Raw genomic sequence first — 41,147 nt, 5'->3', positions numbered from 1 at the left:
AAAGAAATGGACCATGCCTATACAACACTGGCGACAGGCATTGAATCGCTTTGATATAGAATTTGGGGAGCGCATCAACGCTCACCAATAGTTCCGGGAGAACTTACACAGATTTTTTTACAGGCTCATGGGCGGTGACGCATGAGGTCACCACGCCATTGCACTAGATATTGTTGTGACTGATACCAATATTCTAGCTCGGCATGCAGCCAGCCAGTGCTAAAGCCCTCATCCTGGCCAGTGACCTCTTCCCCTGCTGCTGAGTACCCTCACCTGTACTTTTGGCCAAAGGGCGATTTGTAATAATCTTGATCCGGAGGCCAGGCCAAGTACACATACGAGCAGAAAAATCAGTTTCATTAAGGGAGCAGCGCGCAGAGCGAATGGGGGATGTCTAATGGGAAGAGAAATATTGCCTACCCGCGCCGTTCTTGTAAATGAATGAATATCTTTTATTTATATGCTGATTTACTTAAGACGTCAGGATTTTTTTGTACAGAATAAATCCTGACCGGTCCGCGACCTGACGATATAGTTTTTGCGCGGTTTCATTGGTTTCATGGGTTCCCCAATACACAACTGTAGAACCAGCCAGTTTTGCCTGTTCATAGACCGCCTCTATCAAGGCACGGCCCACACCCTGTCCACGCTTATCAGAACTGGTGAACAAATCATTCAAATAGCAACTTGCTTCGATACGGCTGGTGGTCCTGTGATACAGATAATGCGCCAGTCCTACCAACTGCCCATCCTGCTCAGCGACCAGAGCGTACACTGGTTCATAGCCGTCAAAAAACCTGTCCCATGTCCTGAGCGTCACTGCTTCTGGCAAGGCATTTGGGCCAGTGCGTTCATAAAACTGGTTATAGCCTTCCCATAGTACGGACCAGTTGGCGAAATCTTCTTTGGTGACGGCACGTACTACTACTTTACTCATCTCTTTTCCTTGTCGTTTCGTTTTATTCGGTTTCAAACAATTGCTGTTCCATGGCGCTTGCCAATGCGTGCGAGGCAGGATCATGTTGTTCGCGTAATCCATCCACCATATTCACCCTGTCTTGCGTGCTTTTGTTCTGGCTGGTTTTCCATTTGCCGCTGATGCGATGGATGGGGATTTCTATGCCGACTATCATATCCATCATGCGGTCTATATATTCTGCAGGCGCATCACTGACTTTCCATGGCTGGTCGAACTTGCGCTCAAAGTTATCGCTAAGATCGCTGAGCAGGCGCAAAAATTCCTGCCGGTCTTCGACGATGCGCATGGGGCCGTGCACATGCACGACTGCATAGTTGTAGGTCGGCACTACAGAACCGCTGCGTTGCTTTTCTTCATACCAGCGCGGGCTGATATAGGCTTGCGGACCCTGGAAAATCACTAGCGCATCCGTGCCTGAAGCGGCGCTTTGCCAGACCGGATTATTGCGGGCGACATGGCCTCGCAAAACGCCATAAGGTGCATCTGCGGTTGGAGGCGAAACGATGATGGGAATGTGATTCGCCTCCAGTTCGCCAGCTTGCAAGCTGACCAACGCTGCCAGCGGATGCGCCTGCATCAGCGCGTGTAAAACTTCTATGCGTTCTTCAGCAAAATGACTGGGCATGTACATGGGCTACTCGATTTCTATGATGACTTCGGCGTTAATGGAGTTGGCGATATAACAGTGTTCATGCGCCATATGATGGAGTTCTTCACGCTCCTGCAAGTCTGGTTGCTTATCACCGCTATAGGTCTCCTGCGGGCGCAGATGGATGCGGGTAATCGCTTGCTTGCCCCGTGCATTTTTATCCATGATGCCTATCGCCAGATCACGGTATTGATCCACCACATAGCCACGTTTGCCCACGAAGAATAAATAAAACAGCATATGGCAAGATGCCAGCGCAGCAACCAGCGCCTCTTCCGGATCGACATTTTTTTCTTCCGACATCGGTACCGGGACAGACAGAGGGGATGAGGAAGCTGGTACTACCAGGCCGCCATCAAATTCCCATGCATGCGCACGGCTGTAACGATTGTCGCTAAAAACCTGTTCGCCACGTTCCCATAAAATTTTTGCCTGGTATTGATGCATTTGTTTACTCCCTTGCCGTGAATTTACGTTAATCTTATGCCTGGTATTGGCTATTGAAAAGTACCAATTTTATAAAAAATAAGAATGCCAATTTGGGTGGGAGCATGCATATTTCTCAAATGATTGCCGGGATAACCCTGGACAGACAAGACAGCCAGCCCTTGTACCGGCAGTTGTACGCCGAAATACGAAAAAGTATATTGGCAGGCCAGATGTTGCCTGGAATGCAGTTGCCACCCAGCCGCGAGTTTTGTCAGGAGCTGCAAATTTCCCGGCAGACGGTTTTGAATGCCTATGATCAATTGCTGGCGGAAGGGTATTTGCGTGGTTCAGTAGGGCAGGGGACTTTTGTGAATGAAGATTTACCTGCGATTGCAGAACGCGTCAAAACAAAGGTCAGCGATATACCTGCGGCACGACTGCTGGACAGGATTTCAAAGCGCGGACTGCAACATATAGACCCGCGCGGCAGCACACGCTTTCATCAGGGTAGTGTAAGGGCATTCAGAGTCAGCATGCCTGACCTGGATTTATTCCCATTTGATATATGGGCGCGGCTGGAAGCGCGTCATTGCCGCCATCCGAAAGGACAGCTGGGCTATGGTGACCCTGCCGGTCATCTGGCTTTGCGTGAGTTACTCGCGGTTTATTTGAAGGCTGCACGAGGTGTGAATTGTGCGCCGGAACAAATCCTGATTACCTCCGGTTCGCAGCAGGCACTATATCTGCTGAGTACCATGTTGCTTGATCCGGGTGAAAAGGCCGTGGTGGAATATCCATGCTACCGCGGCACGACAGCTGCCTTGCATGCATCGCAAGCTGACATCTGCGCCGTACCGGTTGATGGTGAAGGCATGGATATCGAATACGCAGCGATGTATTATCCCGATGCGAAAGTCGCTGTCGTCACACCTTCTCACCAGATGCCTTTGGGTATGACCATGAGCCTGCAAAGGCGCATGGCCTTGCTGGAGTGGGCACAGGCGAATGCGGTATGGGTAGTGGAAGACGACTATGACAGTGAATACCGTTTTGGCAGTTCCCCGCTGGCATCCCTGCAGAGCCTGGATACACATCAGAGCGTCATCTATGTAGGTACTTTATCCAAGGTCTTGTTTCCGGGCTTGCGGCTCGGCTATCTGGTGCTGCCAGAAAAATTGCTGGAGCCCATGATACAGGCCAAGGCAGTCATCGATAAACATACCAGCATCATGCCGCAAATGACATTGGCCGACTTTATTGCAGAAGGCCATTTCGGCAGACATATCAAGCGCACCAGAAAAGTCTATGCAGAACGACAGGCATGCTTAGTGAGTTGTCTGGAAAAGGAATTGGCAGATGAACTTATCTGCGGCGCGCAAGATGGCGGGCTTGATCTGGCTGTGTATTTCAAACAGGCTTACGATGAAGAACAGATCATAGAAGCCGGGCAAAAAATCGGACTGGAGTTGCGCGGCCTGGGTCACTACGCCGATGTGCCGGGAAAAACAAACAGGCCGGCAGAAAGTCCTGGCGGCCTGTTACTGGGTTTTGCTTCACTGACTTGTGCAGAGATAGAGCGCAGCGTCAGCAAGCTGGCTACGCTCTTCAAAGCTGCTCATTAGCGATCAGGCAGCGATCAGGCCGCAATCATCTGCATTGCCGTATCTGAGTTTGTATGGCGATTAATGACACTGATGATGGCGCGCATGCTGGCCGTTGCCGCATCGTCAGCTATGCCTGCACCATGCTGGCTGCTGCCATCATTGACGCGCGCTTCTATAATGCTGATGTATTGTGAACGGCCTTGCTGTGTCACTTGCTGTTCTTGCTTCTCGATGATCCTGACTTGATATCCAAGCGCCTGGCAGGCATTGACCTGGGCTTCAACAATACCATGACCTGTACCCTGGATAGCTTGTGGCTGTCCGTGATGCAGCAGATCGACATGCAAGGATACTTGTGCCGGATCGGATGGCGATGTCCTTTGATGCAGGACCGGGTTTGCATGATGAGCTTGATAACTGATGGGTGTTGCTGGCGCGAGATAGCTGTCGCTGAAAATCTGATGTATCTGTTCTGCCGTCATTTCCTTGCCGCTGTCGTCGGCAGCTGTTTGCACAACACGGCTGAATTCAATTTGCATGCGTCTTGGCATGCTGATGCCATATTCCTGTTCCAGCAAAAAGGCCATGCCACCTTTGCCAGACTGGCTGTTCACGCGTATCACGGCATCATAATTGCGGCCAAGGTCAGCGGGGTCTATCGGCAAGTAAGGTACTTCCCATATCGCATCTTTTTGTTGCTGGGCGAAGCCCTTTTTGATAGCATCCTGATGTGAGCCAGAAAATGCTGTGAAGACCAGATCGCCGACATAAGGGTGGCGCGGATGCACAGGCAATTGATTGCATTCTTCCACGCACTGCCTGACGCTATCGATATCAGAAAAATCCAGCCCTGGATCTACACCCTGGGTATATAAATTCAAGGCCAGCGTGACGAGATCGACATTGCCGGTGCGTTCACCATTGCCAAACAAGCAGCCTTCAACCCTGTCGGCACCGGCCATGACAGCAAGCTCTGCTGCGGCGACTGCCGTGCCCCTGTCATTATGAGGATGCACGCTGAGTATGATGGCATCGCGTTGCGTCAGATTTCTGTCCATCCATTCAATCTGGTCGGCATACACATTCGGCGTTGCGCATTCGACTGTGGTCGGCAAGTTGATGATCATCTTGCGTTCAACGGTGGGTTGCCAGATAGCGGCAACAGCGTCACACACTTCTTTTGAAAAATCCAGCTCGGCCATGCTGAAGGTTTCTGGTGAATATTCAAATACCCATTCTGTCTCTGGCATGGCATCAGTGAGTTGCTTGATGAGACGGGTGCCATCAGTGGCGATCTGTTTGACTTCTTCACGCGATTTGCCAAATACAATGCGGCGGAAAGCGGGTGCTATCGGGTTATACAAATGCACGATGGCGCGCTTGGCACCGCGTACGGAATCGATGGTACGGCGTATCAGGTCTTCGCGAGATTGCGTCAATACTTCTATCGTTACATCATCTGGTATGCGTTGTTCTTCAATGAGTTTGCGGACGAAGGCGAAGTCTGTTTCGGATGCAGAAGGGAAGGCGACTTCAATTTCTTTCAAACCTATCTTGACCAGCATTTCAAAGAACCTGAGTTTTTTCTTTGCATCCATGGGTTCTATCAGCGCCTGGTTACCATCACGTAAATCCGTACTCATCCATATCGGTGTTTTGCTGATGCTGCGGCTGGGCCATCGCCTGTCCTGCAAAGCGATAGTTGGGAAGGCTTGATATTTTTTAGCTGGATTACTCATCATGATGTTCTTTTCCTTGGGCTGGCACAGTGCCTCAGCAAGGCGCTGATATTTTCAAATTGGTGAATGGATACTGATGTGGTGGCGCTTAGCTAACCGGCTGCCACAGAGATACGCGAGGCCGGTTAACCGATCAGTAGTCGTAGCGCTAGTAGCTTGCGACCGTGAGCAAGTGACAGCGCAGATTGTGGGCGTGCAACGCCAGGCATGACGCTGATAGCGCCCGCTGAATTCTTTGCTGATGTGCCTGATGGTGTCATGCTGTTTTTCCTGACGTCAGGAAGCCTGTGCTTGGTGCTAATTGGGTATAAAGGTAATTTTTGATACTGGTGTTTTAATCTGGCAGGTATGCCGACTAAAATTGGACAAGCTGCTTACTTATAGTAGCGAGCTTGCTAGAGATGGTAGTAGAACTAAAGAGACAGACACAGACGACAGCGCTGCTTGCAGCTTGGCGCTGTCAGCAGTTTTTCTTGCAGATGTCGATGTCAAAAAAGAGTTCATGCAATTACTGTAAAAGATTTTGCCTGCGCACGTCAAGCAGTATTTTTTGTTTGCTTGTCGATGTGCTGACTGATCGGCATTTCATCGCAACGCAATCTCAATGAAATGCCGCTCAGGCAGATTAACAGCCATGCAAATATCAGCTTCTCAAGAACCTGATTTTTTATTGTTCCTGTAGGCGAAGCCTAATAGCAATAACCCACCAATAATCATGGGAAATGACAGCATCTGCCCGGCTGAAATTGTCGCGCCCAGAATATTGACTTCATAGTCCGGGGTGCGGAAATATTCCGTGAAGAAGCGGGCGCAGCCATACAGAGTGACGTATAAGGCACCTACAGCCAGGCGCGGCCTGGCTTTGGATGCATATATCCACAGTATGACGAATGCCAGCAAACCATCTACCAATGCCTGGTAAATAGGTGAAGGGTGAACCGGGTGGCCAATACCCGGCCACATCATTGCCCATGGCAGGTCTGCAGATGCGATGCGGCCTGGCAATTCATGGTTGATGAAATTACCCAGGCGACCGGCAGCGTAACCCAGCGGCACCAGCGGCGCGATGAAGTCATACACGTCTGCAAGGTGAAACTTGGCCTTGCGTGCCCATAGCGACATGGCAATCAGCACACCGATGAATCCACCATGGAAAGACATACCACCTTTCCAAACCGCAAATATTTCCAGCGGGTGCTCCAAGTAATATGAAAAACCATAGAAAAACACTTCACCCAGACGGCCACCAAGTATTACACCCAGTACACCAAAAAACAGCATGTCGTCGATATGTTCGCGTGTCCAACCCTGTGCAGCGATATGCGGTTGCTTGAGCCGGACGCGGCCCAGGGCAATGAACTGGGCAAAGGCGATCAGGTACATGATGCCATACCAGTGGACCGAAACAGGGCCAAGGTGGAAAGCGACAGGATCAGGATTTGGATGAGTCAGCATGGATGATTTGGTAAGTTAAACAGGTGCGCAAATGCGGCCAGCACTGCAGAATGATTGTCCTTGCGCCAGGCCAGGCCAATTTCAACGGTGGCGCTGGCTTCCGGCAAATCGAAATACAAGACGCCAGGGCGCTGCAAATTTGAGACGGATTGTGGCACAAGTGCGATTCCCATGCCAGCAGAGACCAAACCGACGATGGTTTGCATCTGTATCGCTTCCTGGCCGATGGCAGGCGTCAGGCCCGCAGCATGGAAGCAACCGAGGATGGCATCATGCAAAGCTGGGGCAATTTTGCGAGGGAATAGTATCAACGGCAAGTCAGTGCAATCGCTGAGGCGCAGTTGCTGGCGTCCTTTGGCGTGGTTTTCTGGTACTGCCAGCATTAATGGTTCAGACAGCACTTTTTGATAATTGAACAGGTTTTGCAACTTGTCTGGAAGTGGCGGTATCAAAAAACCTGCATCAATTTCGCTATTTTCCAGTGCCTGCAATTGTACGTCTGTGGTTGCTTCTCGTAATTCTATGTGGACATCGGCATGATGGCGGCGAAATTCACGCAGAGCAGGTGGAAGTACGCTGTAATCAGCAATAGACACAAACGCTATGGATAAGTGACCATAAGTGCCGCTGGCGGCTCTCTGTGCCAGTTCAGGCAGGGATTGCGCCTGTGCCAGCAAGCGCCTGACTTCCGGCAGTAGCGCCATTCCGGCAGATGACAGCGAGATATTGCGCGTATTGCGGATAAACAGTTCTGCCCCGAGTATGGCTTCCAGCGCCTGTATGGCTTGTGATAAAGGTGGTTGGGTCATGTGCAGGCGCGCAGCTGCCCTGCCAAAGTGCATTTCTTCCGCCACGGCCAGGAAGTAGCGTAACTGGCGCAGTTCTAGATTTCGTAACTCAGGTACAGACATCTGGCAGCTCAGCCGGTATTTTATGTTGTGTCAGAATGCTGCAGATACGCAAAAATAATCCGGGAAACATCCAGGTGCTGGCATTAGCGGCGGGTGTTTTTGTCAAAGGTGCGTTTGACACGTTCTTTCTGGATTTTTTCAAAATGTGCATGATCTTTGCGTTTGTCCAGGCCCAGCATACGTTCAAGAACTTCAAACCAGGCAAATGCTGCACCAGCACCACCAATAATCCACCACCATGACATGGTGGCAAAAATCCATACATCTGCCAGCTTCAATACGAGCATGATGAATAAAACGATGATGATGAACATGGGATGCATCCTTTTTCTGGGAAAAACCTTCAAACTCATTGTTACATATCATGGAGTTTCCTTAATTTTACTGCAGGTCAACCCCGGTATGTAGATAAACGTTAAAATTGTCAAAAGGCGGTAGAATAAGTGAGTTTTTAACTTGGAGAAAGCAATGAAATATTCTTTATTGGTAGGTTCGGTATTGGCAATAATGGTTTCTGGCTCGGCTTGGGCGAATGCTGATCTGGCAAAAGCAAAAAATTGCATGGCCTGTCACGCAGTCGATAACAAGGTTGTGGGCCCTGCTTTTAAGGATGTGGCCAAGAAATACGCCAGCGACAAGACTGCTGAAGCCAAACTGGTACAAAAGGTATTAAAGGGTGGTTCAGGTACATGGGGCCCGGTTGCCATGCCACCAAATGCCCAGGTAAGTGATGCAGAAGCAAAAACCCTGGTTAAATGGGTGTTGAGTTTGAAATAAATTCTGGTTTGATATGGATTAATTGATCTGTATTAAACTAATGAATAAAAAAACCTGGCATAAGCCAGGTTTTTTTATTGTTCATCATATCTGCTTGTTGAACTGTTTCAGTTTCGCAAGAGCTTGCAGTTTGTCTCTGCAAGCTCTTGTGTGGTGCAGATATTATTTAAGCCGCTAACTTACTTGACTACGCGCAGCAGATCACGTTTGCCGCCTTTGTATGTGTACAAAGTCAGTGTGCCGTCTTTGATATCGCCTTTGTCATCAAATGCGATGTCGCCTGTTACGCCTTTGTAGTTGATTTTCTTCAACTCTGGCAGATATTTGGCTGGGTCAGCAGAGCCAGCTTTTTTCATTGCTTCTACCATGACCATGACTGAGTCATAGACATATGGTGCATAAATCTGGACTTCTACACCAAATTTTTTCTTGAATGCAGCTTTCCAGTCGTCATTGACTTTCTTCTGTGCATCCAGAACACCGCCAGCTTCGGCGCAAACTACCTGGCCTTCGCCGATGCCGTTGTCAGCCAGTTTAACCAAGTCAGCTGTACAGATACCGTCGCCACCCATGAATTTGGCTGTGATGCCCAGTGCCTTCATCTGACGCAGCATAGGACCAGCAACAGCATCCATACCACCGAAGAAGATGACGTCTGGGTTTTTAGCTTTGATAGTGGTCAGGATGGCGCTGAAATCTGTAGATTTATCAGTTGTATGCTCTTGCACAACAATGTCAGCACCTTTGCCTTTGGCGCCTTTGATAAATTCTTTTGCCACGCCTTCGCCGTATGCTGTTTTATCATCAATCACAGCGACTTTTTTAGCGTGGTTGATTTGCACCGCAAAACGACCCAGTGTGCCACCCAGTTGGCCGTCATTCGCTACCACGCGGAATGCACCTTTGAAACCTTGTTTGGTGTAGTCAACGTTAGTTGCAGATGGGGAGATTTGAACGATGCCTGCATCGTTGTAGATTTTGGAGGCAGGGATAGTTGTACCGGAGTTCAAGTGACCGATAACGCCGTTTACTTTCGCATCGACCAGTTTTTGTGCTACGGTTGTGCCTTGTTTTGGATCGCCAGCGTCATCTTCAGTCAGCAATTCGAATTTGGCTTTTTTGCCGCCGATCATCACGCCTTTGGCGTTCAGTTCTTCGATCGCCATTTTGGCGCCGTTTTCATTGTCTTTACCCAAGTGGGCGATCGCGCCGGAGATAGGGCCAACGTGACCAATTTTTACAACCAGATCTTGAGCTGCCGCAGCACCAGCGAAAGCGAAAGCAATTGCGCCAGCCAGTGGAATCATTTTAGTTTTGAACGACATGAACATACTCCTAAGGATTAAAAAGTAGGATAACAGTACTGCATCTCTGACTTATTCAGATAACTGAACAGCAAGAAGGTACAACAGAAAAAATATTTCGCAAAGCTATTTTGTGTGGTTTTTTCTCCAAACTGACGTTTTTTATATGCCCCAATATCGCACCCTTGACAAGCTTGATCGCAAGCTCCTGAACCTCCTGCAAAAAGACAACCAAACCCCGACCAGGGTACTCGCCGACAAGCTGCATATCTCCCAGCCCACCTGCCTGCGCCGCATACGGGAACTGCGTGAAGCGGGCGTCATCAGCGCTGAAGTAGCGATGGTCGATAGCTTCGCCCTTGGCCATGGAATGCTGGCTTTTCTGGAGGTATCGCTGATCAACCAGTCGGATGAATTCATGCGAGAATTTGAGACCCGCATGAACAAGGAAGCCGAGGTCATGCAATGTTATTTTGTGTCTGGGGAGTATGACTATTTCCTGGTGGTCCACGTGATAGACATGGACGCCTATTACCAGTTTGTGCGGCGCGCCATTTCCGGCTCTGGCAATGTTCGACATTTCCATTCCCGTTTCCCCATGAAGCGTGCCAAATTTACGACACGTATTGCCTTTGACGAAAAAGCCGAAGAGTTACCTGTGCGTATTAAAGGCAAGTAAAGCCAGATAAAACAACATAAAGCTAAATGATTCAGCCTGTTTTCCAGTAAACGCCGGGATCTTGTGTTTGGATGACAAAAAGAACGCAAGTTGTTGCAGATAGAGATTCCATCTGGCAACTTGCGTGAGGGGAAACTTGTTTTGCTACGCCCGCTTCAGCGGGCGTTTAGCTTGCAGGGCAGAGCTTTGTCTGAGCGCATCCTGTCTGTATCAGAGTAGTTTTTAGATAAAACTTGCTTGTCTCAGGCGGGCAGCAGAATGGTTTTCCCCGCCTTGTATTCCATGCCAGTGAACGCAAAATCGACATCTGGCTGTACATCCGAGACGATGTCTGCAATCGCACGGCCAGAACCTGCGCCCATGGTCCAGCCCAGCGTACCGTGGCCGGTATTGAGGTAAAGATTACTGATGCGGGATTTGCCTATATAAGGAACATTCGAAGGCGTCAGTGGCCGCAAACCTGTCCAGTAAACCGGATTATCGTAATCGCAGGCGGTCGGGAACAGTTCCCGTGTGCGTCTGGTAATAGCTTCGCAACGGGCAGTATTGAGGTCTCTGCCATAGCCATTGATTTCACAGGTGCCTGCAACACGCAGGCGGTTGCCGAGGCGCGACACGACGAGTTTATAGCCATCATCTGTCAGCGAAATAACAGGTGCCTGCTCAGGATTGGTAATTTGATAAGTGGCCGAGTAGCCTTTGCCTGGATAAATCATCAGGGAGATACCCAAAGGTTTTAACAGCGTTTGTGAGTGACTGCCCATGGCAACCACAAAAGCGTCAGCATGCAAGGTCTTGTGACGCCCGGCTGCATCAATGATCTCCACGCCAGTAATTTTGGCGCTGGCGCCAGTGCCCTCAGATAACAAGCGGGTGACCGTCGTGTTGAACTGAAATTGCACGCCTGCTGCCGCGGCCTTGTCAGCCAGACCTGTTGTGAATTGATAGACGTCGCCTGACTCATCGGTTTCGGTGTAATCGCCACCAACGATCTTATCGCGTATGCCTGCCAGCGCAGGTTCCCTGCGTACCACTTCATCGGCATCGATAGAGTCGCGCGGGCAACCCAGGTCGCGCATGAGTTTTGCTGCGGGCAGGGAAATTTCGAACTCTTTTTGATCGGTGTAGAAGTGCAGTATGCCCTTGCTCAGATTGTCATACTGTATGCCGGTTTCTTCACGCAGGCTGCGCAAAGTCAGACGGCTGTATTCAGAGATGGCGACTATCTGGCGGATGTTTTCTGCCGTGCGGCCAGGTGTGCATTCACGCAAAAAGTGCATGCCCCACAGCCATTGCAGCCATTCTGCACGCGGGCGGAACAACAGAGGCGCATCTTCTTTGCCCAGCCATTTCAAGACCTTCATCGGTGCCGATGGATTAGCCCAAGGTTCAGCATGGGAGACAGAAATCTGGCCGCCATTGGCAAAGCTGGTTTCTTGTGCGGCACCAGGCTGGCGATCAATGACGGTGACCTCGTGACCCTGCTTTTTTAAAAACCAGGCAGACGATGTGCCAACTATGCCGGAACCGAGAACGATGACTTTCATGGGTAATCTCCTGTGTTTCATCTTGTATGCGATGCAGGAGATTGTAGAAATACTTTGCTTTCTCAGGTAATCAGAAAGCTACTTCAGATTTTTATTTTTAAACACGGATGGAGTCTTTGTGTTTAAAAATAAAAATATTATTAATTATTTTGATTATTTGGGCGACTTTGCCTTGGTGATTTCCTGGGTCACTGCGCGGGTGATGACTTCTTCCAGGGTTTTATGCAGGCCAGAGCGTATTTCTGTTGATAAATTGGCTACGGCAATCTGCAAAACATCGGCCAGGTTGTCCCTGATTCTGTGTTCGAGGACAAAATCTATGCGGGTCAGCACCTGGCGCAAGACGTTTTCACGCAGGCTTTGTTCCAGTGCCTGCCAGTCTTCTTCTGTCTTACCCGGATAATGATTGGTAGCTGTTTCATAGGCAGGCTGTGCCGTACCATCGATACCTGCATTATCAGTTGCTGCAACTGCTTTGGCAGGTGGCGTGAGGAGTTCTTCCGGCTTGATGACTTCAGTCAACACAGGAATGCTGGCGTCTATTTGATTATTCATTTTATTTCGCCACGGAGTGGGTAAGAGTATGACCTTGTTGCTGGTAGTGACGATAGCGCTCACGCCCGGCCAGTTTGTCTGCATCATCGGCAGAGATGACTTCTATCATGCGCTGAAACTGAGTAAAGTTGGCAGGGGTAGCAGCGGTCAGATTGATCAGCAATTCATAATGCGGGCAAGCAGCATGCTCATCGTGACTGAGTACGATGGGGGTCATGGCAGATAATGGATCGCTGAGCATTACATGCGGCAAAAAATCAGCTTCTGTCAGCGTCCATAAGGTCTCGTTCAAGCGCTGCAACCAGGCACGGTCGTGGTGATATACCACCATTTTGCAATTGGCAGCGTGGGCCTTGCGTATCAGGCGGCAAGAGTAGTTCAGCTTGTCCGCCACATTGCTATGAAAATCGATGCGTGTCATGCGAACTCAAAATTTAAAGCCATCGTCGGGCTTCTTGGGCTGGGGAGTCACTGCTTGTCTTGCTGCATCCGGCGCTTTGGGGGCGGCTGGCGGCGGTGGCGGGGCTGCAGGCTCCGCCGCTGCGTACCGGTAATCCTTGGGCAGTTTGCTGGTGGCTGGATAACCAGCTTTGCTCAGAGCATCTTTCCATTCATCCATGCTGTAGCCACGGAATTTGACGTTGGAAATCACGAGCAAGGGCATTTGCAAGTCGCCACTAACTTGCTTCATTTTTTCCTGGTCTGCTGCCGTGTTAACGGTTTTTTCGTTAAATGGTATGCCAAGGCTTTTGAGCAGGTTGCGGCCATCATTGCATGGTGAACAGCCATTGGCTGAGTACAGGGTGACCGGATTTTTTGCAACGACGATTGCCAGTTCCTGTGGCAGGTTACCGCCTTCCAGAGTATCGGGCAGTTTTTTCTTTTCTACCTTTTGATTGGCTGGTGGTGGTTGATCGCTATAAGTGACTTTGCCGTCTGGTCCTACCGATTTATATAATTGTGCCTGCGCTGCTGTCGCCATAAAAATGCTGGAAAGCATGCTGCAGATCAGGATCTTTTTGTTGAATGTCATCATTTTCTCCTCAAGACTCAGGCACTCATGCCATTGTGACGTAACAAGGCATCGATGACCGGCTCACGGCCACGGAATGCCTTGAACGAAGCCAGGGCAGGGCGGGAACCGCCAGCTTCCAGGACTTCGGTTTGAAATTTTTCACCCACCGCACGTGACAGGGTGCTACCTGATTCACTTGCGTGTTCTTCAAAAGCGGCATAGGCGTCGGCAGACAAGACTTCTGCCCACTTATAGCTATAATAGCCCGCCGCATATCCACCAGAAAAAATATGGCTGAAAGAATGCTGGAAGCGATTGAATTCTGGCGGCTGCATGACTGCCACCTTGGCACGCACTTCCCTGACGATGTCTTGCACGCTTTGACTACCATTCGGCTCAAAGGCATCATGCAAACGCATATCAAACAGGGAGAACTCAACCTGGCGCAGGGTTTGCAAACCAGACTGGAAGTTTTTGGCCGCAATCATCTTGTCATACAATGAGCGTGGCAATGCCGCACCAGTATCCACATGAGAAGTCATGTGCTGCAATACATCCCATTCCCAGCAAAAATTCTCCATGAATTGAGAGGGCAATTCCACTGCATCCCACTCCACACCAGAAATGCCAGAGACAGACAGATCATCTACCTTGGTCAGCAAATGATGCAGGCCATGGCCAAATTCATGGAACAGGGTAATCACCTCATCATGGCTGAACAGGGCAGGTTTTGCCACGCCATTCATGGTGACAGGTGCACTGAAATTACAGGTCAGATAAGCGACGGGTGTTTGTACTCCTTGCGCTGTCAATCTGCGGCCACGTGCGTCGTCCATCCAGGCACCGCCACGTTTGCCATTGCGGGCATACAGGTCAAGATAAAACTGACCGATCAGCGCGCCATTTTTTTCAAGCCGGTAAAACTTCACATCCTTGTGCCAGACAGTTGCCTGATCTGGTTTGATATCGACTGCAAACAGGGTCTGGATGACGCGGAACAAGCCATCGACAACCTTATGCTCAGGGAAGTATTCCTTCACTTCCTGCTCAGAAAAGGCATAGCGTTGCTGGCGCAGTTTTTCGGATGCATAGGCAGTATCCCAGGCTTGCATGTCGCTGATGCTCAGCTCGTCTGCCGCGAAGGCACGCAATTCTGCCAGGTCTTTTTCTGCATAAGGGCGGGCGCGTTTTGCCAGGTCTTCCAGGAACTGGCTGACTTGCGCCGGTGATTCTGCCATCTTGCTGACCAGTGATACTTCGGCAAAATTTTGATAACCCAGCAGCAGCGCCTCTTCTTTGCGCAGGCGCAGCAGTTCGGCCATGATGTCGCTATTATCCCATTCTGCCTTGCTGCCAAGCTCTGAAGCCTTGGTCGCATTGGCGCGGTAAATGGTTTCGCGGATATGACGGTTTTCTGCGTATTGTAATAACGGGAAATACGAAGGGAAGTGCAGGGTGAATTTATAGCCGGTTTTGCTATCGGCTTCTGCCGCTGATTTGGCAGCCTGCAATACATCTTCTGGCAAGCCTTTGAGCTCGGCTACATCTTCGATGAAGAGGCCGTAATCATTGGTTGCATCGAGCAGGTTTTCAGAAAATTTGGTCGATAGGGCAGCCTGCTTTTCTTGTATCTCTGCATAGCGCAGCTTCTTGTCCTCGGCCAGTTCTGCACCACTCAACTGGAAGTCGCGTATCGCATTCTGGATGATAGTTTTTCTGGCTTGTGGCAGGCTGGCAAATTCAGGCGCTTGCTGCAAGGCTTTATAGCCGGCAAACAGGGCGAGATTTTGCCCCAGCTCTGTCCAGAACTCAGTAATGGCTGGCTGGTTTTCATTGTAGGCGGCGCGCATTTCTGGCGTATCGACAACCGCATTTAAATGACCGACTATCCCCCAGGCGCGCCCCAGTTTTTCTGTGGCGTTTTCCAGTGGCTCTACAAACTTGTCCCAGGTAACCGGGCCAGTGTTTTTTTCCAGTTCTGCAATCACTGCACGGTTTTCTTCCAGCAGGGCGGCAATCGCTGGGCCAACATGCTGGGCCTGGATGTCAGAAAAACGCGGTAAATCGCTAAAGTCGAGCAGGGGATTGTCTTGGGTCATATTAAATTCTTTCAGCGGCTTCTATGGTGTTGACCAGCAGCATGGTGATTGTCATCGGACCGACACCGCCTGGTACTGGCGTAATATAACCCGCGACTTCTGTGCTTGGCAGATAATCAACGTCACCGCAGAGTTTGCCTTCATCATCGCGGTTCATGCCTACGTCGATGACGACTGCGCCAGGTTTGATCATGTCTGCCGTGACAATATTGCGCTTGCCGGTAGCAACGACCAGTATGTCGGCATTGCGTGTATGTGCAGTCAGGTCACGGGTCTTGGAATTACAGATGGTGACTGTAGCGCCAGCTTGCAAGAGCAACATGGCCTGCGGTTTACCCACGATATTCGAAGCGCCGACCACGACCGCGTTGGCACCGCGCACAGGATAATCTATCGATTCCAGCATCTTCATGACGCCATAAGGCGTGCAGGGACGGAACAATGGCTGGCCGGTCATCAACAAGCCCGCATTGCTGATATGGAAACCATCGACGTCTTTTTCTGCCGCAATCGCTTCGATGACCTTGTTGGCATTGATGTGGGCAGGCAGAGGGAGTTGCACCAGGATGCCATTGATCTTTGCATCATTGTTCAGGCGGGCAATGTGCTCAAGCAATGCTTCTTCGGTCAAATTTGCATCATATTTTTCCAAAACTGAGTAAAAACCGCAGTCTTCACAAGCCTTGACCTTGTTGCGTACATACACCTGCGACGCCGGATTCTCACCAACCAGGATGACAGCCAGGCCAGGCTGCTTGCCTGCGGCGGTCAGTTTGGCGGCACGTTGTGTTACATCGGCACGGATTTGTACAGAAAGCTGGGTACCACTGATGATTTGGGCAGTCATGGTTTTATAGGGCTATGTTAGTGATAGATAAGGCAGGATTATAAGGGATGGCGGCGCATGGAGCATGTCTGCAAATCAAGCTCGCGCTGTTGACTTCAATTCCGGCCATTTAACATTGTTTTTCATAGTGAAAAATTATGTAATTAATAATCAATTTTCAGTTTTGAATTACCTTTATGTAAGTCTTTTGTGTCAATTGGTTATGGAATTGTATCGCTTTGTTGTTTTCTGTCCGCATTCTCTGCGTATTCATTGACTTCAAATTTCAAGAATGGCTTCATACATATTGTGAAAATTAATTTTCAAAATATTTTTCATCGTGGTTGATTGACTGGCTTAGCCGCGATGTAACACTAGAAACAAACCCCCTAGGAGAGAGATATGCTGAAGGAAAAGGTAATTTCAAGATCGCTGCGCGTGATGTTTTCAGGCGGCTTGATGATGACAGCAGGTATGCTGGCACAACCTGCATTTGCGCAGGATGACGCCAAGGTACAGCGGGTAGAAGTAACAGGCACCAGTATCAAACGTGCTGAAGCTGAAACTGCATCGCCGATACAAATCATCAGCCGTGCAGATATCGACAAGTCTGGTAAGACGACCGTTGCCGAATACCTGCAAACCCTGACTTCCGATGGCGCGGGTTCTTTGCCAACCAGCTTCGGTAATGGTTTTGCTGCCGGTTCCACAGCCATCTCTCTGCGTGGCCTGGGTGCCACTTCTACACTGGTATTGCTGAATGGCCGCCGCATGGCGCAGTTTGGCCGTGCTGATGATGGTCAAAAAGCATTTACAGATATCTCCACTATCCCTATGGAAGTGGTTGAACGTATCGAGATCCTGAAAGATGGTGCTTCTTCCATCTACGGTGCAGATGCGATTGCCGGTGTTGTTAATATTATCCTGAAAAAGAACTATGAAGGCATCACTGTCAGCGCGACTGCTGGTACTTCCGGTTCCCGCGATGCCAATCAGATCAAAGGCTCCATCACTGCCGGTTTTGGTAATCTGGACAAAGACAAATACAACATCATCCTCAATGCCGAGGCTTACAAATCCAATGAGTTGATGAACAGCCAGCGTAATGACCGCGACTGGATAGGTACAGGCGACTGGCGTCGCTGGGGTTACCCTATGGTGACTGTGGGCTCTTTCACTTCCGGTTATATCGCCGGCAATAACAGCGCGCAACCAAATCCTGCTGGTTCCCTGCGCGATCCAAAAACGCTGAACTATGTTTCCCTGCCAGGTTGCTCCTCCTTGTCGACAACTAAAGTGCAGGATCCAGGTGGTGGCTGTTTGTGGTACGCAGATCAGTTCCGTACCATGCTGCCACAAATCGACGGTGTGAACCTGTTTGCCCGTGGTACCTGGCAGTTGAATGATGATTTGCAGGCTTATGCTGAATTTGGTTATTCCCAGCGCAAGGCCGCGTTCACAGTAACGCCTCCTTCTACATCTGCCAACGTGTTCTTCCCTTCAAATCCTACCAATTTGAACGGTAACATTAACTACGGCAACACCATCCTGATGTCGGCTTCGCATCCGCAAAATCCGTATGGCGCTGATGTCCGTCTGCGTTATTCCATGTTTGACGTCGGTGCTAACCGTCGTATTGCTGACAACTCCTTCTACCGCGCCGTTGCAGGTTTGAAAGGTACGATGGCTGGTTGGGATTTCGATACAGCTATTTTGCATTCTGAATCCAAGCTGCATCTGGACTACACCAACACCATCAATATGGCGGTATTGAAGTCTGCTCTGGGCGATCCCAAGAGCCCATACTTCCCATACTACATAGGTACTCAGGCCAGTAAAAACAATCCGGCTTTGTATGCAGCCATGGTCAAGACAGCGACTATCGATGCACCTACCAAAATGGATATCATCGACTTCAAGGCTTCCCGTGAATTGTTCGCTTTGCCGGGCGGTATGATGGGTCTGGCGGTCGGTGCTGAATACCGCCGTGAATCCTACGACATGCCTTCCCTGGACGGCAGTAAAGATGGTTCCATCAATGCCAGCTATGTAGCGGCTAAGGGCGATGAAACAGTATCTGCGATCTATGCAGAGTTGCTGGCTCCGGTCATCAAGTCTCTTGAATTGTCCGGCGCGCTGCGTTACGACAAATATTCTCACTTCTCCTCTGTGACACCAAAAGTCGGTGCCAAGTGGACACCAGTGAAAACATTTGCTTTGCGTGGTACTTATTCTGAAGGCTTCCGTGCACCAAGTGCTCCTGAATCTGGTACAGAAAGTTTCAGTGCAGGTACGGCATCTGTGCGCGATCCAGTACGCTGCCCTAATGGCACACCATTGCCAGGCGCACAGGCTTCTGACTGCGCTGCGACTTTCACAGGCTTCAAAGTTGGCAACCCTAACCTGCAACCAGAAAAATCCAAAGGTTACACTTTGGGTATGGTCTGGGACCCATTGCCAGACACCAGCTTCGCGATTGACGCATGGAAGATTCGTCGCAATAACGAAATCAACTCTATGTCCTTCCAGCAAGCAGCGGCCTTGCCAGGCGTATTGCGTCAGGATAACAACCTGACCATCAACGGCGTGGTGACACCAGGTACAGGTACCATCATCGGTGGTGCAGCTCCTTATGCGAACTCCAGCTACACTGAAGTCAAGGGTGTGGACCTGAACGCAAGGCAGCGTATCAATCTGGGTGAATACGGCAAACTGACTGCTGACGTCAACTGGACTCACGTTAATTCCTGGTTGCGTGTCGATGGTACAGTGCAGCATCAATATGCCGGTACTCATGGTAACTGCGATACATCCAATTGCGCTGGTACACCAAAAGACAAAGTCAACTTTGTACTGGGTTGGGACAGAGGTCCATTGAACATCACGGGCGTAGTCAGCTATCGTGGTTCCATGAAAAACATCCCAGAAGAAGGCCAGCCTTGCGCCAACAAGTTTGCTGACGGCACTGATGCGCCAGCAGGTTGCACACTGGCTTCCTTCACGACTCTGGATGTGTCTTTCCGCTACAAGGCAATGAAAAACCTGGAAGTCTTCGGTTCCATCGCCAATCTGTTTGACAAGGTTGCACCACTGGATCCTCTGACTTACGGTGCTATGGGCTTCAACCCCATGGACGGCAGCGGCGCAATCGGCCGTTACTTCAAAGTTGGCCTGAAATATCAATTCAAATAATAAGTAGTTACGCTGTTTAAGGCGATTCTAAGGGCGATGATTTATTCATCGCCCTTTTTTTATTCTTATGCCAAAATCGCCCCGCAAGTTACCAAAGTGCTGTACTTCCAGATAGGCGCCACACCAACCGTATCAGACAAGTCAACCTCGCAAACTGCAACGGCACGGCCTTGGATTTTTATTAGGGTGACTACTGAATTAAGATGCCCTATTATTGCCGAATCATATCTTGAATAAAAATGGAGATACATGTCTGCCAAAGCTGATGATTTGTATGGAAAACATCAATCCCCTGTATGGCGTGCAGAAGCTGATTTTCTAATAATGGCTAAAGTTGATGGCGATGGAGAGTCCCAAAAATGGGAGCAGCTATGGACCAAGAAAATTGATGCGCATAAATTTGTTATATGTTGCATTCCCTTTTTTACCTGGGATATGGATTTGGGTGATGAAGTAGAAACTACAAATGACTATGTATTTACCCGTGTCCTAAGGCCATCGGGATATAAAACTCACCGTATCTGGTTTGGTAATTCTCTGGGCACGGATACTGACGAGGTCGCTCAGACTTTGCAAAACTTAGGCGCAGAAGTAGAGTGGTCCTCCCGAAATCTGCTTGCTGTTAGTGCAGCAAGCAAAGAGATCAATAGCAATATATTGAAATATTTACTGCATCAGCATAATCAGCAGCGCTTGATCTATGAGTCGGTAAGACCCTGAAATAATTGGGGCATTTTAAATGGGGTCTGAAATATCGATTCAAATAATAAGTTTTATTAGAAAGACGATTGAAAGGGCGATGATTATTTATTCATCGCCCTTTTTTTGTTACCTTTAGAAAAGTTGTAGGTAAATTGCAATAACTTATCAGTGGATTAATAAAAATTTAAATGCTGTAAGCAATAAGCATGCTCATCATGTATTTCAAGGATTTTGCACTGCACATCAAGCATCATGAGTTAACTTTTAATAGATGGCTTATGAATAAAATAAAAGAATTTTTCATTTTAATTGCTGCGCTGCGGCGTAAATTTCACATTGTAAAATCATATATCGCTATTTGAAAAATTAAAAAGTCCTGTTAAAATACTCGCGAGAACAAAAAACTAGCCGTAATTTGTCGATTCGCCCCGCGCGTTTCACCCTGACGCGCACCAACAGGAGACCCCTTCTATGTCACCCCAGATAGACCAGGTGCTGGCCCAGGCCGCCAATGATCCCGATGTAGTTGAAACAAATGAGTGGCTGGATGCGCTTGAAGCAGTCATAGAGGCCGAAGGCCCAGAACGCGCACATTACCTGATGGAACGCATGGTAGATCTGGCGCGCCGCCGTGGTGCCCATATCCCGTTTTCCAGCAATACAGCCTATGTGAATACAATTCCGGCTGACCAGGGTGAGCATTGCCCGGGTAACCTGGAAATTGAAGAGCGCCTGCGTTCTTATATGCGCTGGAATGCGATGGCCATGGTGGTCAAGGCTAACCGCGTTGATGGCGACCTTGGTGGTCACCTTTCCAGCTTTGCGTCGCTGGCAAATATGCTGGGCATAGGCTTTAACCATTTCTGGCATGCGCCGACTGAAGATCACGGTGGTGATCTGCTTTACATACAGGGCCATTCTTCCCCTGGTATCTATGCACGCGCCTTCCTCGAAGGTCGTTTGACTGAAGATCAGTTGCTGCATTTCCGCCGCGAAGTCGATGGCAAGGGGCTGTCTTCTTACCCGCATCCAAAACTGATGCCTGATTTCTGGCAATTCCCTACCGTGTCCATGGGCCTGGGTCCGTTGATGGCGATCTATCAGGCGCGTTTCCTGAAGTATTTGCACGCACGCGGTATTGCTGACACTGAAAAACGAAAGGTCTGGGCATTCTGCGGCGATGGTGAGATGGATGAACCAGAATCCATGGGCGCGATCGGCATGGCTGGCCGCGAACAGCTCGACAATCTGGTGATTGTCGTCAACTGTAACCTGCAGCGCCTGGACGGCCCGGTACGTGGCAATGGCAAAATCATCCAGGAACTGGAATCTGATTTCCGTGGCGCAGGCTGGAATGTCGTCAAAGTCATCTGGGGTAGCGGCTGGGACGAATTGCTGGCGAAAGACAAAGACGGCATCCTGCAAAAAGTGATGATGGAAACCGTTGATGGCGAATACCAGAACTACAAAGCCAAGGATGGTGCCTATGTACGTGCCAACTTCTTTGGCAAACATCCAAAATTGCTGGAAATGGTCAGCAAAATGTCGGATGACGACATCTGGCGTCTCACTCGTGGTGGTCATGACCCACACAAGATTTATGCAGCATTTAAAGTCGCCCAGGAAAACAAGGGCCAGCCTACCGTTATCCTGGCCAAGAGTATCAAGGGCTTTGGTTTTGGCAAATCCGGCGAAGCACGCAACACCGCACACAATACCAAGAAGCTCGACGACGAAGCCATCAAGGCCATGCGTGACCGCTTCCAGTTGCCGATTGCGGATTCCGAATTGCCAGCAATCCCATTCTTTAAACCGGCTGATGACACGCCAGAAATGCAATACCTGCATGCGCGTCGTAAAGAACTCGGTGGCTACCTGCCGCAACGTCGTCAAAAAGCCGACGAGGCTCTGGTGGTGCCAGAATTGACCGCCTTCCAGGCCATGCTGGAACCAACGGCAGAGGGTCGTGAAATTTCCACGACAGCCGCTTATGTCCGTATCCTGACCGCCTTGCTGCGCGACGCCAGCCTGGGTCCACGCGTCGTGCCTATCATGGTCGATGAATCCCGTACTTTTGGTATGGAAGGTCTGTTCCGCCAGATCGGTATTTTCAGTCAGGTGGGGCAGTTGTATGAGCCTGTCGATAAAGACCAGGTCATGTATTACCGCGAAGACAAAGCTGGTCAGATTTTGCAAGAAGGTATCAATGAAGCTGGTGGTATGAGTTCATGGATCGCTGCGGCGACTTCCTACTCTACCAATAACCGCGTCATGATCCCGTTCTATACCTATTACTCGATGTTCGGCCTGCAACGTATTGGCGATCTGGCCTGGGCTGCTGGCGATATGCGTGCACGCGGCTTCTTGCTCGGCGGTACTGCCGGTCGCACGACGCTGAATGGTGAAGGCTTGCAGCATGAAGATGGTCACAGCCATGTACTGGCATCCACCATCCCTAACTGTATTCCTTATGACCCGACCTTTGCGCATGAAGTGGCAGTCATCATGCATGATGGCCTGCGCCGCATGGTGACCGATCAGGAAGATGTGTTTTACTACATCACCCTGATGAATGAAAACTATAGCCATCCAGGTTTGAAAGCCGGTCAGGAAGAAGGCATCATCAAGGGCCTGTACCAGTTGCAAAAATCCGAGCAGACTACCAAGCATCGCGTGCAACTGATGGGCTCAGGCACCATCTTGCGTGAGGTGATTGCCGGTGCTGAGTTGCTGCAAAACGACTGGGGTATTGCTGCCGATGTCTGGTCAGCTCCATCCTTCACTTTGCTGGCCCGTGACGGCCAGGATGCTGAACGCTGGAACATGCTGCACCCGACTGCAGAACCACGTGTGCCTTACATCGCTCAATGCCTGAAAGACACGGCTGGCCCTATCGTTGTCGCAACCGACTATATGCGCACCTTTGCTGAACAGGTACGTGCCTTCATACCTAAGAGCCGTAGCTATAAAGTGTTGGGTACAGATGGTTTTGGTCGCTCTGATTCCCGCGCCAAATTGCGTGAGTTCTTTGAAGTCAACCGTTACTTCGTGGTCATCGCTGCCTTGAAGACACTGGCTGATGAAGGTGCCTTGTCCGCATCCGTGGTGGCGCAGGCAATTGCCAAATACGGTATCAATGCAGATAAACCAAATCCGGTTACTGTGTAATTTTACGTCTGACACCCACTAACATTTCCTGCCACTTTCATTTTTAGAGTGGGGCAGGATGAGCGTGAAGACAGAGCATAAACCTGGCTTCACCCCAACCGCCCTGTGATAGCGCAGGGCGACAATGGAGAAAACTATGAGTAGCGTAGAAGTCAAAGTACCGGATATTGGTGATTTCAAGGAAGTTGAAGTCATTGAGCTGATGGTCAAAGTCGGCGACATCATCAAGGTCGATCAGTCACTGATCACCGTAGAATCAGATAAAGCCAGTATGGAAATTCCATCCAGCCATGCCGGTGTAGTCACAGAAATTAAAGTCAAGGTCGGCGACAAGGTTGCTGAAGGTTCTTTGCTGGTCGTGGTTGATGCTGCAGCAAATGCAGCGGCGGCACCAGTACCTGCGGCTGCTACGGCAGCAGCTCCCGCGCCAGCAGCGGCAACGCCTGCACCAGCGGCCCCCGCACCTGCACCGGCTCCAGTCGCAGCAGCACCGGTTGCACCTGCACCTGTAGCAACAGCCAGTGCAGGCAAAGCGCACGCCTCACCATCCATACGCAAATTTGCACGTGAACTGGGCGTCGATCTGAGCCGTGTTGCCGGTTCTGGTCAAAAAGGCCGTATCACACAAGAAGACGTACAAAACTTCGTCAAGGGCATCATGGCAGGCAGCACAGCTGTTGCTGCGGTTTCTGCTCCGGCAAAAAATGGCAGTGGCGTCGGCCTCGATGTATTGCCATGGCCATCGCTGGATTTCAGCAAGTTTGGCGCGACCACGACATCGCCTTTGTCACGCATCAAAAAACTCAGCGGCCCTAACCTGCATCGCAACTGGGTGATGATCCCGCATGTCACGCAATTTGATGAAGCTGATATCAGCGACCTCGAAGAATTCCGTAAATCTTCGAACGAAGCCCTGGTCAAATCCGGCGTCAAACTGACGATGCTGGCTTTCGTCATCAAGGCCAGTGTTGCAGCGTTGAAGAAATTCCCGGCATTTAATTCTTCGCTCGATGCAACAGGTGAAAACCTGATCCTGAAGCAGTATTACAACGTCGGTTTTGCTGCCGACACGCCTAATGGCCTGGTCGTGCCTGTTGTTAAAAACGCAGACCAGAAAACCCTGTCGCAAATCGCGGTTGAAATGGGCGAGTTGTCGGCCCAGGCACGCGATGGCAAACTGAAACCTGCTGACATGCAGGGCGCAACCTTCACGATCTCTTCACTCGGTGGTATCGGCGGTACGGCTTTCACCCCTATCATCAATGCACCTGAGGTGGCGATTTTGGGCTTGTCCAAATCCAATATCAAACCTGTCTGGGATGGCAAGCAATTCCAGCCACGCCTGATGTTGCCTTTGTCACTGTCCTATGACCATCGCGTCATTGATGGTGCCATGGCTGCCAAGTTCACTGCTTATCTGGCCGATGTCCTGGCTGATCTGCGTAAAACCTTGCTGTGAACGGAGACCAGACTATGAGCACTATCGAAGTCAAAGTACCCGATATCGGTGATTTCAAGGAAGTTGAAGTCATAGAATTGCTGGTCAAGGTGGGTGACACCATCAAGGTTGATCAATCACTGGTGACAGTGGAGTCCGACAAGGCCAGCATGGAAATCCCGTCCAGCCATGCCGGTGTCATCAAGGAAGTGAAAGTCAAGCTCGGTGACAAGATTGCCGAAGGCAGTCTGTTGCTGGTAATTGAAGCTGAGGGGGCTGCGGCAAGTGCAGCGCCTGCGGCTCAGGCCGCTCCCGCAGTTGCGGCTGCTCCAGTACCGGCTCCTGCTGCTGCCGCGCCTGTGGCTGTTACACCTGCTGGGCCAGTCGGCATCATCGAAGTCAAAGTCCCTGATATTGGTGATTTCAAGGAAGTTGAAGTCATCGAAGTCATGGTCAAGGTGGGCGACAGCATCAAGCTCGATCAGTCGCTGATCACAGTTGAATCCGACAAGGCCAGTATGGAGATCCCATCCAGCCATGCCGGTACGGTAAAAGAAATCAAGGTCAAGGTCGGTGACAAGGTTGCTGAAGGCAGCTTGCTGTTGCTTGTTGAAGCTGCAGGCCAGGCAGCGTCTGCTCCCGCTGTCGCTACTGCAGTGGCCGCGACTACCGCATCAGCCGCTCCTGCCGTCCCCGCGCCAGTCGCTTCCGGCTACACCGGCAAGGTCGATATTGAATGCGACATGATGGTCTTGGGCGCTGGTCCTGGTGGTTATTCCGCAGCCTTCCGTTCTGCTGATCTGGGCATGAATACCGTCCTGGTAGAACGTTATTCCACGCTGGGTGGTGTTTGCCTGAATGTTGGCTGTATCCCATCCAAGGCACTGTTGCACGTAGCAGCAGTAATTGATGAAACCGCATCCATGGCAGCGCATGGCGTGACATTTGCCAAGCCAGAAATCGATATCGATAAACTGCGCGGCTACAAAGAAAGCGTCATCAAGAAAATGACGACTGGCTTGAATGGCATGGCAAAAGCCCGCAAGGTCAATGTCGTGCAGGGCTTAGGCCAATTCTTGAGCCCTAACCATATCGAAGTCACCGCGGCCGATGGTAGCAAGAAAACCGTGCAGTTCAAGCAGGCGATTATTGCCGCTGGTTCTTCTGTCGTGAACCTGCCTTTTGTACCGGCTGACCCGCGCATCGTCGATAGTACAGGTGCATTGGAATTGCGCCAGATACCAAAACGCATGCTGGTCATCGGTGGCGGCATCATCGGACTGGAAATGGCGACCGTGTATTCCACCCTGGGTTCGCGCATTGATGTCGTAGAAATGCTGGATGGCCTGATGCAGGGCGCGGACCGTGACATGGTCAAGGTCTGGCAAAAATTCAATGAAAAACGTTTTGACAACATCATGTTGAAAACCAAAACGGTTGCTGTTGAAGCCCTGCCTGAAGGCATCAAGGTCACGTTCGAAGCGGCAGAAGCTGGCGCAACAGCACCCGCACCGCAAGTCTATGATCTGGTACTGGTTGCAGTAGGCCGCAGCCCCAACGGCAAGAAAATTGCCGCTGACAAGGCAGGCGTGGCCGTGACTGACCGTGGCTTCATCAATGTCGATAAACAAATGCGCACCAATGTGCCGCATATTTTTGCGATTGGTGACCTGGTTGGCCAACCCATGCTGGCACACAAGGCTGTGCATGAAGCCCATGTGGCAGCAGAAGCAGCATCCGGTGAAAAAGCTTACTTTGATGCCAGCGTGATTCCATCCGTTGCATACACTGACCCTGAAGTCGCATGGGTAGGTATGACAGAAGATGAAGCCAAGGCCAAAGGCGTCAAGCTTGAAAAAGGTCATTTCCCATGGGCTGCGTCTGGCCGTGCAGTGGCCAATGGCCGTGATGAAGGCTTCACCAAGTTGCTGTTCGATGCAGAAACCAAACGTATCGTTGGTGGCGGCATTGTCGGCACACATGCCGGTGACATGATAGGCGAAGTCGCCCTGGCGATAGAGATGGGTGCTGATGCGGTCGATATCGGCAAAACCATCCATCCACATCCTACCCTCGGTGAATCGATAGGCATGGCGGCTGAGGTGTATAAAGGTGTCTGTACTGACTTGCCACCGCAGCGTAAAAAGTAAGTGAGTTTGCTGTAAAGATAGCCCTGATGCATAAAAAGCATCAGGGCTTTTTTGTATTCGTCTTTTAGGAACCGCTGACTAAGCGTAGCGAGCGGCGCTAGTTTAGAGCATTGGAAACCCAGAAGCGCAGTCATACTTCGGTACGGCGACGAATTTGCAAAAACAGCAGGTTCAAAATCGCGTCGCGCAGTAGCTTAATCAGTGGTTCCATGAACTTGTTCTGCAAACTGTAGTCAAATTGCTGCTTTTTGAGCTATCTTTGCACGTTGGTCAAAAGTAGCTCCGTAAAATCTGATCAAGCTCCCTTACAATAAAATATTACAGGTGGTGCAACCATGAAAACCTTTGTACGCAGCACGCTGGCCCTTGCGCTGGCAACTGCCTTTCTCCCGGCTATTTCTGTTCATGCACAGGACAAAGCCGGTGCAACTCCAGCGATTACTGCCAAGGCGATCAAGCCAGGGCAAAAAACCGCAGACCTGCTGCCATTCCATGCAACAGAAAAGCTTTTGCCCAATGGCCTGAAAATCATCATCGTGCCGACTGGCTTGCCTAACATCATCTCGCTGCACATTCCGGTACAGACTGGTTCGCGCAATGAGATAGAAGAGGGTAAATCCGGTTTTGCCCATTTCTTTGAGCATATGATGTTTCGCGGTACCAAGGAAATTCCGGCAGACAAGTACAAAGATATATTGACGGCCACCGGCGCGAGGCAAAATGCCTACACCAGCGATGACCTGACCAACTATCACACGACCTTCTCCAAGGAAGACCTGGAAACCATGCTGAGGATAGAGGCAGACCGTTTCCAGAACCTGTCCTATAGTGAAGCAGATTTCAAGACAGAATCGCGTGCGGTACTGGGTGAATACAACAAGAACAGCGCCAACCCCATCAGCAAGCTGTTTGAAGTCATGCGCGACGCGGCTTACCAGAAGCACACTTACAAGCACACCACCATGGGCTTTCTCAAGGACATTGAGGACATGCCCAATCAATATGCCTATTCCAAGGTATTCTTTGACCGCTGGTACCGCCCTGAGCGTACCACCGTCATCATCGCCGGTGATGTAGAGCCGCAGAAAGCCATCGCCCTGGTCGAGAAGTACTGGGGTAAATGGCAGCGCGGCAAGGTGCAGCCTGCTGTTCCTGCAGAACCACCAGCGACAGGTGCGATCTACAAGCATGTGCCATGGCCTAGCCCAACTCTGCCGTATGTGACAGTGGCTTTCCATGCACCAGCTTTTTCTGAAGTGAACAAGGAACATGCGGCCCTGCGTCTGCTGCTGAACCTGTCATTCGGTTCTACCTCAGCACTGAACAAGCGTTTGCAGCAAGACGAGCAAAAGGTCGATCAGTTGTTTGACTTTACGCCAGACAATGTTGATCCTGGCCTGGCGACCATAGGCGCACGCGTCAAGAAGCCGGAAGACGTGGTGTATGTGCGCGATGCCATCCTCAAGACCGTTGCCGGCATCACCGCCAAACCATTGTCTGACAAAGAACTGGCCGACGCCAAGTCTGCACTCAAATACGGCGTGATACGTTCACTCGATAATACCGAGCAGATCGCTTCTACCCTGGTGCGCTTTGTTCATTACAAGCGTTCTTACGCGACCATGAATCAGTTCTATCAGCTCATAGATAGTCTGACGCCAGCTGACTTGCAGGCTGCGGCGAAGAAATACCTGAGTGATGACAGCATGATCGTCACCACGCTGTCGAATACAGCCTTGCCTGCCGAGGTCAGCCAGTTGCCCAAGCTGGCCAGCTTTGCTGACAAGAGCACGGGCAGCAAGCTTGACATGCTGGTACAAAAATCCACTCTGCCACAGATACGCTTCAAGCTGGTGTTCAATGCCGGTGCAGCCAATGATCCGGCAGGCAAGGAAGGTCTGGCAGCCCTGACTGCAGCCATGGTCGATGCGGCAGGTTCCAAAGAGCGCAAGATTGATGAAATCAAGAAGGCCTTGTTCCCGTTGGCGGCCAGCTTCAATGGCCTGACCGACAAGGAAATGACTACCTTTAGCGGTTCCGTCCATAAAGACAAATGGGACGATCTGATCAATATCGCCTTGCCGCAATTGCTGGAACCCGGCTTCCGCGAAGAAGATTTCCGCCGCCTCAAGGATGCGCAAAAGAATGCCCTGACGCTGGATTTGAAGGACAACAACGAAGAAGAACTCGCCAAAGAACGTCTGCAAACCAATGTGTTTGCAGCGTCACCCTATGCCCACCCTGTATTGGGTACGATCAAGGGCATAGATGCGATTACGCTCGATGATGTCAAACAGTTCTGGAAACAGGCTTATACCAAGGGTGCGCTGAAGGTTGGTATTTCTGGCGACGTAACAGAAGCGATGCAGGCTTCCTTGCAACAAGCACTGGCGAAATTGCCTGAGGGTGCAGGCATTGCCCGTATTACGGCACCCGTGGGCAAGGTCAGCAAAGGGCTGGAAGTGGAGATCATAGAAAAAAATACGCGGGCAACCGCTATCTCTTTGGGGCAGCCCATCACGGTGACGCGTGCACATCCTGATTTTGCCGCCTTGTGGCTGGCCAAGACCTGGCTGGGTGAGCACCGTGCCAGCTCATCCCATTTGTATCAGCGCATACGCGAAGTACGTGGCATGAATTACGGCGACTATGCCTATATCGAAGCCTTCCCTGGCGGTATGTTCCAGTTCTTCCCGACTGCCAACAGGGCGCGTCAGTCACAACTGTTTGAAATCTGGATACGCCCGGTCGCGCCGGAAAATGCCCAGATGGCCATACGTGTTGCGCTTACCGAGTTCGACAGAATGGTCAACAAGGGCCTCAGCAAGGAAGAATTCGAGATCACACGTGCCTACCTCATGAAAAATGTCTTCATGATGACGGCCACCCAGGACCAGCAGCTAGGCTACGCCATGGATTCGCAATGGCACCATACGCCTGAATTCACGAAGATGATGCGTGATAACCTGAGTAAACTGAGCCTGGCAGATGTCAATGCCGCCATCAAGAAGCATTTGTCGGCAGAAAACCTGTCTGTCGTCATCATCGCCAAAGATGCTGCCGACCTGAAGGCAAAGCTGGTGGCCGATGCTGAATCACCGATCAAATACAATTCAGATAAACCCAAGGAATTGCTGGATGAAGACCAGGTCATCAGCAAGCGCAAGCTCAACATCAAGGCTGAGGCTGTCAGCATCACACCTGCAAGCAAGGTGTTTTCTGATTAAGCCAGTCAGATAGCCAGACCGTCAGATAGTTAAAAAGCCCTGCAATCCTTGAAGATTGCAGGGCTTTTTTAATATGCGGATATTGCTAAAAATTACGCCGCTTTTTGTACGATCAAACCTATCGAGGTCACTACGTATTTTTCTATCTGCAAACGCAGATGCGTATCCTGTACGTAGGGCGCCATATCGACATGGCCATCTGCGTAGCCATCGCCTTCATCCCAGTCGATTTCTATCTGATGACCCTGCGATTGCAGCGTAGTGATGATTTCTTCTATATCGCGCTTGCGGAACAAGACGGTAGCGCCTGTATCGACAGTATCTTCATTGGAAGACATATTGAATTCTGTCGTGTGCACTGCGATGCCACCGGGCTTTAAGCAATGCATGGCATTATAGACAAATTGCTTGCCATGTTCGATGGAACCCAGATGTTCAAAGGCGCAGGATGACCACAGGAAGTCGAATTTGCCATGCAGCTCTTCACTGATATTGTTCATGTCGGCAAATTTGAATTCGACCAGTCTGCGTAATTCTTTTTCATCGCAGAGATTACGCTGGTTGATGGCTTCAAAACCATTCGCGTGCTGGGTGGAGTCAACCCAGCCCTTGGCTTGTGCTTCTTCAGTGAACAAATCCGTGGCGATGATGCTGGCACCATGTGCTGCGAAGATAGCAGTCAAGGGTTCTGTGCCGACAGCAAATCCCAGGCCAAGCTGCCCTTCTTGCAGCATGCCGCGCTCTTTCAAAGCCTGGGTGATGAAAGCCCACTCCCAGATTTTTCTGTGCATGTGACCTGGCCTGTCTCCCATGCGTGCAGTCCAGTATTGAAAAACCTCGGTGCGCATCATCTGTTCTGTACACATGGATGATTTCAGCGGCTCTGTTCGGGCAGGTGGTGGGGACTGCAGATAGTCGTGAGCTGGCTTGAAACCATCTTGCCATGCACGCACAGGGATGAGCGGGTCTTCAACTTCAACGGGCATTGGTGGCGCCGGTTCAAGCTGAACGACGGCAGGGACCGGTACGGCTACCGGAGCTATGAATTGGCGCCGGATTTTTGCGGCCAGGCTGGATTGGCGAAATTCTGTAGGGAGCACCCGCCACACCGGCAAAACCAATTTCAAGATACTGGATTTCATGAGGTAAATCTTAGCTTTAATTGAATAAACTGCACTTATGCTGTTTCCAGCCAAGTAGAGAGCTTGCTGCCATGCTTCCTATAATAGCAATTGATTTGCCAGTCTGACTATTAAATTTTTCAATTGACACAGTCATCACTAATTGTCTGAAGATAATTACGCCCAACAGTATTCAATATCTTTATGTGTTGTGGAAATTCTGTCTGTCATCCAAAATAGTCTTACAGTTCGTTCATGGATGCTGCTTTGGACTATAATTTTCAGTAATATTGACGTACGACAATCAGGAAAACCCTAAGATGAACACAGCCACAAGCGTTGATAGTTTCACTTCTCCTGAATTCCTGGCCATGGAGCGCAGCATCATCGATGACTTTGTCGATTGCACGCGGGAGGCATGTGAAGAAGCCGAGGCCTGCGTCAAAGAGCTTAATAATCAGGGCGGTGCCGCCTATGTACACCGCCTGTTCCGCGCCATGCATTCACTCAAGGGCAATTGCCAGATGGTTGGCCTGATTCCCTTTGTCGAGTTATTGCACAGGCTGGAAGAAATCGTCGCCAGGGTCAGGGCAGAGCAGGACCCTTATTGTCGTGAACTGGGTGAATTCCTTTTACTGGCCATTGATGAGGTTGAGGATTTGCTGAATGACCTGATCGCTCATGGGTACACCAGTAATGTCCGGCGCAAGAAATTGTACGTCCTTTGCGACGGCTTGCAAAAGACTTCCAGTGGCGGCTTTCATGCGCAGCAATTCAAAGATGCAATTGCTTTGCTGGATGGGAAAGTCGCAAACAAGGAAAATGTCGTAAAAGCCCCGAAAGTAATGCTGGAATTGTCAGATGACATGACAATGATGTACAAGTTTGCTCAACAAATTGATAATCTCAGTATCTATAGAAAAAATCGCAGCGAACAGTCCGCACAATTAGCCGAAGCATTGAATGAAGCATTGGGTTTGCCAGTCGATGCACGACAATTGAAAGCAGCGTCCCTGATGCACGATGTGGGAATGAGTTTTATTCCACATAGTATTTTTAATAAGGAAGCAGGACTTTCAAGAGAGGAACTGAAAATTGTGCAGGAACACGTAGTTACTGCCAGTCAGATACTCTTGCGCTTTGGTGGCTGGGACGAAGCAGCACGTATCGTTCTCGATCATCATGAGCGCTATGACGGCACCGGTTATCCGAATGGTTTGAAAGCGGATCAGATACATCCTGGAGCACGCATACTGGCAATAGTTGATACCTTTTGCTCGGTCACCAATGAGCGCTCAGACCGCAGTTTTAAACGCAGTTTGCTGAGTGCGATTTCCGAGATTAACGCCAATATTGAAAGCCAGTTTGATCCGCGCATGGTTGAGATGTTTAATGATGTAGTGCGCAAGCTCATCGCCAAACAATAAATATGTTGCGGCGCGGAATATATGTGGCTAAACAATGTACCTGAAATTTCACACAAGGATGTCCGCTTACGCAGCATGCGCCGCAGTGATGCAGCAGCCTGGTATGACTATCTCAAAAATCCGGATGTGATCAGGCATACCAGCTGGAATCTCAGTGCGGCAAAAGATCTGTTGCCACAGTTCGATGCATATGAAAGCGCTGCACCTGATACCCCTATTCGGCTTGCCATCGTCAGCAGGGAAGAAGACAGGTTGGTAGGTACGGTTGGTTTTCATACCATTTCCGGCATCAACCGTAGTGCGGAACTTGCCTATGACCTGGCACCTGAATACTGGGGCAAGGGCGTCATGCAAGCTGCAGCAATGGCACTGTGTCAATGGGGCTTTGAGCAGGCTGGCTATAAGCGCATCCAGGCGACTGTGCTGGAAACCAATTCCCATTCCATACAACTGCTGGAGCGCATGGGCTTTGAACGAGAAGGCCATCTGCGGGCTTTTCGCATGGTGCGCGGCACACCGGGCAATTTCTGGATGTATTCACGTTTGCATCCTGATATTGCCTGATCTTGCCAGCGGATAAACAAATCTTTACGACGACATAACAAGACTGTTTTTTTCATGCAAAGCATGTCGCATAGTGTTGGACATATGCTTGTCGCTTGAGTTAGGCTGGCATTGAACAGCTTCCTGCTTTGCAGGGGCAATAGCCGGGAAAACAGCATGTTGTTAAAACGCTCAAAAGAAGAAGTAGTCTTGCTCATGCTTTGTGGCCTGAGCATACCGAGCATCCTTCCTTTTGGCATAGTGCGCCTGTTGCAGGGTAATTTTTTGATGGCAACAGTTGATCTGTTGATCGTGCTGGGTATGTTGTGCATCATCGTTTTTGTCTGGCGTACCAGGCGCGTGCGCCTGGCCGGGCTTGCTGTCACTGTGTTTTATTCCATGGGCATGCTGGCGGCTGTGTATGTCAAGGGCGTGCCTATCGCTTACTGGGTTTATCCCACCATGATCGCTGCCTTTTTCATACTCAGGGCAAAAGAAGCCCTGATGATCAACAGCATTTCATTGATCGTGCTGATCGTGATTTTGCACAAAGCCATGCAGTTGCTGGACCTGTCCAGTCTGGTCGTCACCCTGGTGTTGATCAATCTGTTTTCCTATATTTTTTCTGACCGCACCAGTCTCCAGCATTTTGAATTGAACCAGCAGGCAGAAAAAGACTTTTTAACCGGTGCTGGCAACCGCCGTGCGTTTGACAAGCAGTTACAGACCATCTGCGCCAAGGATGAAGTACATACCGATGTTTGCATTCTGATCCTTGATCTGGACCACTTCAAGCGCATCAATGACCAGTTTGGACATATGGTGGGTGACCAGGTCCTCATACAGTTTTGCGCACTGCTGCGCTCACGCATACGCACGGCAGACTGCTTTTTCCGCTATGGTGGCGAAGAATTTGTCGTGATTGCCATGGGCGCAGACGATATTGCCGCAGCCAGGTTTGCCGAGGAATTGCGCACCCTGGTAGAAAAGGCACAATTGCTGCGTGATTATCCGGTTACCGTCTCCATAGGTGTGGCAAAGAAAATTGCCGGAGAAGATGGCCAGGCATGGTTCCAGCGTGCTGATACCATGCTTTATGAAGCAAAACTGGCCGGGCGCAACGCGGTGCGCGTGGCTGTCAATGACAGCGCTTGAGCTAAAGCCTCACTAAAGCCTCAAGCTTGCTGCTCAGGCTGATCACTGGAAGCAGTAACGTCATTGGCGACGATAATCTGTTTTTCCAGCTCACTGTCAGGACGATAACTCCAGGCTGGCATGAACAGCAATACAAACAGTGAAGCCAGTGCCGTAATGACACTGATCCAGATGACAAACTGGTTGGCCGCAATGCGCTCAGGATAGATATGGATGACAGCTCCCAGGCCTATGGCATTCGCCGCTGCCACCAATACTGCACAGGCATAATCCTGAAAACGCCTGGCCTTGTTGGCACTTTTTGCCCAGCGTGGATCAGTGTTGTAGCTGGGCAGATGCAGGTGGGCATCTTCCAGCCTTTCCAGCGTGGCCAGGAAATGGCGTAAATTCGTGATCGAGCGTTCTGCCTTGTAATTCAAAAATGTCAGGCAAATTGATGCGACAGGAAAACCCATTACCAGCCATTCTACCGGCAGCTTGCTGCTGGGCTCACCCGGTTTCAAGGCCACCAGCGCAGCCAGCAGGCTGACTACCAGGGTCACATACAGGGCCAGCGCCTGATGTCTTTGTGCTATGCGGGTATTGACTTCCTGGTTGGCGGCGATGAAACGATAATTGGCATCAACATGGGATTTTGACATGGGGCGGCTTTCAGCGATTTGGAGCAAGCCGCCATTATCGCTTAAATTTTCGCTGAAACTGCCTGTCACAACATTCAAAATGCCCAGGTAGCAGAAACATAGGCCGTTTTGCTATCTGGCAGTTGCGCCAGTATTGCCTTGCTCGGGCCGCCATAAATACGCAAGCCGCCATTGATGCTGATGCGGTCGCCCTGCCAGCCCAGTGCAGCGGTGATGATGCGGCCATTGTCTTCTGGGGTCCAGAGTATATCCAGCGAGGGTTGCCAGTCATTCTTTTGCCAGCTCCAGCGTGCAAACACATTCTTGCGACGAATATTGCCAGAGGCCGACAACGCCTGGTTTTGCCAGGCCAGGTTATAGCCAATTATTTGCTGCATTTGCGGCAAATAATTGACGCTGCCCTGCAAAGTCAGGTTGCGCCTGTTCCAGTCTTGCCATTCGCGGCCTGACAAGGCGGTGCCATCCCACCAGGCTTCGAGGAAAAAACTATGCTGTGACTCCGTTGTGTAGTTTGCCCCCAGCATGGCTTGCACGACATTGTTTTGCGTATTGTTTTGCCAGGGGCTGGTACGCTGCAGCAAGCTAGTATCGGTATTCATGCGCAAGCCCGTATTTTTTTGCATGAAGCGCAAGGAGCCATGTATCTCCATTTCATCTGTCGCCACCCACGAAGTAGCAGCACCAAGACTGCCACCACTCTTTTGACCATAGCGGCCAAAGCCATGCAGATCGACGCCGCCAGCACGGTGATAAACCCGTGCCGCCAGCGCCTGTTCATCTGCTATATCCGTCGTTGCAGCATGGCCGGGATTGACCCACACCAAAGTTGCTGAGGTATTCGCTGTGAAATAATCAAGACTGGCCAAAGGCTTGCCGATGACAGTAGTGCTGATCAGTGAGCGACGCTTTTCCTGCGCCACCACATCATTCGGGCGAAAGCCATAACCTACATCCCAGGCGATGGTTTTTTTGCCAGCACTGAATTGCCATGCGCCATCGCCAAGGCTGCCATACAGTTCATTGAGCCATGCTGTGGCCTGGGTGCGCCCTCCATCATTGATTTGCCCCTGCAAGGTGGCAACAGCATTAATGCCTTTGCCACTGGCGCGCAATTCAGTTTCCACCACGCCCAGTTGCGTATTCTTGCTCGACAAGCCCGGCACCAGTTGATTGGCAATCGCCAATGGACTGGTGCCATTGCTGGTGTAACTATTAACCAGGCCACGTACCTGGCCACTGAAGTCTGCATCTTCAGCCATGGCAAAAGCAGGCGTGCAGAGCAGGGCAGCTAGCAAAGTAGCTAAGGCTGGGGTTTTCAAATCAGGCATAATCACTCCAGGCTGGGATTCTTGGCCAGGAACATGGGGTTCAGCCATTGTTCTGGCACAGTCTTTTGCTTGCGGCTGAGATAGCGCACACGTGTTTCTTTGTGGCTGCTCAATTGATCCAGCAAAATCATTTCAGACACTGCAGTCGGTGCTTGTGGTTTGTCGAGAACAAAGCTGGCCTGCTTGGCAAGTTTTTCTGATTGCACATACAAATCTGCCTTGATGGGTTCGTGACGGGTCTTGCCCAGCCATAGCTCTATGCGCTGGTAGGCGACGGATTTACGCACGGCATTCAAACTCAGGTGCACGCAGGCTTTGCCATCGCATTTTTCTTCACCGACGATCTTGCCTGTGTAGTCTTGCGACCAGCTCATCGTGGCGATATCGCCGATAGAGGCATCCCCCAGTAATTTTTGCATGGGCGTGATGCGCAGGGGACGCTGGCTGCCGGGCAAGAGCATCCAGAAATCATCACCCAGCATCAAGACCTTTTGACCTTTCTCTGCAGGGCTTTTCATGAGCACCAGAGATTGATGATTGACCTGTGAAAACACCAGGTAATTTCTTTCTTTTTCCTTGCTGCCATCTTTGGCAAAAGTGGTGATCTCAGTTTCTACCTGCATGTTCTCGCTACCTACCCTGAACTGATCGGCAGCTTTGAGGATGTCGCCAACCTCATCTGCCCTGGCCAGACCTGTTGTTGCTGCGAGCAATAAAGCGATAGTGTGTATGGCTGCTTTCATTTTTATTCTCCAGTCTTAATTGTGAGCGAGTGCATCGACGATTGGCTGACGCAGGGTTTTACGGGCGATGAAAGCCGACGACAGCATCGACAAGGCAATCATCATGAACACGGTAATGGCATACATGGCAGCATCTATCGTGATCAGTAAGGGGTAACCGCTGGAGCGCCCTGGTGGTGGTGGCATTTCTACCGGAAACACCATGAGCAGCAATGCAACGGTAATCGCCAGCAGGGCACCGGCGATGGCACCTGTGCCGCCCAGTATCATTCCTTCAAAAGAAAAACTGCGTATCAGTTGCCCTGGCAAAGTGCCCATGGCGCGCAGTGTGCCAACTTCACGGGTGCGTTCTATGATGGCCATGGCCATAGCATTGGCAACGACAAATACGACGATGACGCTGATGATGGCACCCAGGGCACCAAAGATGCGGTTATACAAATCACGCACAGACTTATAAAAGAAAGCTTGTTCCAGCCAGTTTTGCACGGTCAGATCAGGGAATACTTTTGCCAGCCTGGTTTGCGCAGGCAGGGTCGCATCCATGGAATTCAGAAACACGCCGAGGCTGGAAATGCGTTGGGTATTCAAGAGTTTTTGTGCTGTCTTGATATTCGAATACACCAGGCGTTTATCCAGGTCAGGCACACCCGTGGATACCAGGCCCTTGACGGTGACATCAACTGCATTCAAGGCGCCATCTGTGGTGCTGGCCATCAGTGTCAGGTTGCTGCCAGGTTTGGCCTTCAGGCTGCGTGCCAGCGCGTCACCCAGGACGATTTCTGCCTCTGCTGATTCGGTTTGCAAGAGTTCGCCTTCTTTCAATGTCAGGGTTGGGCCCTTGACCGAGAATTCAGCATCAGGGTCTATACCGACTGCCATCATGATGGTGGATTTGTCGCCATTGCTGATCAGGCCACTGTATTCTATACGTGGCAAGACATAGCGCACGGCTGGGTCAGCCAGTAGTTTGCTTTGCAGGGCAGCTGCATTTTCCAGACCATATTGCAGGGGCACATCCTGATCACTGGTGAAGTGCTGGGGTTTGCCGATGATGAGATGACCAGTGCTGCGCGCAGATATCTGGGCCAGACCTTCATAGGTCGAATAGGCAAAACCACCAGCCAACAGTATGGCTGCTGTACCTAGCGCAGCGATGACCACGGTAATGGCAGAACGGCGGCGGTTGCGCAAAGTATTGTAAAAGGCAAATTTGAGCCAACTGAGTTTCATTGCAATCTCCCATCCAGCAGTGACACGATGCGGTCACTGCGGCTAGTCAGGCGGTTATCATGGCTGGCGATGATGAAGGCCACGCCTTCTGCATGACCACGTTCACGCATCAGGTCCAGCACCTGGTCAGCAGTGTGTGAATCCAGGCTGGCCGTGGGTTCATCAGCAATCACCAGACTGGGACGTTTGATGAGTGCTCGGGCAATCGCCACCCTTTGACGCTGGCCACCAGACAATGCATCTGGTAAATGTTGGGCATGCTCATGCAGGCCAACGGCCTTCAATTGCGCCGCTACCCGTTCTCGTCTTTCTGCTGCCGGTACACCCGTCAGGAAGAGCGGGTAATCGACATTCTCAGCCACCGTCATGACAGGCACCAAGTTAAAACTCTGGAAGATAAAACCTATGGTGTCGCGTCTTTGCAGTGTTTTTTGTGTTTCATTGTATTCATTGATGTTGACACCGTTGAGCAAGATGTCGCCAGCATCGGCATGGTCTATCAGGCCGCACAGATTCAGGATGGTGCTCTTGCCGCTGCCAGACGGGCCGGTCAGAGCCAGTAATTCACCGCGCTGCAGTGTCAGGTCTACACCTTGCAAGGCCTTGACGACATGGGCACCGAGTTGGTAAGTTTTATGAACTGCATGCAGTTCTATGGCAGGTGCCAGGCTCATGATGGAATACCTTTCAACATGGCTTTGGCAGTTTCTGCCTGCGGTGCATTTTGCTTGACTACTTCATTCAGGTAGCGCTTGGCATCTTCAGGGCGTTTTTGCTCATTCGCCAGACTCGCAGCGCGCATCAACACCGAGCCACGAAAGCCTGGCTCTGCCTTATCGAATTGTTTGTGTTCCAATACTTCATTCAAGAGTTTGAGGCCGCGTGGGCCGCGGTTCATGAAAGCTGGCACAGCCAGGAAAGTGCTGGCGGCGACATATTTGACTTCCAGTATCACGGGCGTGCTGCCATGGCCCTGGGCGTTTTCATTGGCAGTAGCGAGCTGCAGGGCTTTTTCCAGCATCGCCATGCCATCTTCTGCGTAAGACATTTTCTTCCACGGGAACATCGTGGTGACTGCCAGTCTGCCTGTGCTGGCTCCGGCATAAGCCATGATCAAAGGGCTGGTCGGGTCTTGTTTGAGCAATTCACTGAAGGCATTCGCTGCAGCTTCCTCACTACCCTTGGCAGACTGGGTGAATTGCTGGAAGGCAGTTTGAAACTGCGGCTCAGAAAATGCCATGGCCTGTGTCGTGAATGCCAGCAGCAGACTGCTTGCCAACAGAATTTTTTTGCCATTAGGGCTGTGAAATGCGCGCATGTGGATCTCCTGTTAAATTAAATATGGGGTGGTACTTGTTCGGATGTGGCGACAGGACGGAGATTAAAGAGAGCTAGCATTACCCTCAATGCAGATGCGACGAGGCAGAGAAGTTTGCCGTGAACGGTAGTGAAAACGGCGCGAATGGAAGGAGTATTGCGCGAGGATATTTTGTCAATAATGAAATATCGACGAGATAAGAAAAATTTCCAGAATCATGTGATACTAGATTTTTAATGTACATTCCTTAATAAAAACGACGAGACCATGAAAAACTCAGCCAAAGAATTTATTGTCAATAAAAGCAATTTATTGGAGTCCAGATTCAAGCCCCTGCATGTGCCTGCGGAAGCAGAGTTGAAAGATGGGGAAGTGGTTTTACAGGTGGAACGGTTTGCCTTCACGTCAAATAACGTGACTTATGCAGCCTTTGGCACAGCCATGCATTACTGGAATTTTTTCCCTACCGATGAAGGCTGGGGCAATATCCCGGTCTGGGGTTTTGGTGATGTGCTGGCCTCGAAAGCCGAAGGCGTGGCAGTGGGTGAGCGCTTTTATGGCTACTACCCCATGGCTACTCATCTGACAGTGCAGGCAACACGGGTTTCACCTGGCGGTTTTGTCGACGGTGCAGAGCACAGGCAGGCCATGCATGGTCTGTACAATCACTATGTCAGGACTACCACCGATCCTGGCTACACCAAAGAATCTGAAGATGTACAGGTCTTGTTGCGACCTTTGTTCATCACCTCATTCATGATCGATGATTTTCTGGATGACAATCAGTTCTTTGGTGCGCAGACAGTCTTGATCTCCAGTGCCTCCAGCAAGACTGCTTATGGCCTGGCATTCATGCTGTCGCTGCGCAAGGACAAGGCTTGCAAGATCATAGGACTGACTTCGCCGGGTAACCTCGAATTTGTGCGGAATATGGCTATCTATGATGACGTCATCAGCTACGAACAAGTGACTGAGCTGGCAACTGATCAGGGCGTTGTGTATGTCGATATGGCTGGCAATGGGCAACTGCGCAGCCAGTTGCATCATCATTTCAAAGACAATATGAAATATAGCTGCGCTGTTGGCGGCACACACTGGGAAGAGTTAAGTGGTGCATCCAACTTGCCTGGCGCAAAACCGACCTTGTTCTTCGCACCGGCGCAAATCAAGAAGCGCATGACAGACTGGGGGCC

Annotated in this window: 35 protein-coding genes (1 of these 35 only partly in view); 13 read left to right on the top strand and 22 right to left on the bottom strand. The window is 50.5% G+C overall.

The window, feature by feature from the left end:
• Window positions 1–472 precede the first annotated feature (472 nt).
• Genes ACO0LN_RS24420 through ACO0LN_RS24410 form a run of 3 tightly spaced genes read right to left on the bottom strand, consistent with a single transcriptional unit; the run spans window position 473 to window position 2,075 of the window.
• Window positions 473–937, bottom strand: coding sequence for a GNAT family N-acetyltransferase (locus ACO0LN_RS24420; protein WP_422978354.1), 465 nt, complete (start codon window positions 935–937; stop codon window positions 473–475).
• Window positions 938–959: 22 nt separating this feature from the next.
• Window positions 960–1,610 carry an FMN-binding negative transcriptional regulator gene (locus tag ACO0LN_RS24415; RefSeq protein WP_422978352.1) on the bottom strand — a complete coding sequence of 217 codons (651 nt, stop codon included), beginning with the start codon at window positions 1,608–1,610 and terminating at the stop codon, window positions 960–962.
• A gap of 3 nt (window positions 1,611–1,613) precedes the next feature.
• Window positions 1,614–2,075, bottom strand: a complete 462-nt coding sequence (locus ACO0LN_RS24410; protein WP_422978350.1) for an OsmC family protein — start codon at window positions 2,073–2,075, stop codon at window positions 1,614–1,616.
• A gap of 104 nt (window positions 2,076–2,179) precedes the next feature.
• Here ACO0LN_RS24410 and ACO0LN_RS24405 point away from each other — a divergent pair, with 104 nt between their 5' ends.
• A complete protein-coding gene (locus ACO0LN_RS24405) occupies window positions 2,180–3,679 on the top strand; it encodes a PLP-dependent aminotransferase family protein (RefSeq protein WP_422978348.1) in 1,500 nt (499 codons plus the stop codon).
• A 14-nt stretch (window positions 3,680–3,693) separates the two neighbouring features.
• On the opposite strand, the gene leuA is transcribed toward ACO0LN_RS24405, so the two are convergent.
• The 5 genes from leuA to ACO0LN_RS24380 form a co-directional block, all read right to left on the bottom strand.
• Window positions 3,694–5,406: a 2-isopropylmalate synthase gene (gene leuA / locus ACO0LN_RS24400; RefSeq protein WP_422978358.1), complete on the bottom strand. Its 1,713-nt coding sequence runs from the start codon at window positions 5,404–5,406 to the stop codon at window positions 3,694–3,696.
• Between the two features lie 119 nt (window positions 5,407–5,525).
• Complete coding sequence (locus ACO0LN_RS24395; protein ID WP_422978346.1) at window positions 5,526–5,660, bottom strand: hypothetical protein; 135 nt, start codon at window positions 5,658–5,660, stop codon at window positions 5,526–5,528.
• A 391-nt stretch (window positions 5,661–6,051) separates the two neighbouring features.
• Entirely contained in the window at window positions 6,052–6,855 is an 804-nt protein-coding gene (gene lgt / locus ACO0LN_RS24390) for a prolipoprotein diacylglyceryl transferase (protein ID WP_422978344.1), read from the bottom strand.
• Window positions 6,849–7,766, bottom strand: coding sequence for a LysR family transcriptional regulator (locus ACO0LN_RS24385; protein ID WP_422978342.1), 918 nt, complete (start codon window positions 7,764–7,766; stop codon window positions 6,849–6,851). The genes lgt and ACO0LN_RS24385 overlap by 7 nt, the downstream gene beginning before the upstream one ends.
• 83 nt (window positions 7,767–7,849) lie before the next feature.
• Entirely contained in the window at window positions 7,850–8,080 is a 231-nt protein-coding gene (locus ACO0LN_RS24380; protein ID WP_422978340.1) for a TIGR04438 family Trp-rich protein, read from the bottom strand.
• 154 nt (window positions 8,081–8,234) lie between these two features.
• Here ACO0LN_RS24380 and ACO0LN_RS24375 point away from each other — a divergent pair, with 154 nt between their 5' ends.
• Window positions 8,235–8,543, top strand: a complete 309-nt coding sequence (locus tag ACO0LN_RS24375; RefSeq protein ID WP_422978338.1) for a c-type cytochrome — start codon at window positions 8,235–8,237, stop codon at window positions 8,541–8,543.
• Between the two features lie 179 nt (window positions 8,544–8,722).
• Here ACO0LN_RS24375 and ACO0LN_RS24370 read toward each other — a convergent pair whose 3' ends face one another.
• Window positions 8,723–9,868 (bottom strand): branched-chain amino acid ABC transporter substrate-binding protein, encoded by a 1,146-nt coding sequence (locus tag ACO0LN_RS24370; protein ID WP_422978336.1) that lies wholly within the window; start codon window positions 9,866–9,868, stop codon window positions 8,723–8,725.
• A gap of 145 nt (window positions 9,869–10,013) precedes the next feature.
• Between ACO0LN_RS24370 and ACO0LN_RS24365 the strand changes: the two genes are divergently transcribed.
• Window positions 10,014–10,526, top strand: a complete 513-nt coding sequence (locus ACO0LN_RS24365; RefSeq protein ID WP_422978334.1) for an Lrp/AsnC family transcriptional regulator — start codon at window positions 10,014–10,016, stop codon at window positions 10,524–10,526.
• 242 nt (window positions 10,527–10,768) lie between these two features.
• Here the strand turns inward: ACO0LN_RS24365 and ACO0LN_RS24360 are convergent, their stop codons facing one another.
• The 6 genes from ACO0LN_RS24360 to folD all read right to left on the bottom strand — a co-directional run bounded on the left by ACO0LN_RS24360 (window position 10,769) and on the right by folD (window position 16,589).
• Complete coding sequence (locus ACO0LN_RS24360) at window positions 10,769–12,073, bottom strand: D-amino acid dehydrogenase (RefSeq protein ID WP_422978332.1); 1,305 nt, start codon at window positions 12,071–12,073, stop codon at window positions 10,769–10,771.
• A 153-nt stretch (window positions 12,074–12,226) separates the two neighbouring features.
• Window positions 12,227–12,628: a hypothetical protein gene (locus tag ACO0LN_RS24355; protein ID WP_422978331.1), complete on the bottom strand. Its 402-nt coding sequence runs from the start codon at window positions 12,626–12,628 to the stop codon at window positions 12,227–12,229.
• A 1-nt stretch (window position 12,629) separates the two neighbouring features.
• Complete coding sequence (locus ACO0LN_RS24350) at window positions 12,630–13,049, bottom strand: DNA polymerase III subunit chi (protein ID WP_422978329.1); 420 nt, start codon at window positions 13,047–13,049, stop codon at window positions 12,630–12,632.
• A 6-nt stretch (window positions 13,050–13,055) separates the two neighbouring features.
• Window positions 13,056–13,661 carry a glutaredoxin family protein gene (locus ACO0LN_RS24345; RefSeq protein ID WP_422978327.1) on the bottom strand — a complete coding sequence of 202 codons (606 nt, stop codon included), beginning with the start codon at window positions 13,659–13,661 and terminating at the stop codon, window positions 13,056–13,058.
• Between the two features lie 17 nt (window positions 13,662–13,678).
• A complete protein-coding gene (locus ACO0LN_RS24340) occupies window positions 13,679–15,742 on the bottom strand; it encodes a M3 family metallopeptidase (RefSeq protein ID WP_422978325.1) in 2,064 nt (687 codons plus the stop codon).
• Between the two features lies 1 nt (window position 15,743).
• Entirely contained in the window at window positions 15,744–16,589 is an 846-nt protein-coding gene (folD, locus tag ACO0LN_RS24335; RefSeq protein ID WP_422978323.1) for a bifunctional methylenetetrahydrofolate dehydrogenase/methenyltetrahydrofolate cyclohydrolase FolD, read from the bottom strand.
• Window positions 16,590–16,970: 381 nt separating this feature from the next.
• On the opposite strand from folD, the gene ACO0LN_RS24330 reads away from it, so the two are divergent.
• The 6 genes from ACO0LN_RS24330 to ACO0LN_RS24305 all read left to right on the top strand — a co-directional run bounded on the left by ACO0LN_RS24330 (window position 16,971) and on the right by ACO0LN_RS24305 (window position 30,445).
• The gene (locus tag ACO0LN_RS24330) at window positions 16,971–19,760 is read left to right on the top strand and encodes a TonB-dependent receptor (RefSeq protein ID WP_422978321.1); all 2,790 of its coding nucleotides are present in this window, start codon (window positions 16,971–16,973) and stop codon (window positions 19,758–19,760) included.
• Window positions 19,761–20,009: 249 nt separating this feature from the next.
• On the top strand, window positions 20,010–20,480 hold the full coding sequence (locus ACO0LN_RS24325; protein WP_422978319.1) for a DUF4265 domain-containing protein: 471 nt from the start codon (window positions 20,010–20,012) through the stop codon (window positions 20,478–20,480).
• A gap of 453 nt (window positions 20,481–20,933) precedes the next feature.
• Window positions 20,934–23,630, top strand: a complete 2,697-nt coding sequence (aceE, locus tag ACO0LN_RS24320) for a pyruvate dehydrogenase (acetyl-transferring), homodimeric type (protein WP_422978317.1) — start codon at window positions 20,934–20,936, stop codon at window positions 23,628–23,630.
• Window positions 23,631–23,766: 136 nt separating this feature from the next.
• Window positions 23,767–25,089 carry a dihydrolipoyllysine-residue acetyltransferase gene (gene aceF / locus ACO0LN_RS24315; protein WP_422978315.1) on the top strand — a complete coding sequence of 441 codons (1,323 nt, stop codon included), beginning with the start codon at window positions 23,767–23,769 and terminating at the stop codon, window positions 25,087–25,089.
• Between the two features lie 14 nt (window positions 25,090–25,103).
• A complete protein-coding gene (gene lpdA / locus ACO0LN_RS24310) occupies window positions 25,104–27,218 on the top strand; it encodes a dihydrolipoyl dehydrogenase (RefSeq protein ID WP_422978313.1) in 2,115 nt (704 codons plus the stop codon).
• Between the two features lie 335 nt (window positions 27,219–27,553).
• A complete protein-coding gene (locus ACO0LN_RS24305) occupies window positions 27,554–30,445 on the top strand; it encodes a M16 family metallopeptidase (protein ID WP_422978311.1) in 2,892 nt (963 codons plus the stop codon).
• A 92-nt stretch (window positions 30,446–30,537) separates the two neighbouring features.
• Here the strand turns inward: ACO0LN_RS24305 and ACO0LN_RS24300 are convergent, their stop codons facing one another.
• A complete protein-coding gene (locus ACO0LN_RS24300) occupies window positions 30,538–31,587 on the bottom strand; it encodes an SAM-dependent methyltransferase (RefSeq protein WP_422978309.1) in 1,050 nt (349 codons plus the stop codon).
• A gap of 299 nt (window positions 31,588–31,886) precedes the next feature.
• On the opposite strand from ACO0LN_RS24300, the gene ACO0LN_RS24295 reads away from it, so the two are divergent.
• The 3 genes from ACO0LN_RS24295 (at window position 31,887) to ACO0LN_RS24285 (ending at window position 34,691) form a co-directional block, all read left to right on the top strand.
• Window positions 31,887–32,993, top strand: coding sequence for an HD-GYP domain-containing protein (locus ACO0LN_RS24295; RefSeq protein ID WP_422978307.1), 1,107 nt, complete (start codon window positions 31,887–31,889; stop codon window positions 32,991–32,993).
• A 21-nt stretch (window positions 32,994–33,014) separates the two neighbouring features.
• Window positions 33,015–33,557, top strand: coding sequence for a GNAT family N-acetyltransferase (locus ACO0LN_RS24290; RefSeq protein WP_422978305.1), 543 nt, complete (start codon window positions 33,015–33,017; stop codon window positions 33,555–33,557).
• Between the two features lie 156 nt (window positions 33,558–33,713).
• Window positions 33,714–34,691, top strand: a complete 978-nt coding sequence (locus tag ACO0LN_RS24285; protein ID WP_422978303.1) for a GGDEF domain-containing protein — start codon at window positions 33,714–33,716, stop codon at window positions 34,689–34,691.
• Between the two features lie 20 nt (window positions 34,692–34,711).
• On the opposite strand, the gene ACO0LN_RS24280 is transcribed toward ACO0LN_RS24285, so the two are convergent.
• From ACO0LN_RS24280 to ACO0LN_RS24255, 6 genes are all read right to left on the bottom strand, one after another.
• The gene (locus ACO0LN_RS24280) at window positions 34,712–35,332 is read right to left on the bottom strand and encodes a hypothetical protein (protein ID WP_422978301.1); all 621 of its coding nucleotides are present in this window, start codon (window positions 35,330–35,332) and stop codon (window positions 34,712–34,714) included.
• 74 nt (window positions 35,333–35,406) lie between these two features.
• Window positions 35,407–36,660: a hypothetical protein gene (locus ACO0LN_RS24275; RefSeq protein WP_422978299.1), complete on the bottom strand. Its 1,254-nt coding sequence runs from the start codon at window positions 36,658–36,660 to the stop codon at window positions 35,407–35,409.
• 2 nt (window positions 36,661–36,662) lie between these two features.
• Window positions 36,663–37,403, bottom strand: coding sequence for an outer membrane lipoprotein-sorting protein (locus ACO0LN_RS24270; protein WP_422978297.1), 741 nt, complete (start codon window positions 37,401–37,403; stop codon window positions 36,663–36,665).
• A 15-nt stretch (window positions 37,404–37,418) separates the two neighbouring features.
• Window positions 37,419–38,636 carry an ABC transporter permease gene (locus ACO0LN_RS24265; RefSeq protein WP_422978295.1) on the bottom strand — a complete coding sequence of 406 codons (1,218 nt, stop codon included), beginning with the start codon at window positions 38,634–38,636 and terminating at the stop codon, window positions 37,419–37,421.
• Window positions 38,633–39,310, bottom strand: a complete 678-nt coding sequence (locus ACO0LN_RS24260) for an ABC transporter ATP-binding protein (protein ID WP_110255816.1) — start codon at window positions 39,308–39,310, stop codon at window positions 38,633–38,635. The genes ACO0LN_RS24265 and ACO0LN_RS24260 overlap by 4 nt, the downstream gene beginning before the upstream one ends.
• Window positions 39,307–39,954: a hypothetical protein gene (locus tag ACO0LN_RS24255; RefSeq protein ID WP_422978293.1), complete on the bottom strand. Its 648-nt coding sequence runs from the start codon at window positions 39,952–39,954 to the stop codon at window positions 39,307–39,309. Before ACO0LN_RS24255 ends, ACO0LN_RS24260 begins: the two co-directional genes overlap by 4 nt.
• A gap of 267 nt (window positions 39,955–40,221) precedes the next feature.
• On the opposite strand from ACO0LN_RS24255, the gene ACO0LN_RS24250 reads away from it, so the two are divergent.
• Window positions 40,222–41,147: the 5' portion of a DUF2855 family protein gene (locus tag ACO0LN_RS24250; RefSeq protein WP_422978291.1), read on the top strand. Its footprint extends 196 nt past the window's final position; the window shows 926 of its 1,122 coding nt (coding positions 1–926); it begins with the start codon at window positions 40,222–40,224; its stop codon lies off the right edge, out of view.

Source organism: Undibacterium sp. TC9W (assembly GCF_049339865.1).
In the GTDB taxonomy this organism is placed as follows: Bacteria; Pseudomonadota; Gammaproteobacteria; order Burkholderiales; family Burkholderiaceae_D; genus Undibacterium.
This window is presented reverse-complemented; position numbering and strand designations above follow the sequence as displayed.

Bases quoted from the DNA above. Each gene is read 5' to 3' on its own strand.
- ACO0LN_RS24260 (WP_110255816.1), bottom strand. From the start codon at position 39,310: ATGAGCCTGGCACCTGCCATAGAACTGCATGCAGTTCATAAAACTTAC.
- ACO0LN_RS24290 (WP_422978305.1), top strand. From the start codon at position 33,015: ATGTGGCTAAACAATGTACCTGAAATTTCACACAAGGATGTCCGCTTA.
- ACO0LN_RS24365 (WP_422978334.1), top strand. From the start codon at position 10,014: ATGCCCCAATATCGCACCCTTGACAAGCTTGATCGCAAGCTCCTGAAC.
- ACO0LN_RS24405 (WP_422978348.1), top strand. From the start codon at position 2,180: ATGCATATTTCTCAAATGATTGCCGGGATAACCCTGGACAGACAAGAC.
- ACO0LN_RS24275 (WP_422978299.1), bottom strand. From the start codon at position 36,660: ATGCCTGATTTGAAAACCCCAGCCTTAGCTACTTTGCTAGCTGCCCTG.
- ACO0LN_RS24380 (WP_422978340.1), bottom strand. From the start codon at position 8,080: ATGTTCATCATCATCGTTTTATTCATCATGCTCGTATTGAAGCTGGCA.
- ACO0LN_RS24255 (WP_422978293.1), bottom strand. From the start codon at position 39,954: ATGCGCGCATTTCACAGCCCTAATGGCAAAAAAATTCTGTTGGCAAGC.
- ACO0LN_RS24375 (WP_422978338.1), top strand. From the start codon at position 8,235: ATGAAATATTCTTTATTGGTAGGTTCGGTATTGGCAATAATGGTTTCT.
- aceF (WP_422978315.1), top strand. From the start codon at position 23,767: ATGAGTAGCGTAGAAGTCAAAGTACCGGATATTGGTGATTTCAAGGAA.
- ACO0LN_RS24340 (WP_422978325.1), bottom strand. From the start codon at position 15,742: ATGACCCAAGACAATCCCCTGCTCGACTTTAGCGATTTACCGCGTTTT.
- ACO0LN_RS24265 (WP_422978295.1), bottom strand. From the start codon at position 38,636: ATGAAACTCAGTTGGCTCAAATTTGCCTTTTACAATACTTTGCGCAAC.
- aceE (WP_422978317.1), top strand. From the start codon at position 20,934: ATGTCACCCCAGATAGACCAGGTGCTGGCCCAGGCCGCCAATGATCCC.
- ACO0LN_RS24270 (WP_422978297.1), bottom strand. From the start codon at position 37,403: ATGAAAGCAGCCATACACACTATCGCTTTATTGCTCGCAGCAACAACA.
- ACO0LN_RS24285 (WP_422978303.1), top strand. From the start codon at position 33,714: ATGTTGTTAAAACGCTCAAAAGAAGAAGTAGTCTTGCTCATGCTTTGT.
- ACO0LN_RS24395 (WP_422978346.1), bottom strand. From the start codon at position 5,660: ATGACACCATCAGGCACATCAGCAAAGAATTCAGCGGGCGCTATCAGC.
- folD (WP_422978323.1), bottom strand. From the start codon at position 16,589: ATGACTGCCCAAATCATCAGTGGTACCCAGCTTTCTGTACAAATCCGT.
- ACO0LN_RS24420 (WP_422978354.1), bottom strand. From the start codon at position 937: ATGAGTAAAGTAGTAGTACGTGCCGTCACCAAAGAAGATTTCGCCAAC.
- ACO0LN_RS24330 (WP_422978321.1), top strand. From the start codon at position 16,971: ATGCTGAAGGAAAAGGTAATTTCAAGATCGCTGCGCGTGATGTTTTCA.
- ACO0LN_RS24385 (WP_422978342.1), bottom strand. From the start codon at position 7,766: ATGTCTGTACCTGAGTTACGAAATCTAGAACTGCGCCAGTTACGCTAC.
- lgt (WP_422978344.1), bottom strand. From the start codon at position 6,855: ATGCTGACTCATCCAAATCCTGATCCTGTCGCTTTCCACCTTGGCCCT.
- ACO0LN_RS24300 (WP_422978309.1), bottom strand. From the start codon at position 31,587: ATGAAATCCAGTATCTTGAAATTGGTTTTGCCGGTGTGGCGGGTGCTC.
- ACO0LN_RS24370 (WP_422978336.1), bottom strand. From the start codon at position 9,868: ATGTCGTTCAAAACTAAAATGATTCCACTGGCTGGCGCAATTGCTTTC.
- ACO0LN_RS24295 (WP_422978307.1), top strand. From the start codon at position 31,887: ATGAACACAGCCACAAGCGTTGATAGTTTCACTTCTCCTGAATTCCTG.
- ACO0LN_RS24360 (WP_422978332.1), bottom strand. From the start codon at position 12,073: ATGAAAGTCATCGTTCTCGGTTCCGGCATAGTTGGCACATCGTCTGCC.
- ACO0LN_RS24345 (WP_422978327.1), bottom strand. From the start codon at position 13,661: ATGACATTCAACAAAAAGATCCTGATCTGCAGCATGCTTTCCAGCATT.
- ACO0LN_RS24305 (WP_422978311.1), top strand. From the start codon at position 27,554: ATGAAAACCTTTGTACGCAGCACGCTGGCCCTTGCGCTGGCAACTGCC.
- lpdA (WP_422978313.1), top strand. From the start codon at position 25,104: ATGAGCACTATCGAAGTCAAAGTACCCGATATCGGTGATTTCAAGGAA.
- ACO0LN_RS24355 (WP_422978331.1), bottom strand. From the start codon at position 12,628: ATGAATAATCAAATAGACGCCAGCATTCCTGTGTTGACTGAAGTCATC.
- ACO0LN_RS24410 (WP_422978350.1), bottom strand. From the start codon at position 2,075: ATGCATCAATACCAGGCAAAAATTTTATGGGAACGTGGCGAACAGGTT.
- ACO0LN_RS24415 (WP_422978352.1), bottom strand. From the start codon at position 1,610: ATGTACATGCCCAGTCATTTTGCTGAAGAACGCATAGAAGTTTTACAC.
- ACO0LN_RS24325 (WP_422978319.1), top strand. From the start codon at position 20,010: ATGTCTGCCAAAGCTGATGATTTGTATGGAAAACATCAATCCCCTGTA.
- ACO0LN_RS24350 (WP_422978329.1), bottom strand. From the start codon at position 13,049: ATGACACGCATCGATTTTCATAGCAATGTGGCGGACAAGCTGAACTAC.
- ACO0LN_RS24280 (WP_422978301.1), bottom strand. From the start codon at position 35,332: ATGTCAAAATCCCATGTTGATGCCAATTATCGTTTCATCGCCGCCAAC.